48 protein-coding genes (2 of these 48 cut by a window edge) are annotated in these 57,671 nt (G+C 50.0%); 28 read left to right on the forward strand and 20 right to left on the reverse strand.

What is annotated here, in order from left to right; translation table 11 throughout:
• Nucleotides 1-152, forward strand: the 3' portion of a protein-coding gene (locus JIN82_RS13915; RefSeq protein ID WP_200312267.1) for a hypothetical protein. It extends 40 nt beyond the left edge of the window; only the last 152 of its 192 coding nucleotides appear in the window; its start codon lies beyond the left edge, outside the window; its stop codon occupies nucleotides 150-152.
• Nucleotides 153-287: 135 nt separating this feature from the next.
• Here the strand turns inward: JIN82_RS13915 and JIN82_RS17325 are convergent, their stop codons facing one another.
• A complete protein-coding gene (locus JIN82_RS17325) occupies nucleotides 288-425 on the reverse strand; it encodes a hypothetical protein (protein WP_234042039.1) in 138 nt (45 codons plus the stop codon).
• 195 nt (nucleotides 426-620) lie between these two features.
• Between JIN82_RS17325 and JIN82_RS17330 the strand changes: the two genes are divergently transcribed.
• Nucleotides 621-920, forward strand: coding sequence for a hypothetical protein (locus JIN82_RS17330; RefSeq protein ID WP_234042040.1), 300 nt, complete (start codon nucleotides 621-623; stop codon nucleotides 918-920).
• A 38-nt stretch (nucleotides 921-958) separates the two neighbouring features.
• On the opposite strand, the gene JIN82_RS13920 is transcribed toward JIN82_RS17330, so the two are convergent.
• Entirely contained in the window at nucleotides 959-1,438 is a 480-nt protein-coding gene (locus JIN82_RS13920) for a COG1361 family protein (RefSeq protein ID WP_200312268.1), read from the reverse strand.
• 321 nt (nucleotides 1,439-1,759) lie between these two features.
• On the opposite strand from JIN82_RS13920, the gene JIN82_RS13925 reads away from it, so the two are divergent.
• From JIN82_RS13925 to JIN82_RS13940, 4 genes are all read left to right on the forward strand, one after another.
• Entirely contained in the window at nucleotides 1,760-4,273 is a 2,514-nt protein-coding gene (locus tag JIN82_RS13925) for a protein kinase domain-containing protein (RefSeq protein ID WP_234042041.1), read from the forward strand.
• Nucleotides 4,274-4,689: 416 nt separating this feature from the next.
• On the forward strand, nucleotides 4,690-5,715 hold the full coding sequence (locus JIN82_RS13930; RefSeq protein WP_200312270.1) for a LacI family DNA-binding transcriptional regulator: 1,026 nt from the start codon (nucleotides 4,690-4,692) through the stop codon (nucleotides 5,713-5,715).
• A gap of 198 nt (nucleotides 5,716-5,913) precedes the next feature.
• Entirely contained in the window at nucleotides 5,914-6,456 is a 543-nt protein-coding gene (locus JIN82_RS13935; protein ID WP_200312271.1) for a tetratricopeptide repeat protein, read from the forward strand.
• Between the two features lie 156 nt (nucleotides 6,457-6,612).
• A complete protein-coding gene (locus tag JIN82_RS13940) occupies nucleotides 6,613-8,943 on the forward strand; it encodes a GH92 family glycosyl hydrolase (protein WP_200312272.1) in 2,331 nt (776 codons plus the stop codon).
• A 61-nt stretch (nucleotides 8,944-9,004) separates the two neighbouring features.
• Here JIN82_RS13940 and JIN82_RS13945 read toward each other — a convergent pair whose 3' ends face one another.
• Nucleotides 9,005-9,826: an AraC family transcriptional regulator gene (locus tag JIN82_RS13945; protein ID WP_200312273.1), complete on the reverse strand. Its 822-nt coding sequence runs from the start codon at nucleotides 9,824-9,826 to the stop codon at nucleotides 9,005-9,007.
• Nucleotides 9,827-9,938: 112 nt separating this feature from the next.
• Between JIN82_RS13945 and JIN82_RS13950 the strand changes: the two genes are divergently transcribed.
• Nucleotides 9,939-11,441, forward strand: coding sequence for an alpha-L-fucosidase (locus JIN82_RS13950; protein WP_234042042.1), 1,503 nt, complete (start codon nucleotides 9,939-9,941; stop codon nucleotides 11,439-11,441).
• A gap of 62 nt (nucleotides 11,442-11,503) precedes the next feature.
• On the opposite strand, the gene JIN82_RS13955 is transcribed toward JIN82_RS13950, so the two are convergent.
• Genes JIN82_RS13955 through nudC form a run of 3 tightly spaced genes read right to left on the reverse strand, consistent with a single transcriptional unit; the run spans nucleotide 11,504 to nucleotide 14,660 of the window.
• Complete coding sequence (locus tag JIN82_RS13955) at nucleotides 11,504-13,423, reverse strand: RecQ family ATP-dependent DNA helicase (RefSeq protein WP_200312275.1); 1,920 nt, start codon at nucleotides 13,421-13,423, stop codon at nucleotides 11,504-11,506.
• 32 nt (nucleotides 13,424-13,455) lie between these two features.
• Nucleotides 13,456-13,767 (reverse strand): putative quorum-sensing-regulated virulence factor, encoded by a 312-nt coding sequence (locus JIN82_RS13960; RefSeq protein ID WP_200312276.1) that lies wholly within the window; start codon nucleotides 13,765-13,767, stop codon nucleotides 13,456-13,458.
• Entirely contained in the window at nucleotides 13,764-14,660 is an 897-nt protein-coding gene (gene nudC, locus JIN82_RS13965) for an NAD(+) diphosphatase (RefSeq protein WP_200312277.1), read from the reverse strand. The genes JIN82_RS13960 and nudC overlap by 4 nt, the downstream gene beginning before the upstream one ends.
• Before the next feature lie 128 nt (nucleotides 14,661-14,788).
• Between nudC and JIN82_RS13970 the strand changes: the two genes are divergently transcribed.
• From JIN82_RS13970 to JIN82_RS13980, 3 genes are all read left to right on the forward strand, one after another.
• Nucleotides 14,789-16,147 (forward strand): sulfatase family protein, encoded by a 1,359-nt coding sequence (locus JIN82_RS13970; RefSeq protein ID WP_200312278.1) that lies wholly within the window; start codon nucleotides 14,789-14,791, stop codon nucleotides 16,145-16,147.
• 75 nt (nucleotides 16,148-16,222) lie between these two features.
• Nucleotides 16,223-16,819: a flavin reductase family protein gene (locus JIN82_RS13975; RefSeq protein WP_200312279.1), complete on the forward strand. Its 597-nt coding sequence runs from the start codon at nucleotides 16,223-16,225 to the stop codon at nucleotides 16,817-16,819.
• A 124-nt stretch (nucleotides 16,820-16,943) separates the two neighbouring features.
• On the forward strand, nucleotides 16,944-17,486 hold the full coding sequence (locus tag JIN82_RS13980) for a DUF4823 domain-containing protein (RefSeq protein WP_200312280.1): 543 nt from the start codon (nucleotides 16,944-16,946) through the stop codon (nucleotides 17,484-17,486).
• Between the two features lie 182 nt (nucleotides 17,487-17,668).
• Here the strand turns inward: JIN82_RS13980 and JIN82_RS13985 are convergent, their stop codons facing one another.
• Together JIN82_RS13985 and JIN82_RS13990 are read right to left on the reverse strand one after the other, a co-directional pair.
• A complete protein-coding gene (locus JIN82_RS13985) occupies nucleotides 17,669-20,458 on the reverse strand; it encodes a glycoside hydrolase domain-containing protein (RefSeq protein ID WP_234042043.1) in 2,790 nt (929 codons plus the stop codon).
• Between the two features lie 206 nt (nucleotides 20,459-20,664).
• Nucleotides 20,665-21,411 (reverse strand): DUF481 domain-containing protein, encoded by a 747-nt coding sequence (locus JIN82_RS13990; protein ID WP_200312282.1) that lies wholly within the window; start codon nucleotides 21,409-21,411, stop codon nucleotides 20,665-20,667.
• Nucleotides 21,412-21,586: 175 nt separating this feature from the next.
• On the opposite strand from JIN82_RS13990, the gene carB reads away from it, so the two are divergent.
• Nucleotides 21,587-24,787: a carbamoyl-phosphate synthase large subunit gene (gene carB / locus JIN82_RS13995; protein ID WP_200312283.1), complete on the forward strand. Its 3,201-nt coding sequence runs from the start codon at nucleotides 21,587-21,589 to the stop codon at nucleotides 24,785-24,787.
• 114 nt (nucleotides 24,788-24,901) lie between these two features.
• On the opposite strand, the gene JIN82_RS14000 is transcribed toward carB, so the two are convergent.
• Together JIN82_RS14000 and JIN82_RS14005 are read right to left on the reverse strand one after the other, a co-directional pair.
• The gene (locus JIN82_RS14000; RefSeq protein WP_200312284.1) at nucleotides 24,902-25,462 is read right to left on the reverse strand and encodes a hypothetical protein; all 561 of its coding nucleotides are present in this window, start codon (nucleotides 25,460-25,462) and stop codon (nucleotides 24,902-24,904) included.
• Between the two features lie 87 nt (nucleotides 25,463-25,549).
• Nucleotides 25,550-26,320, reverse strand: coding sequence for a tetratricopeptide repeat protein (locus JIN82_RS14005; protein ID WP_200312285.1), 771 nt, complete (start codon nucleotides 26,318-26,320; stop codon nucleotides 25,550-25,552).
• A gap of 212 nt (nucleotides 26,321-26,532) precedes the next feature.
• Here JIN82_RS14005 and JIN82_RS14010 point away from each other — a divergent pair, with 212 nt between their 5' ends.
• From JIN82_RS14010 to JIN82_RS14050, 9 genes are all read left to right on the forward strand, one after another.
• On the forward strand, nucleotides 26,533-27,978 hold the full coding sequence (locus tag JIN82_RS14010; protein WP_200312286.1) for a sulfatase family protein: 1,446 nt from the start codon (nucleotides 26,533-26,535) through the stop codon (nucleotides 27,976-27,978).
• Nucleotides 27,979-28,222: 244 nt separating this feature from the next.
• A complete protein-coding gene (locus JIN82_RS14015; protein WP_343221748.1) occupies nucleotides 28,223-29,752 on the forward strand; it encodes an arylsulfatase in 1,530 nt (509 codons plus the stop codon).
• Nucleotides 29,753-29,868: 116 nt separating this feature from the next.
• On the forward strand, nucleotides 29,869-30,825 hold the full coding sequence (locus JIN82_RS14020; protein WP_200312288.1) for an AAA family ATPase: 957 nt from the start codon (nucleotides 29,869-29,871) through the stop codon (nucleotides 30,823-30,825).
• A 9-nt stretch (nucleotides 30,826-30,834) separates the two neighbouring features.
• On the forward strand, nucleotides 30,835-31,773 hold the full coding sequence (locus JIN82_RS14025) for a DUF58 domain-containing protein (protein ID WP_200312289.1): 939 nt from the start codon (nucleotides 30,835-30,837) through the stop codon (nucleotides 31,771-31,773).
• Nucleotides 31,770-32,270 (forward strand): DUF4381 domain-containing protein, encoded by a 501-nt coding sequence (locus tag JIN82_RS14030; RefSeq protein WP_200312290.1) that lies wholly within the window; start codon nucleotides 31,770-31,772, stop codon nucleotides 32,268-32,270. The genes JIN82_RS14025 and JIN82_RS14030 overlap by 4 nt, the downstream gene beginning before the upstream one ends.
• Nucleotides 32,222-33,310 (forward strand): vWA domain-containing protein, encoded by a 1,089-nt coding sequence (locus tag JIN82_RS14035; RefSeq protein ID WP_234042044.1) that lies wholly within the window; start codon nucleotides 32,222-32,224, stop codon nucleotides 33,308-33,310. Before JIN82_RS14030 ends, JIN82_RS14035 begins: the two co-directional genes overlap by 49 nt.
• Nucleotides 33,307-34,245, forward strand: coding sequence for a VWA domain-containing protein (locus tag JIN82_RS14040; RefSeq protein WP_200312291.1), 939 nt, complete (start codon nucleotides 33,307-33,309; stop codon nucleotides 34,243-34,245). The genes JIN82_RS14035 and JIN82_RS14040 overlap by 4 nt, the downstream gene beginning before the upstream one ends.
• Nucleotides 34,242-34,847: a tetratricopeptide repeat protein gene (locus tag JIN82_RS17335; RefSeq protein WP_200312292.1), complete on the forward strand. Its 606-nt coding sequence runs from the start codon at nucleotides 34,242-34,244 to the stop codon at nucleotides 34,845-34,847. The genes JIN82_RS14040 and JIN82_RS17335 overlap by 4 nt, the downstream gene beginning before the upstream one ends.
• On the forward strand, nucleotides 34,844-36,094 hold the full coding sequence (locus JIN82_RS14050; protein ID WP_200312293.1) for a BatD family protein: 1,251 nt from the start codon (nucleotides 34,844-34,846) through the stop codon (nucleotides 36,092-36,094). The genes JIN82_RS17335 and JIN82_RS14050 overlap by 4 nt, the downstream gene beginning before the upstream one ends.
• 15 nt (nucleotides 36,095-36,109) lie before the next feature.
• On the opposite strand, the gene JIN82_RS14055 is transcribed toward JIN82_RS14050, so the two are convergent.
• Complete coding sequence (locus JIN82_RS14055) at nucleotides 36,110-37,306, reverse strand: hypothetical protein (protein ID WP_200312294.1); 1,197 nt, start codon at nucleotides 37,304-37,306, stop codon at nucleotides 36,110-36,112.
• Nucleotides 37,307-37,444: 138 nt separating this feature from the next.
• On the reverse strand, nucleotides 37,445-38,104 hold the full coding sequence (locus JIN82_RS14060; RefSeq protein WP_200312295.1) for a superoxide dismutase: 660 nt from the start codon (nucleotides 38,102-38,104) through the stop codon (nucleotides 37,445-37,447).
• A 127-nt stretch (nucleotides 38,105-38,231) separates the two neighbouring features.
• On the opposite strand from JIN82_RS14060, the gene JIN82_RS14065 reads away from it, so the two are divergent.
• The 3 genes from JIN82_RS14065 (at nucleotide 38,232) to JIN82_RS14075 (ending at nucleotide 42,431) form a co-directional block, all read left to right on the forward strand.
• Nucleotides 38,232-39,800, forward strand: a complete 1,569-nt coding sequence (locus JIN82_RS14065; protein WP_200312296.1) for a DNA recombination protein RmuC — start codon at nucleotides 38,232-38,234, stop codon at nucleotides 39,798-39,800.
• Between the two features lie 364 nt (nucleotides 39,801-40,164).
• Complete coding sequence (locus JIN82_RS14070; RefSeq protein ID WP_234042045.1) at nucleotides 40,165-40,881, forward strand: PEP-CTERM sorting domain-containing protein; 717 nt, start codon at nucleotides 40,165-40,167, stop codon at nucleotides 40,879-40,881.
• A 149-nt stretch (nucleotides 40,882-41,030) separates the two neighbouring features.
• Nucleotides 41,031-42,431, forward strand: coding sequence for an MFS transporter (locus JIN82_RS14075; protein WP_200312298.1), 1,401 nt, complete (start codon nucleotides 41,031-41,033; stop codon nucleotides 42,429-42,431).
• A gap of 10 nt (nucleotides 42,432-42,441) precedes the next feature.
• Here the strand turns inward: JIN82_RS14075 and JIN82_RS14080 are convergent, their stop codons facing one another.
• Complete coding sequence (locus JIN82_RS14080) at nucleotides 42,442-43,383, reverse strand: carbohydrate kinase family protein (RefSeq protein ID WP_200312299.1); 942 nt, start codon at nucleotides 43,381-43,383, stop codon at nucleotides 42,442-42,444.
• Nucleotides 43,384-43,488: 105 nt separating this feature from the next.
• Here JIN82_RS14080 and JIN82_RS14085 point away from each other — a divergent pair, with 105 nt between their 5' ends.
• Nucleotides 43,489-44,880: a sialate O-acetylesterase gene (locus JIN82_RS14085; protein WP_200312300.1), complete on the forward strand. Its 1,392-nt coding sequence runs from the start codon at nucleotides 43,489-43,491 to the stop codon at nucleotides 44,878-44,880.
• A gap of 76 nt (nucleotides 44,881-44,956) precedes the next feature.
• Here JIN82_RS14085 and JIN82_RS14090 read toward each other — a convergent pair whose 3' ends face one another.
• Nucleotides 44,957-46,138 carry a serine hydrolase domain-containing protein gene (locus JIN82_RS14090; RefSeq protein ID WP_200312301.1) on the reverse strand — a complete coding sequence of 394 codons (1,182 nt, stop codon included), beginning with the start codon at nucleotides 46,136-46,138 and terminating at the stop codon, nucleotides 44,957-44,959.
• A gap of 342 nt (nucleotides 46,139-46,480) precedes the next feature.
• On the opposite strand from JIN82_RS14090, the gene JIN82_RS14095 reads away from it, so the two are divergent.
• Nucleotides 46,481-47,335 carry a hypothetical protein gene (locus JIN82_RS14095; RefSeq protein WP_200312302.1) on the forward strand — a complete coding sequence of 285 codons (855 nt, stop codon included), beginning with the start codon at nucleotides 46,481-46,483 and terminating at the stop codon, nucleotides 47,333-47,335.
• Between the two features lie 55 nt (nucleotides 47,336-47,390).
• Here the strand turns inward: JIN82_RS14095 and JIN82_RS14100 are convergent, their stop codons facing one another.
• Genes JIN82_RS14100 through JIN82_RS14110 form a run of 3 tightly spaced genes read right to left on the reverse strand, consistent with a single transcriptional unit; the run spans nucleotide 47,391 to nucleotide 50,641 of the window.
• Nucleotides 47,391-48,137: a hypothetical protein gene (locus tag JIN82_RS14100; protein WP_200312303.1), complete on the reverse strand. Its 747-nt coding sequence runs from the start codon at nucleotides 48,135-48,137 to the stop codon at nucleotides 47,391-47,393.
• Between the two features lie 52 nt (nucleotides 48,138-48,189).
• Complete coding sequence (locus JIN82_RS14105) at nucleotides 48,190-49,848, reverse strand: sulfatase-like hydrolase/transferase (RefSeq protein ID WP_200312304.1); 1,659 nt, start codon at nucleotides 49,846-49,848, stop codon at nucleotides 48,190-48,192.
• A gap of 46 nt (nucleotides 49,849-49,894) precedes the next feature.
• Entirely contained in the window at nucleotides 49,895-50,641 is a 747-nt protein-coding gene (locus JIN82_RS14110; RefSeq protein ID WP_200312305.1) for an outer membrane beta-barrel protein, read from the reverse strand.
• A gap of 302 nt (nucleotides 50,642-50,943) precedes the next feature.
• Between JIN82_RS14110 and JIN82_RS14115 the strand changes: the two genes are divergently transcribed.
• A complete protein-coding gene (locus JIN82_RS14115) occupies nucleotides 50,944-51,873 on the forward strand; it encodes an AraC family transcriptional regulator (protein WP_200312306.1) in 930 nt (309 codons plus the stop codon).
• Between the two features lie 79 nt (nucleotides 51,874-51,952).
• Here the strand turns inward: JIN82_RS14115 and JIN82_RS14120 are convergent, their stop codons facing one another.
• The 3 genes from JIN82_RS14120 to JIN82_RS14130 all read right to left on the reverse strand — a co-directional run bounded on the left by JIN82_RS14120 (nucleotide 51,953) and on the right by JIN82_RS14130 (nucleotide 55,730).
• A complete protein-coding gene (locus JIN82_RS14120) occupies nucleotides 51,953-52,729 on the reverse strand; it encodes a hypothetical protein (RefSeq protein ID WP_200312307.1) in 777 nt (258 codons plus the stop codon).
• A 91-nt stretch (nucleotides 52,730-52,820) separates the two neighbouring features.
• Complete coding sequence (locus tag JIN82_RS14125) at nucleotides 52,821-53,915, reverse strand: ABC transporter substrate-binding protein (protein WP_200312308.1); 1,095 nt, start codon at nucleotides 53,913-53,915, stop codon at nucleotides 52,821-52,823.
• 159 nt (nucleotides 53,916-54,074) lie between these two features.
• Complete coding sequence (locus JIN82_RS14130; RefSeq protein ID WP_200312309.1) at nucleotides 54,075-55,730, reverse strand: sulfatase-like hydrolase/transferase; 1,656 nt, start codon at nucleotides 55,728-55,730, stop codon at nucleotides 54,075-54,077.
• A gap of 157 nt (nucleotides 55,731-55,887) precedes the next feature.
• Between JIN82_RS14130 and JIN82_RS17340 the strand changes: the two genes are divergently transcribed.
• Both JIN82_RS17340 and thiH read left to right on the forward strand, forming a co-directional pair.
• The gene (locus JIN82_RS17340; protein ID WP_234042046.1) at nucleotides 55,888-56,832 is read left to right on the forward strand and encodes a helix-turn-helix domain-containing protein; all 945 of its coding nucleotides are present in this window, start codon (nucleotides 55,888-55,890) and stop codon (nucleotides 56,830-56,832) included.
• 78 nt (nucleotides 56,833-56,910) lie between these two features.
• Nucleotides 56,911-57,671, forward strand: partial view of a 2-iminoacetate synthase ThiH gene (gene thiH, locus JIN82_RS14140; protein ID WP_200312311.1) — the 5' portion only. It continues 394 nt past the right edge of the window; the window shows 761 of its 1,155 coding nt (coding positions 1-761); its start codon is at nucleotides 56,911-56,913; the stop codon falls past the right edge of the window.

A 57,671-nucleotide genomic window follows, 5' to 3' on the forward strand; every position in this document is an offset into this window, starting at 1 on the left:
AAAAGACCGAGGTGGTTTCAGCTGAAATGATTGTAGATAAAGGAATTATGGTCAAACTAGCTGAAAAATGCCGTGCATTTTTTGCAGCATTTTTTAGCGGCATTTCACCTGCCGAAGGCATGGCTAAATGCCAGCCCTGCGCGATGGCGTAGCCATCCCTCGGGGAGCGAGGTTCACCGAGGACCGAGCCCTGAATGGGCTCCACATAGGTGTGGCTGTATAGCTGAAAAATGTCTGGCATTTTTTATGGCCTTATTGAGCAGGAATTCCACTGCCGAAGGCATGGTTCAATGCCAGCGCCGTGCGATGGCGTAGTCATCACGCGGGCAGCGAGGTTCATTGAGAGCTGAGCCCTGAATGGGCTCCGCATAGGTGCCGCTGTAGCTGGTATTTGTCGCCAGCAGGTCGGCTGGGCTTTCTCTCACCCTTTCAGGGTTTTGGTTCTATTGTGGGCGATTTCCCAGACCTGCGTTGGGCTTTCAGCCCTGCCTTGATCTGGGCTGTGGTTTCTCGGTCCTTCGGACCTTTTTTCGAAAATCTATCTATCACGATAGATCGCAAAACCAGCTGGTGGATGCCGAGAAATGCCAGCTAGAAACTAGCTGGCTGGCGGCTGGGAGATGGCTGGAAATCTTGGCGAAAAGGCTGCGGAAAAACCCGAAAAGATCGAGGTGATTTCAGCTGGGATGATTGTAGATAAAGGAATGGTGGTCCAGCTAGCTGAAAAATGCCTGGCATTTTTTATGGCCTTTAGCTGGAAATCTAGCTGGCTGGCGGCTGGGAGCTGGCTGGGGATCTTGGCGGGAAGGCTGCGGAAAAACCCGAAACGACTGAGCTGTAGTTTCTCGGACTTTTTTTCGGAATCCACCATCGTGGTAGATCGCCAAGCCAGCAGGTGGATCATGAGAAATTCCAGCTAGAAAGTGCGGCATTTTTTATGATGAGCTAGCTGAGCCAGCTACTCCGCTTCGGTGACGACTGTTTGCGCCATGCTGGTGACGAATTGGAGGTCTTCGCAGATGTCTACATCGCCGCGGAAGATGCCAGCTTGTTGGGCTTGTAGGGTGAAGGTGAAGTCTTTGCTGGCGCCGGGTGGGATTTTGCTGGCGAAGGTGAAGGTGCGGAATTCGCCGAATGGGTCGCCCATGGTGGATTTTGGTTTGGGTTGAATATCGGCAACGGTGAAGCCATCGAGGTAATCGTGGTAGATATCAATGTCTGATAGATCGAGGGTTTCTTCAGGTCTTTCATTGGTCACGGTGATGACGAGGTCGAATGTTTCGCCCACTTGGACATTGGTTTTGTTGGTGAGGGTGACGTCGACGCCTTCGACATCTTGCATGGAGTGGTTGAGAAGCAGGCCGATGCTGACGATGGCGAGCAGGCAGATGGCAAAGAAGATGCCGAAGCCCCAGAGGATAGGTTTGAGAGATGACATGGGTGAGAGAGTTGTTAGCGCAAAGATGGCTTTACTGTAGCTTGTCCTGCGGGGCGTGGAGTTTCAAGTTAGAATTTGCTGATGGCAGGATTTCACCGTGAGCTGCTTTGGCCTACCAGTTGGTCTAGCTGGTGAATATGGGTGATTTACTGGAAGTTATTAGCCTTCAGTGTATTACGATTAGACCTCTTTGCTGGTGGCTATAGATGAGCGGGAATGTAGCTAGTGGCGCTGTTTGTAGCGCATTGAGCTGATTGGGTGTTTGAGTTAGCGGGGTAATGTTTCATTGGCGCAATCGGGCATTTTGGGTAATGCTTTGGTATGGAAGTTGTGCAGGCACCAAAGCTCAAAGGGTATAAATTCATCAGCCAAATAGGTGATGCGGAGTGTGGGCGCGTGTACATTGCACGGGAGAAGGGTGGCCGCATGGTGGCGGTGCGTGTGCTGGAATCACTGGCGGTGAACCGCAGTATGCTGGAGAAACTGATGCACCGGCTGGATGGCGAGAGTTTCCCCACTGGCATGATTGAGCAAAAGTGGATCTCTGTAGGTGAGCGCAGCTATGGCTTGGTGATGCCACTGATGGCGGATGAGGTGGATGGTGAGTGGCAACCACGCACGCTGGAGCGCAAGTTCAAAGGGCTGGATGATGAGGGCAAGTGGAAGGTGATTTTCCAGCTGGCTGAGGCATTGGCGGCGATGCACCGCAAGCGTGTGGCGCACGGTCAGCTGAAGCCAAGTAATGTATTTTTTGATGAAAAAGGGGCGATTTGGCTGGCTGATTACGGCATGGGCCAGATGCCATCGGTGAATTTATTGCAGTTTACCGATGCGTATTTGTACGCGCCGCCTGAGCAGTTGATGAATCCAGATGGTTATACTGAGGGCAAAGGATACCGCTGGGATGTTTATGCTTTTGGTATTTTGGCTTACCGCATGTTGCGTGGTCAGTTTCCTCGCCACGATGAGATTTTTGGTGCCGCAGCCCCCTTTGATCCCGATGCGCGCGCACTGGTAGAGGTGGATGCTGATGTGGAGGAAATCTGCAAACTTGTCACCGAGGCCGAGGTGGAAAATTGGCCAGCGAGTTCGCCAAGTAAAAAACATCAAGCTCTGCGCGAGCTGATTCTCAGCTGTTTGTCCATAGATCCTGATAAGCGGCCAGCTGACCTAGAAGCCGTGGTGAAAACATGGCATGACATCGAGCGCGCTGAAAAAGCTGCGGTGGCGGGCAAGCTGCAAAAAGTACGCTTCACCGTGGTGGCGGTAGCTGCGGTGGCCAGCGTGGTGCTTGCAGTGACGATGATGAATCGTAAAAAGGAGATTGGCAACCAGCTGGAAAGTAAAAAGACTGAGTTCTCTGGCCAGCTGCATGATAGAGAAGCCGTCATCGAGCGGCAGAGCAGCCGCATCGACGAGCTGGAAAAACAACTGGCCAAAGCCAAAAATGCCAAGCTCACGGCAGAAGAAAAATTTGAACAACAAAAGCTGCGTGCAGATTACGCCTACCAGCAGGTGCTAGCATCTAGCGACATGAATGATAGGCTAACTGGCTGGATGATGCGCCAGGCTAACTACGAGCTGCCTGAGTTATTTGAAAATACCCCGCGGCTGGAAATTCTCCAAGACCAGCTAGAGGCGGCGCATGAGAGTGTGAAAGAAAACCCTGCACTGCAGCCGATGAAGGCACGTATCGAGCTACAGCTAGCTGAGGTGTACATCGCCCAGCAGAAATACCGCATGGCGGTAACTACTCTAGCGCAGGCAGAGACCACGTGGACTGAGCAGCAGATGGAGGTGCCACTGGCTAGATCTGCCCGTGTTCACCTGTTAGCATTGATGCAGGCGATTGATGCCGACGACGAGGAAAATGTGCAAATTTACCTGCCAGTAGTGCGCCAGCTGGTAGACCAGATAGATGAATCTCACGAGCTCTATGCTAGAGCGCGTGTGGCATTAGATATACAAGAAGCGCGAGCTATAGCGGAGGATAAGCCAGAGGAGTCGTTAGAACAGCTGCTCAAGATAATTGGCTCGCTAGAGCGCTTGCACAAAGTGATCCCGCAGAGCGTGAGGGTGAAGTCGAAGTTAGCTGAATACGCACTGGAAGGTGCTAGCCTAGCAGATGCGCTGAGCCGCGAAGATGATGCCGTTCACCTGCGCAAGCAAGCCAGCGGCCAGCTACTCGAGCTGCTAGAAAAGAACCCACAGCTGGAAATTGCCAAAGCCCAGCTGGCCAGCATCGAGCTGATGGCAGCCGAGGCCTACCTAGAAGACGCCGAGGATAAAAAAGGTCGCGATAAATTGGCCGCTGCAGAGAAACTTCTGGCGGGGCTGAAATCTAGCTACGAGGTAGATTTACAAAAAGCCACCGCATTGGGAATTAAGGCTGTAGTTTACCGTGATCGTGGTGATCGCACGCAAGCCGTGAAGTTTTTAAAAGAAGCCGTAGCTTTATTAGAAAAGTATAAAAAAGCCGACAGCCCAGCAAATGACGAACTGACTTATCGCCTGGCGATGTTCCATTGGATGCTAGCCAGCCACGAGACCGATAAAAAAACTGAGTTTGAGCTGGCCAGTAAGGCGGCAAGTCTAATGGACGGGATAATTGAGGCTGGTGCTGGCCCGCGTGAGGTGGAGCTGCGCAGATCGCTGGCATATCTGTATGGCGACTTGGGGAAAATTGCCCGCGAGCTCGGAAATAATGAGCAAGCAAAGCAAATATACCTTAAATCAGCTGGCCAATGGCAGGCATTAATTAACCGTGGTGAACCCCACAATGAGTACATCGAGGGGCGCCAGTGGGCAAAATCTCGTGCCGATCAGATAAAATAGACACTTTTTGAAAGAGCGTTAAAAAACGTTCATTTGACACAAATATTTAACTTTGTGAACCCGTATTAACTCAATGAGTTAATACGGTTTTTTTGTGCTTAAACCTTTAAGTAGGCAAGTACTTTTCAGGCGTAAAATCACCCTTTGACATCTTTTTGTAAAAAAAAGTGTCCAATTAAATGCAGTTAGCGGCATTACACTACAAGCAGGCAAGAAACGGTTTAACCACCCGCTTCTGCGGATCCCCCCCCGGATCACACGTCTGACAAATGATTAATGCCCCCACGCTGAGCAATCGGCACACCCAATTAACATAGCCCATCCGCAAGCACTTCGATGATACACTACACCGATTTAATATCGATCAGACGAGTGATTAAAGATGGCACAATCAACAACACAACTAAGCAAAAATCATGAAGGGGAAAAGAATATCACTCGCTGACATCGCAAACGAACTTGGAGTTTCTAAGACTACAGTTTCATTTGTACTCAATGGTCACGCTGAGACCAAAAAAATCAGCAAAAAGACACAAGAGCGCGTTGAAGCGTTAGTCGCCAAATACAACTACCGCCCAAATGCAGTAGCAAGAAACCTTCGCCTGGGATCAACTAAGGTCATCGGCCTTATCGTTCCTGATATCTCTAACCCATACTATGCAAAGATCGCTCGTATGCTGGAAGACCAAGCATCTGATAAAGGCTATCATGTGATCTTCGGTAGCTCTAGCGAATCAATCGAACGTGAGCGTTCAATCCTTGCTAAATTCCGCCAACAATCAGTAGACGGCATCCTTCTTGCATCAGCTGATGTAAATAGCCCACACATTGAAGAGCTCGCTGGCTCTGGCCTACCAGTAGTACTGTTTGACCGCATCGCTTCTTCTAGCGAAGTAAAACTCAGCAGCATCGGCGTAGATAACAAGAGCGCAATGAGACAGGTAACTAAGAGACTGCTCGCTAACGGCAGCAAGCGCATCGCCATGGTATGCAACCACATCGGCCAGCTCGCTACTGATTCTCGCGTAGAAGGTTACCAAGAAGCAATGAACGACGCTAACATCCAGATGGAAAGCAACTGGCTGCAAGAAGTTAACGAGTCAGCTGGCAAGTCTATGGACACCATCATGGCTGAGCTTCTTAATGCCAAACAGCCAGTAGACGCTGTAGTATTCAGCAACAGCCTGCTCGCTCAAGATGGCCTCAAGTCTATCCACCAAAATCACGCAGAACAAATTGCTAACCTGCAACTCGGCTGCTTCGATAAGCTCGACCTCTTCGACTACGTTACTCCTAAAGTAGTCTACGCTGAGCAACCAAACGAAGCGATCGTGCGCTCTGCCTTTGAGACCCTTTTGGCCCAACTTCCAGGTCAAGCGAAGCAGCAGAAAGAACCTGCCGCTTGCACCAAAGTCCTTCACGAAGTGAAGGTAGCAGTATAACCGCAAGGGCTGCTGGATCTCATTGATCCAATAAAAATTGTCGTATTATGTTTATGTTTGGCTGGCACTACCTTCGGGTAGTGTCAGTTTTTTTATCAGACATAAGGCGTCAGCGTCAGCTAGATCGATGGATTAGTTTTTGACGTAACCGCCAAGAAAGGTTTATATTTGAATGTAACGCACAAATATCTACCGACTATGAAAAAATACATGACAATCGCGCTCACTGGCCTCTTGGCAATGAGCTCAGTCGCACTGGCTGACAAAGCAGAGGATGCCCGTAATTATTACGACCAAGGAGTCGCCTACGTTAAAGCCGGCGAGAAATCCAAAGCGTCCGCAGCATTCCAGCAAGTACTCAAGCTCTACCCAAACAACTCCAAAGCTCGTGTCCAGCTGGCGAATTTGGACCAAAATATTGCCAAAGCAGATTTAGAGAAGCGCAAAGCGCGTTTTGCTAGTGTCAATATCAAGACCATAGACCTGCAAGATGCCAGCCTGAGAGAATCTTTGGACGCGTTAGGTCACCATATCGAAACTGAAACTAACAAAGAGTTTGCGCCTAACTTTGTATTAGTTGAAGCCCACGCCCAACAACTGCGCGGCAAAACCATCACACTGAAGCTGAACAACGTCCCAGCTGATAAAGTGCTAGAATACATCCTCAATGCAGCTGGTGCTAGAGCTAGCTTTGATCAATACGCTATCGTCATCACTCCACTATCAACAGTGCGCAATTAGTCGGCTGATAGTTAGTATCTTAAGATCGTAATCATTAGCGCAGGTGAAAACCTGCGCTATTTGCTGTAATAATAGGTGAAGATAAGGACGGTGATGAAAAAGGCCAGAATAGGTAAAAAAAACGCGAGCAGAAGAGGAAAGCAAGGACGTCAACTTATGCTAGGCATAAGCATCGCTTCTATCTGTACCTTCAGCACACAGATGAGTGCTCAAGAGCCAGCCGAGACCATGTATGGTGAGGCATTGGTGGAATACATTGACCCCATCATTGGTTGTTGGGCAAAAAAAGAGGGCATGAGTCATGGGCTCGGCAAAACATTTCCCGGGCCGTGTACCCCCTTTGGCATGGTGCAGCTCAGCCCTGACACCATCACTGGGCAAGATTATGCTCCCGGTTATTGTTATACCCATGAGCAGATTGAGGGGTTCAGCTTTGCTAGACTCTCAGGCGCTGGCTGGTATGGCGAGTTTGGTAATTTGCAAGTCATGGCAAGCACCGGTGAGGAACTCAAATATTTACGTCCAGTCGGCGGTAAAATTAGAGACGTACTCACTAGCCCAGTAGCATCTAGCTTCTCTCATGAAAATGAGTCTATCAGCGCTGGTTATTATTCCGTCATGCTGGACGACTACGATCTGCTCGCTGAGCTTACTGCGGCGCCGCGCTCAGGCATGCTCAGGTTCACATTTCCAGAGGCTAAAACCAGCCGCATCCAGCTAGATTTTGCTAGGCGGATAGGCATGCGCCAAGGTCGCCTGGAGTTTAGCCACCAGCAGGTGAGCAAGGTGGACGACTATACCCTGCAGGGATCCATGCAATGTTCGTCCAAAGATGGTGGCTGGGGACGCGGTAATGGACAGGCTAACTATACCATGCATTTCTATCTCCAGTTTGATAGAAAGATTGAAAATTGGGGGTTCTGGGATGCTGAGCAAATCACCCCATCACTAGCGGAAATTGAGGGCAAAAATACCGGGTTCTATTTTGAGTTTCCCACTAGCGCTGGCGACCAAGTCATGATGAAGGCTGGCATTTCATTTGTCAGCCAAGCTGGAGCAAAAGCCAATCTAGCAAAAGATATTCCCGCATGGGACTTTGCTCAAGTACTAGCAGCCAACCGCCAGCTATGGGCTGATGAATTAACAGGTGTGGCCATCCAAGGTGGCAGTGAGGATCAGAAAACCATCTTCTCCACCGCTCTCTATCATGCCTACATCGACCCAAGATCAGTTTCCGATTACGATGGCAACTACATCGGCGCTGATAACAAAGTTCACCAGACTGATGGATTCACATATCGTAGTTTGTTCAGCGGCTGGGATGTTTTCCGCAGCCAGTTTCCCATGCTAACATTAGTGCGGCCAGACATCGTAAATGATGAAATCAATAGCCTGCTACAGATGGCCCAACAAAGTGGCCGCGGATATCTGCCGCGCTGGGAAATGATGAACGCCTACTCTCAGTGTATGGTGGGGGATCCAGCGGTGATCGTTTTTGCTGAAGCCTATCTCAAAGGGATTAGAAATTTTGATGTCGAAGCTGCCTATCAAGCCTGTTGGAAAACCGTCATGACAGCTGGCAATGGTCGCGGGCGCGAGCAATACATCCAGCTAGGATATGTACCAAATAGCCAGTCTAGAACGCTAGAACTCGCCTATGCAGATTACGCAGTTGGTATGTTTGCCCAGGCACTTGGGAAAAACGAAGATGCTGAGTTTCTTCTCAAGCGCTCAATGAACTATAAAAACGTCTACGACCCAGAAGTTGGCAATATGCGCTCACGCATTAATGATGAGCAATGGGCTGCTTGGAAAGGGCTGCTCAAAGGAGCTGGCTGTGTAGAAAGTAACCCCTATCAACAAGGCTGGTTTGTGCCTCACGATGTCCAAGGGCTCATCAATCTAATGGGTGGCGATGAAAAATTTCTAGCTCATCTCGAGCCATTTTTTGAGAAAAGCGAAGGTCAATTCACGGGCTGGAATTTATATTATAATCACGCTAACGAGCCCGTTCACCACGTGCCATTCCTCTTCACCTACGCTGGTAAACCATGGCTCACTCAGAAGTGGTCGCGTACCGTCATGGATAGGGCATACGACGTTGGAGTAAAGGGGCTCTGCGGTAATGAAGACCTCGGTCAAATGTCTGCGTGGTACATCCTCAGCGCCATGGGCATTCATCCAGTGGACCCAGTATCTGGCGTCTATCTGGTAGGTAGTCCACTCTTTGATAAAGTAACTGTCGATTTAGATCCTAACTATCATTCCGGGAAGCAGGTGGAAATCATTGCCCATAACAACTCAGCAGAAAACGTTTACGTGCAATCATTGAGTTTAAATGGCACTCCGATAGAAGCCGCCTGGCTGAGGCACGAGGATTTAATCAAAGGCGGTGTGCTAGAATTTACTATGGGACCTGAGCCGAATAAAGACTGGGGCAGTGACCCAAGCCTGAGACCTCCATCACTCAGCCAGCCCAAAGAATAAACCAAATTTCTCAGCTAACTGGCTGATTTATCCCGTGAGCCAGCCAGCTGGAAGCACAGTTTTATTTCAACTGACTCGCCTCGCGGTAGCGGCTCGGCGGGTCACCATGCCATTTTTTGAAGCAGCGTGAAAAATGAAAGCGGTCAGCAAAACCACATTGCATGGAGATCTGCTCAATCGTCGTATCGGTATGTTCTAGCAAATACTTCGCTTTTTCTAGTCTCAGCGTGAGTAAAAATTGATGGGGAGTCGATCCTGTGCAGCGCTTGAATAAACGCAGAAATCCACCGCGAGATAAGTGACACATCGTCGCCATATCCTCTACGCTCAGTGGATCATGTGGATAGGCTTTCAGCTGGAAGACTAGTTTTTCAATCCGTGAGTCGTGATAGATCTGCATCAGATCGTCAGCTGGAATTTTACTCAGCTGGTAGCCACAGAGTGAGAGAATTTTCATACTCAGCGGCGGTGAAAATGGTGATTGATTAGATTCTATCAAATCGCAGATGGTCTGAATCTGCAGCGCCGAAAACTCATCCAGCTTAAATGCAAAGATATCTCGGTTACATTGGTGAAATGGCCGTCCCGCCAGAAAGTGCACATAAAGTTGTTTCGGGTTCCCCGTTTGGTCAGTTAGAAAATTAGTGCCAGGAGCAATTAAATAGAGGTTTTTTGGATGAATCTCATGCCATACATTGCCAATGCAGACACGTCCGCCAGCATCGTGATTGTAATAAAGCCGCCACGTGCTGCTGAAGTACTGCACATTCTCCCAGTATCTACCAACATGCTGGCAGTGGCATTCCTCCAGCTGGATCGAGTGATCTGAAAGCTTACTGTCAGGAAGCGTGCCCCATTCATCTAGCATGTTACTTTTTGACATAAGATGGTGAACTATTACTATATAGAATATCTAGCTACAAAGGTATTACTAATATAGTTTAAAATTTATCGTTATGAAAAAAGAGATAGTTTCAATAATAAATGGAGTAGGGATGATCGCCTTGAGCACTGGCGTCTCCTCGGCGCAAGAAACAAGCTATCAAGCTACTAACGAGTCATTGGTGAACTATCAAGTGCCTGAGTGGTACCAGGATGCAAAGTTTGGTATTTGGGCTCATTGGGGTGTTTATTCAGTACCAGCCTTTGGCGGCACTCATGCGGCGGAGTGGTACCCGCGCCACATGTACGATCAAACCAATGCTAACGGGCATTACGAACACCATCAAAAGACCTACGGTGACAATACCGAGTTCGGATATAAGGATTTCATCCCAATGTTTAAAGCTGAGAAATTCGACGCTAACCAATGGATGGATCTAGCTGAGAACGCCGGCGCTAAATTCTACACCGTGGTCTCCATGCACCACGATGGATTTGCCATGTACGACAGTGAGCATACCAAGTGGAATGCCGCCAAGATGGGTCCTAAGCGAGATCTCACTAAAGAGTTGATTGACGCTGCTAGAGCGCGTGGGCTGAGAACTGGTATCTCTAACCACTTCGCATTTAACAATGCCTACTACGATCACATGTTCAAATTTGGCGGTGACTGGGCGGAAGAATATGAAGACCTCTACGGTCGCGGCAGCGAGAAGATGGATGAATGGGGCTTGAATCGCTGGTGGAATGTAACAACTGAGCTGGTAGATAAATATAGCCCAGACCTGTATTACTTCGACTGGGGCTGGAACAATATAGCGATAAGAGACCACTTTGTTGGCCAGCCACAAAGGTTTGCCGCTTATTACTACAACCATGCGGTAAAGAACGGCCAAGGGAGCTACGGTGCTCCAGGTGTGGTGATGAATTTCAAAGGTAAAGTCTTACCAGTAGACGCTGCCGTTCAAGACTACGAGCGTGGTGGTAAAACTGAAGTTAGCCCAAATGTCTGGCAGTGTGATACTTCTATCAGCAAGCATTCATGGAGCTACTCAGTGCACGACGATTACTGGCCATCAGACGAGTTGGTAGACTCGCTCATCGATGTAGTTAGTAAAAATGGTGTGATGATGCTCAACTTCGGCCCTAAGGCAGATGGTACTATTCCAGCTGAATACTCAGATAGACTGCTAGATATTGGTAGCTGGCTCAAACAAAATGGCGAATCCATCTATGCGACTCGACCATTTGATGTTTTCGGTGAAGGCCCAACTGTGCGTACCGCAGAAAACCGTCAGGAAATCCACCGCAATGGATATAACTACGGCAGCAAAGACATTCGCTTTACCCGCAGCAAAGATAACAAAGACCTTTTTGCTATTGCTCTCGGCTGGCCAGAAGACGGCAAGCTAACAGTAACAACACTTGGCAAAGGAAAGTTTGATCTTAGCGGGCTGAAAACTATCAATCTTGTAGGTTCAGATAGCCAGCTGTCATGGAGCCAAGATGAACAAGGCCTGCACATCACTTGCCCTGAAAAAGGTGAAGGCAAATTTGCTTACCCATTCAAGCTCAGCTTCGGAGCAGAAATTCCTAAGCTTCAAGCAGCGAAGTAAGCTGCTAGCAATTTTGGCTGACTATCCGGCGCAGCGCCGGGTAGTCTACCTTTGCTTTATTATTAGATCTCGCCAGCTAGCTCCTCCATGACTTGGCGGAAGGGCAGGTGTTGGCAGGATTCCCATAGTGGGTTGCTGCGGATTCTGGCGGCGCTGCTAGCTGGGGATGATAGCCCGCAGAGAAAGCGAGCTGCCTGACGTGGGCTGGCGAGTGCTTGTGGATGTTGGGCGCGCAGTTCAGCTAGCTGGCTAAGTGTGTTAGCTGGTATTTCAGCTTGGCTTTCTAGCTCAGCTAGAGGCTCAGGAAAATGCCCGCGGCAGGGTGAGCAATGACCACAGGGTGGCCGCTCTTCGCCGAAGTAATCGAGGATTTTTTGAGTCAGACATTGATGGCTGGCGGCGTATTCCAACATCATGTCGATGCGCTCGATTTCCTGGTTTTCGTGATCGAGGAATTGTTGGGCAATTTGCGCTTTCAGCTGGTCGCGATCAATTTCGTTAGGAAGCTTTTTGTATAGCTGCCGGTACCCTTGTAGCTTGAGTTCGATGTGCCCTTGTTGGTGGCACCAGTCCATGGCGGCGAGTATGCGCTCGCGGTCACAGCTGAGTTTTTGCATGGCTAGGCCAGTATCTAGCGTGAGCCAGGTTTTTGCTTTGCTAGCGCAGCTGAAGATGATTTTGAGAAATGCCTGACGGCGTTCGTCAACGCTACCAAGAATCTCGCTAGAGCTGCGTAGTGCCTTGAAGCTAATTTGCCCGTAGTAGGCACCCATGGCGCGGATGACGCCAGCGAGCTCTAGGCGGGTGAGCAGGGTATTGACGACGAGGTTGCGGATGTCGTAGCGTCTTGCTAGATCGTGAATGGCGAGGTCAATTTCGTCGCCACCATCTAGCAGATAATCGATGAGGTCGTTAACTGCTTGGGGATCTGGCGTATCGCCGTAGACGAAGTTTTCTAGCACAATGCGGTCGCTAGCGCAGACGAGCAGCTCACAGATGGCTGGCTCACCATCGCGGCCAGCGCGGCCAATTTCTTGCATGTAGGATTCAAACCCTTTGGCCATGTTGTAGTGATAGACGTAGCGGATGTTGGATTTATCTACCCCCATGCCAAAGGCGATGGTGGCGACAACAATACCGGTGTCGCTAGCCATGAATTGGTCTTGCACGCTGGCGCGCTGCTCAGCAGCCATGCCGGCGTGGTAGTGCTCAGCTGGGAGTCCGTGTTCACGCAGCATGGCGGCGACGCGTTCGGCGGTTTTTTGCAAAGTGACATAGACCACACATGGACCTTTTGGTCGCTGTTGGATGTTGTCTACCAGCTTCTTGTCACGGTCTGCATCATTACTGCAGGTGGTATTTTTTAAGCCTAAGTTAGGGCGGTAAAACCCTGTGTTGATGACGTGCTCTGGCTGGATCTTGAACTCACGGGCCATGTCGTCGATGACTGGTGGCGTGGCGGTGGCGGTGAGCGCGAGTGTGCGCTCAACATTCAGCTGGCTAGCTGCCATGGCGAGTTTCAGGTAGTCGGGGCGAAAGTTGTGTCCCCACGAGGAAATACAGTGGGCTTCGTCAACCGCTAACAATGAAATGGTGATACCTTTGATTTGCGCAAGGAAGCGCTCGTTGCCGAGTCGCTCGGGAGCTACGTAGAGCAATTTCAGCTGGTTGGAGCGGATGTCTTGCAGCACTTGTTTGTATTCATCTTCGTCTAATGATGAATCTAGCCGAGCGGCGGCGATACCACGTTTCTGCAGCGCGTCGATCTGATCTTTCATCAAAGCAATGAGCGGGGAAACGACAAGCGTTAGACCGTCAAAGCAGAGCGCTGGTAGCTGGTAGCACAGGCTTTTTCCCGAGCCAGTAGGAAAGATGGCGGCTGCGCTGTGACCATCTATCAATGCTTGCACCACAGCTTGTTGGCCGGGGCGAAATGATTCGTGGCCAAAGTGGGTTTTTAAAAGATCAGCTGGCTGAGACATGGGTTAAATTTTCTATTAGAAGAGGATGTGATTTAAAAGTCGAAACTTCCTTGTGATGGTTTTTTGCTGAGCCGGGTGCGCCCGCCATTGCGTTTACGCATGGGTTCGAAAAGCATGTCCATGCCAGTTTCTTTGAAAACACAGACGTGCTGCATGAGTTCGCCGAGGCGTCCTTTGGGGAATCCACGCTCAGCAAACCAGGCGAGGTATTCCGGTGGTAGATCGTAGATGGGCACTCCGCGCGGGGGGTAATCTTTGGGGCCAAATTTGCCGAAGGGCATGTAGCAGTTAGAGATTTCTTCTAGCAAGTTGCGGAAATCATCGCGGTCAATTTCTGTGATCATGGCTGGGATGAGCTGGCTTCGTTGAGCCATGCGGTGATGAGCTGGTAGGAAATGGCTGCTGGGTTTGGCAGATCGACTTCTCCAGCTAGAATTTGTTGGCGGGTGAACCAGCGGGCGTCTTCGATTTCAGCTGGGTTATAGTTGATTTGAGAATGGCTAGCGGTAGCGCGGAATCCGAGCATGAGTGAGTAGGGGAATAACCAGGATTGTGAATTTTGATAGATGACATTTTCTACCTGAATGCCAACTTCTTCATCGACCTCACGCGCCACGGCTTGCTCGGCTGTTTCTCCGGGTTCTACAAATCCAGCTAGGGTAGAGTACATGTTGTCTGGCCATCTGGAGGATCTTCCTAGCAGGCATTGGTCACCCTTAGTCACCAGCATGATGACCGCAGGGTCCATGCTGGGAAAATACCTCTCGTCGCATTCATCGTTAGAGCATTGGCGCTGGTGGCCAGAGTCGCTGATAGTGGTCGGGCTGGCGCACACACCACAGAATTGGTGGCGCTGGTGCCAGTGGCTGGAAAAACAAGCTAAGGCGGCGAGCTCGGCATCACCAGCTGGCAGCAGCGGGGCGATAGGTTTGAGCTCGGTGAATGTCGAGTTTGGGTGTGATTCTAGCAGTTTGTTAGCTTGCGCGTCACTCAGGCAAAATGAGAAATAAGGCTGCTGGCCGTCGAGACCGAGAAAGGTGAGTTGCTCGTCAGCTGGCTGGAAATCAGCTGGGCAGTTGATCAGCTGCGGAGCTGAGGGCAAATTTTCTACCCACACCTTATGCTGATAGATGGCGAGGATACGGGCATCTGGCTGCAGCTTGGCGTGCTGGAGTTGGTTTTGCTGGTTGCGCAGGTGGGTGGCGAAATTCCACGATTTTTTGAGCTGGCTTTGCATAGCTGGAGAATGCTGAGCATGGCGTTGCCTGGCGATTTCTGCAAGGGCAGATGCAGGTGAAGGAGTCGCCGGAAATCGTGCTATTAGCTTTTCACTTGGAAGACTTGCGAGCTATATAATGTATTATCATGCATATGAAACAAAGTCTGATGCATACGAGACGAGCTTTGCTAGCCATGGTTTTGGCGCCCACATTTATGGCTGTACATGGATCTGACGAAGAGCGGGTTCGGCCTAACGTAGTTTTGATCATGGCGGATGACCTTGGTTATGAATGCATCGGCGCGAATGGTGGCGTTTCCTATCAGACACCGAATATCGATAAGCTCGCGGATAGTGGTATGCGTTTTGATAGCTGCCACGCTCAGCCAGTGTGCACGCCGTCGCGTGTGAAAATCATGACTGGTAAATCGAACGCGCGCAATTACGTGAAGTTTGCTCATCTGGACCGCAGCCAGCGGACATTTGCACACGAATTTCAAGACGCTGGTTATGTCACTGCGGTAGTAGGTAAATGGCAGTTAGGGCATGAGGATGATTCGCCTATCCATTTTGGTTTTGATGAAGCCATGCTTTGGCAGCACCGTGAAGGTCGTACATTGAAGGGGCAAAATGAGGATACACGTTTTGCAAACCCGTGGCTGCAGCAAACGCACCGAGATGAAAATGGCAAGGTGGTGACAGAGCTCAAGCAATATACAGGTGGCCAATATGGCCCGCAGGTACTGGCTGATTACGCGTGTGATTTTATCGAGCGCAGCAAAGACAAGCCGTTTTTGTTATATTACCCGATGTTGCTAACGCATTGTCCGTTTGGGCCCACACCGGACTCCGCTGATTGGGATCCTAAGTCTAACGGCATCACCGAATACAAAGGGGATGCTAAATATTTCCCCGAGATGATGAGCTACACTGACAAGATTGTTGGTCAAGTGGTGGCCAAGCTGGAGGAAGCTGGAATCCGCGATAATACCTTGCTGATATTCACTGGTGACAATGGCACGGATAATCCAGTGGTCTCGAAAATGCACAATGGCACAGAGGTGGTTGGTTCGAAGAGGAGAACCATTGATTGGGGAACAAATGTGCCATTCATTGCTAGCATGCCTAGCAAGATAAAATCACGTCAGGCTAATGATAACTTGATTGATTTTTCTGACATCTACCCAACGATCTGTGAGATGGCTGGGGTTGAGATTAATGCCGATGGTAAGCTGGATGGCGTGAGTTTCTATCCACAGCTGATAGGCGAGGAAGGCAATGTGCGTGAATGGTTGTATTGTTTCTACGCACCCTCTGGTCCGAATGGGAAAATGAAGAAAATCTGGGCGCGAAACCATGATTACAAACTTTATGATGACGGGTCATTTTTCAATCTAGCTGAAGATGTAAAAGAAGTCTATCCGCTAGAGCTAGACGACATGACAGAAGTGCAGCGCGACGTGATGGAACAGCTGGGCAAGGTGATCGCGCAGTTCGAGCAATAGACATTTAGCTGAGTAGATGGCCAGCTGCTGGCCATCGTGCTTGTCAGCTGGCGTGGTTGTTTTTAGGCTGCTGCTATGAAGATAGATTTAGATGGCGAGCACGCGGGGCAAGCTTATGGCATTTTGTCAGCATTGATCACGCCGCGGCCGATTGCTTGGGTGACCACAGTGGATGAGGCTGGCTCGGTGAATGCGGCCCCGTTTTCATTTTTTAATGTATTTGGTTCACGCCCGCCGTTAGTGGTATTTGCTCCGGGCAATAAAGAGCCTGGGATTCCTAAAGATACAGCGCGCAATATCCGCCGCAGCCGCGAGTTTGTGGTGCATATGGTAGAGCGCCAGCTGGGCCAGCAGATGGTGGCTACGGCGGCGCCGCTAGACCACGGTGTGAGTGAGCTGGACGGGCTCGGGTTAGATTTGCTAGCTAGCGATTTGATAGATGTGCCACGTATTGCTCAGGCCTCGGTAGCGATGGAATGCCGCGAGCACTCGGTGGTGGAGGTGGGTCAGAACCGCTTAGTGATAGGCACCGTTCACTGCATTCACGTGCGCGATGGCTTGTTTGATCCGCAAACGATGCGTTTTAATGTGGATGCGTATGCGCCGATTGGTCGCATGGCTTCGCCGGATTGGTATTGTGGCACTGAAGATTTGTATGAAATAAAACGTTGAGTAGCCCAGCTCTCGCCATGGGCTAGTGGAAAATCCAGTTCACCATTCAGACGATTTATCGGCTCAAATGGTATAGCTCGGTTCAAGGTTGACATATGCTAGAGGATTTCGTTTCTCATTAGCCATGAAGTATCAAGGACTCATTGGAATGGCAGCAGTAAGCTTTTTGCTGGCCTCATGTGCTGGCACAGATGTGGAAACTCACGACGGCCAAGAGGTAGCAGAAGACCAGGCTGGAAGTGGTAAGCTGCGCCGTGGAGCTAACGTCTACGTCGCTCAGCCAGCTGACCGCGTAACGGCAAAATCTACCAACCCTAACTCAGGGCGCGCAACGGCAGCGGCTATCGCTAACGAGCTGAAGCCATTTGCTGGACGTGTGATGCGTGGCACGAGCGTGCAAATGCTAGATGTAGCACTGCATGATGCGCAGCAGAACGGTGCTGAGTATTTGATCTATCCATCTATCATCCGCTGGGATGACAAACGTACTGATTGGGGCGCTAACCGCAGTGCGGTGCAGGTTCAGCTGTCAGTTTACGAGTCCGTTAGTGGCAAGCAGGTAGACGCCATGCTGTTGCAGGGGACAGGTAAGGTATTTGGAGATGAAGTGTCTCCAGAGAGTTTGCTGAAAGATCCTCTGCAGCGCTACTACAAGAGCGTTTATTAGGCTTCGACTCAGCGTCTAGCTGAGGGACAATTTTTTGATAAAGCCCGATCGCTATTATGCGGTTGGGCTTTTCTATTTCCAGCTGGCGCGGCGATGATAGATTGAGTCAGCTAGATTTAGAAAAAAATCCCGCCAGCTGGACGATGGGTCACAGCTGGCGGGATGATTGATTTTTAAGAAAACTATTTCTGTTTGATGATCAGCAACTTGCCGCGACCGTAGGGGATGTTGATAGCGTCGTTAGGCTGATAGCTGGCGGCATCTTGCAGGTAGAATGGGGTATTGCATTCTTTGCGGTTCACCTCTTTCTTTTTCTCGAAGTGGTGGTTTTGTTTGGCGTATTCGCCGATTTCAGGTGCTTCGATGGTAACCTGTTTTGGATCGAGTCCGAGTGCTTTCCAGTCGATGTCCAGGGTGGTGGATTCATCTTCTTCACTCCAGTTGCCCAGCGCGATGAGCGCGGCGCCATCTTTGAGGTAGGCGGTGGCATAGATTTTGTCGTTGCTAGATTTTACCGGGCAATCAGCACGCCACCAGCCAAACATTTCGCTGCCGATGATGCCAAACTCGTCCCAGACTTTCCAGACGTCGCGCGGTTCGCCGTGCCAGCCGAGTCGGTTCGTCATGCCAAAGACCATGCCGCGGCCAGGGTTGCCGCCGCCACGGAGCATTTCGCCGGCGAGACCGAGGTGGGTGCCGGAGATTTCGATGAGGTAGTTGTCGGCATCTGCATGGTAGCGGTAGCCTTCGCCGGGCCAGACGCGGTCGTAATACGGCATGCGGTAGAGCGAGTTGAGCATGGCGCTGTTATAGCCAGACGGAATGCTGTAGCTGCCGCGCCACAGGTGCATGTCGATGCGTGAGTCAGGGTTGTTAGCCAGCAGCAGGCGGCGCACGCGCTGGAGGGTTTTGCGATCCAGCGTGGTGCCGTCGATGTAGATGCCGTCGATGTTAGCTTCTTTGATGAGATAGTTGAGCCCCTCGATGTAGAAGTTGTCGAGACGTGAATCCGGCGTGGTGATGATGGATAGATCGAGCAGACCGTTGTAGGGCCCGCGCAGTGTTTCGCGCCATGCCGGGATGAATCCATCGCCGATGGTGCCAAGCAGCCACTCGTGTGGACCATTGCGGTTGGTGCCGGTGCGCACGTCTTTGGCGGCTGTTGGGCCCGGCAGAATGATTTCGCCATTCATGCTGTGGAAGGCGAACAGCTCAGGCATGTTGTTAGTGATCTCACGGGTGGTGTAGTAGAGCTTCACCTTGATGCCGGCTGCGTGAGCTTTTTTGACGTATTCTTTGAGGTGCGGGAGCGACGCGTCAAAGTACGGGTAGTTGATGGTTGGGTTCTCCAGCTTGTTGTGGTGGATGTTGCGCACGTTCACACCAGCTTCTTTCATCTGCTCGATGGTCCAGTCGTTAGATCTAATGCCGGGACCGGTGTGGTAGTAGCGGGTGGAGAAATGTTTGTCGGTATCGACGGTGTGGAACGGCGTTAGGTTCATGTCGAACTGATAGAGCAGTTCTTTACCAGCTTTCATGGAACGCGGTCCGCTGTAGGCTGTGATGTTGATTTTATCGCCCTTGCGCTGCATGGTGATGCCGCCTTTGCCATCGTTGCTCCATGACTCGGGCATGACGAGTTTCTGGAGTTTGAAATAGATGTTAGGCAGTGAGGCGCGGAAGTTTTGATCTTTCAGCTGGAGGCGGAATCCGGCGTTGACGTGGCCAATCCAGAAGCTGTCTTGATTGTATCTAGGATCCCATTTCCAGTTGATGTCTTCATTGACGCGCTTGCCCTCGAAGGTGAGCCCGTTCATGTAGGTTGGTTTGCTAGCATCAGTGCTGGTTTCTAAGCGGATGTCTTCAATTTGCAGATCGCGGGTGGCGGTGATGTAATTTTTGCAGCGGAGGAAGCCATCGAATTCCATGAAGGCTTCGGTGCGCAGTTTGATGCCGTCGCCAGCTGAGCTTGCGGTCCATTCGATGCGCCCCTGTTTGTCTTTGGTGAAATCTAATGACTCTGGCTGAAGTTTGATTTCGCCGTCTTTGGTGGCGATGACAAAATGGAATGGGGATGAGAGGAAGGAAGTGGCTTGTTTGCCAATCTTGATGTTGCCCTCGGTGAAGTAGGAATCAAATCCAGCTGGTAGGCCGTTTTCTCCCAGGGTGAGTGATTTACCTAGCAGGTCGATGCGTTTGTCTTTTCTAACTAGCGGTGTGTAGGGTGCAAAAACGTCGTCGTCATCGTGAGCGAGCGTGGAGTCTAACCAGCGAAGTCGGGAGAGACGTCTGGAGTCGCTATCACCGTGGTCTTCAAGGACGTCGCCTTTGACGTCGATGTTGAGCTGGACGGGGAATTTGTATTTGCCGCCGGAGATGACGAGCTGGCCGGTGTAGCTGCCAATGGTCTGGTCTTTTGGCAGATCGATGCCAAACCAGAGTGCTTGTAGCCCGCCTTTGGCAACGGTGATGTCTTTGGTGAATTTTTCGCCATCGAGGTTGGTGCCGCCTAGGCTGATGCAGCGGAATTTGTTGGCGGTGATTTTGCTGTCACCACTTGATAGGTCTTCGAAGCTCGCTTGCAGCGGGCCGATTTCATCGCCGACGGCGACGACGCCCACCTGGAAGACGTAGAATTCGCCGGGCTGGGCGACTCCTGAGAAGCTATCTAGCTGCTTATGTCCATCAGCCAGCCAGTGTTTTGGCGTGCCGATGAATGGGCGGATTCCATTGCTGCGGTCTTCGCCGAATGTGAGGATGGGACGTTGCAGTTTGGCGCTGAATTTTTCCAGCTCAGCGGGGCTGGCGACATCGATCATGATGGAGTTTTCGATGGCTTGCTGCTGCGCGCGCATGTCGTCAACGGGAACATTTTCCATGTCCTCGGCGTAGCTTAGCGAGCTGGCGCAGAGGGTGATGGTAAAGAGTTTGAGGTGTGCTTGTGTCATGGTGAAATAGATGGTGTGGGCCAAGTGATCCCGCTTTTAGCATATTTGCTGAGCTTCTTTAATCAGACAAGTCGGAGAAAATTTAACATGTCGAATATGAATTTAACTTTCATTTGTGAAAACAAAATGACGACCTGTGGCGGGGCATTATTTTTTACCAGCTAGCTGGAAAAACAAAAAAGCCCTACCTCTAGCTGGAGGTAGGGCGGAGTGAAACGTAGTTAGGTTTCTTAGAACTTATATGAGAGTCCGGTGATGAGCTTGAGGTCGTTGCGCTCGCTGCCGGCAGCTGGTTGATTTTCAAATTTGTTTTCGAAAGCAAACTTGAGGCTCATGGTTTCGGTGATGGCGGTTTCGATGCCGAGGTCGAATACCCAGTGGTAGTCATCGAAATCATCGAGGCGAGGAGTGATGACAAAGTTTTGCGTTAGTTTGGTAGCATCGCTGAACTTGTGGCTGAAGTGCTCACCGACAACGCCGTTAGCGTAGGTGTCTTGCACGCCGCCTTTGTCTTCGGTAGTGACACCCAAACCAGCTTCGAATGACAGCTCGGTGGTATCATTTTTGATCACATAGTATCCGAGTGTGGCGTTGAGTGAGACACGGTAGTCGATGTCGGCGAACTCGTCGTGGCGCGCAATGAGGCTGAGTTTGCTGTACATTTTCTCACTGTGCAGTCGCTGCCATGATGAGTTGAAAAGAAATTCATTTTGGTTTCTTGAACCATTTTCTTCACCAAATGCATAGGAGGCATCGAGTGCGTAGGTATCGAACTCTTCCTTTTTGATGGTGTTGTAGCCAGCCTTGATGAGCAGGTTGTCAGTGTTGCCTTTAGCTAGTGAGAGGCCAAGGTCGACGCTGTTTTCCCACTTTGGAGTTGCGGCGCTTTCTTCTTTAACTGATTCTTCAGCAAAGGATTGGCCGACGGTTGCGCTGGCTGTGAGCACAGCGGCTAGGATGAATTTGGTGTTAGTCATTGGGTGTTGTTTGGTAGGTCTTGTGAGGGGTGATTAGAGGTGAGGGGGAAGGTTGTGTTTTTAGTGCGTTAGAGGACTATTGCAAGCGCAGGAGAAAAAAAATCGCAATTAGAAGCAGACCAGTCTTTACAAGTGAGCATTTGTCGCGACACTCCTCCAAATTTAGCAACGCGCGATGCCAAAGGACACAAGTATCAAAAAAATCCTACTGATAGGAGCGGGCCCAATTGTAATTGGGCAGGGATGTGAGTTTGACTATTCAGGTGTACAAGCCTGTAAGGCGCTGGCCGAGGAAGGTTTTGAGGTGGTATTGGTTAATTCCAATCCAGCCACCATCATGACTGACCCGGAGTTCGCCGATAGAACTTACGTGGAGCCAATTACTCCAGAGTGTATTGAAAGAATCATCATTAAAGAGAAGCCGGACGCATTGCTGCCGACTCTCGGTGGTCAGACTGCTCTGAATGCGGCTATGGATTTATTTAAATCCGGCACACTAGACAAACATAACGTGAAGATGATCGGCGCCAATGCCGATGCCATCGATAAAGGTGAAGATCGCCTGCGTTTCAAGGAAGCCATGCTGGAGATCGGCCTAGACGTTCCTCAGTCTGGGGTAGCTCACAACATGGAAGACGCTCGTAAGATTGCCGAGGAAATTGGCACCTTACCACTGATCATTCGCCCAGCGTTTACGCTTGGTGGATCTGGTGGTGGTATTGCTTACAACAAAGAAGAATTTGAAACCATCGTCACACGTGGTCTCGATCTTTCTCCAGTGACTGAAGTGCTCATCGAAGAGAGCCTTCTCGGCTGGAAAGAATACGAGATGGAAGTGATGCGTGACCGCGCTGATAACTGCGTGGTGATCTGTTCGATCGAAAACCTCGATCCTATGGGTGTGCACACTGGTGACTCTATCACTGTAGCTCCTGCTCAGACACTTACTGACCGTGAGTACCAAATCATGCGCGATGCTTCATTCGCTGTGATTCGTGAAATTGGTGTGGAGACTGGTGGTTCAAACATCCAGTTCTCAGTAGATCCTAAGACTGGCCGCTGCATCGTTATCGAGATGAACCCACGGGTTTCTCGTTCATCAGCGCTGGCATCTAAAGCGACTGGTTTCCCAATCGCTAAGATTGCTGCTAAGCTGGCTGTTGGTTACACACTCGACGAGCTGCGTAACGACATCACTAAGGAAACTCCAGCTAGCTTCGAGCCGACTATCGATTACGTGGTCACTAAGGTTCCTCGCTTTACTTTCGAGAAATTCCCAACTGCAGATCCAGTACTAACGACTCAGATGAAATCTGTCGGCGAAGCGATGAGCATCGGCCGCACATTCAAAGAGTCCATGCAGAAAGCACTGCGCTCACTAGAAACTGGCCGCTTTGGATTTGGCCACGACGGCAAAGGCCATCAAACACCTAGCTACGAAGACATCGAGCGAAAACTGCACGTTCCTAACGCAGAGCGTATCTTCTGGCTGTGCACCGCCTTCAAACAAGGTTGGACAGTGGATGAAATCTTTGACGCCACCGCTATTGATTACTGGTTCCTCGAGCACCTCAGCGAGGTGGTAGAAGAAGGCAAGCAGCTCGCGACTATGGACCTGCGTAAGGCCAAGCGCCTCGGCTTCTCTGACTTCCAGATCGCCCACGCTCGTGGTTGCAGCCAAGACGAAGTACGCGCTGAGCGCAAAGCAGCTGGCATCATTCCTACTTACCGCTTGGTAGATACCTGCGCGGCCGAGTTTGAAGCAGCTACTCCATATTTCTACTCTAGCTACGGTGACGAAAACGAAGCTCGCGAGAGTGATAAGAAGAAAATCATCATCCTCGGTGGTGGCCCTAACCGCATCGGTCAGGGCATCGAGTTTGACTACTGCTGTGTTCACGCAGTATTCGCGCTCAAAGAGCTCGGCTATGAAACTATCATGGTCAACTCTAACCCAGAGACCGTTTCTACTGACTACGATACTTCTGACAAGCTGTTCTTCGAGCCGCTTACATTAGAAGACGTGCTCAACATCTGCGACCAAGAGAAACCTGACGGTGTGATCGTGCAGTTTGGTGGCCAAACGCCACTCAACCTCGCTGCCGACCTCAAGCGTCACGGCGTACCTATCATCGGTACTTCTCCAGAAAGCATCGACCTCGCAGAAGATCGTAAGCATTTCTCAGCACTGCTAGACAAGATTGGTCTTAAGCAAGCTGAAGCTCGCACCGCTACTAACGAAGAAGAAGCACTGCAGGCAGCTAGCGAAATCGGCTACCCAGTATTGGTTCGTCCGTCATTCGTTCTCGGTGGTCGCGCTATGATGATCGTCTACGCAGATGATGAACTGCGCCGCTACATGCGTGAAGCCGTTGATGCATCTCCAGAGCGTCCAGTTCTGGTAGACCGCTTCCTCGACGGTGCCACAGAAGTAGACGTCGACTGTATCGCCGATGGCGAAACTGCCGTTGTTGGAGCGATCATGCAGCACATCGAGCAAGCTGGTATTCACTCAGGTGACTCCGCATGCATGATTCCTGCCTTCAGCCTCAGCGAGCAGATCCAAGAGCAAATCACCATCGCTGCTAAGAACCTCGCCATCGAGTTAGATGTGCGCGGTCTGATGAACATCCAGTTCGCAGTGAAAGACGAAGAACTCTACGTCATCGAAGTGAACCCACGTGCATCACGCACCGTGCCATTCGTTTCTAAATCTATCGGCATCTCACTGGCCAAGCTCGCAGCTAAGGTCATGGTGGGTGAAAAACTTGTTGATCTCGGATTTACTGAAACCATCATTCCACCACACTTCTCGGTAAAAGAAGCTGTGTTCCCATGGCCTCGTTTCCCTGGTATCGACATCGTGCTCGGACCAGAAATGCGCTCCACAGGTGAAGTGATGGGCATCGACGCCGATCCTGGCCTCGCATACGCAAAGGCTCAGATCAGTGCTTTCAACCCACTTCCAACAGGCGGTAAAGTATTCCTATCCGTTAATGATAGAGATAAAGATCGCGCTGTGCCAATCGCTCGCGATCTGGTTGAGCTCGGCTTCGAAATCCAAGCTACTGGCGGGACATACAAGCGCCTCAAGGCGGAAGGAATTCCAGCTACTCGCCTGTACAAGCTGGCTGAGCAGAAGCGTCCTAACGTGATCGACATGATGAAGAACGGCGAAATCGACTTCATCATCAACACACCTAGCAGCCACGAAGCGAAGATCGACGAAGTTGCCATCCGCAGCGGCGCGGTGACACACAAAGTGTCTCACTGCACAAACCTATCTGCAGCTGAAGCAAGTGTGAAAGCCATCCGCTCACTGCAAACTAAAGAGTTCACTGTAACTCCACTGCAAGACTTCCACCCACAGGTGTAAGACTCTAGCAGTACATCGCATTACTAAATTCTAAAGCGTCTCGGGAGCCCCCGAGGCGCTTTTTGTATCTAATGCCATGCCGACGATTTAACTGGCTGAGCGGCATAAGCAGTTCTAGCTAGCTGGGCTTAGCTGAGTGAGCTCTAGCTCAGCATTACGTGGGGCTTCAAAGAGGGTTTCCGTTTCATATCTAGCTGATTTCCATTTGATGATGCCAGCGATGATGATGATACAGGGAAGAACCCAATATGCTTCTGGCAGATTGTAGATATCCGCAAAAACGGCATAGGCAATGAAGATGAGTAGATAGGTGCAATTGAGAATCCTGCGCACCGACTTTGGCGCTGGATTTGCCGTGACGATCTGGTAGCGACCTATCAGGTGATGAAGCTGATAAATGCTACAAATCAAATGGACATGCTTGATTTTTGAGATTTCAATTTCGACCCGATACCGCTGGCCGTTAACTTCGATGAGATGGTGGCTTTTTTTTCTGAAGCTACGGATTTTAGAAATGAGCTTGCTGTTACAATAGATCAATTCGGTGCCAGTTATCCATGATCCCGTGATTATCATTTGCGCACCATTCAGCTCAAATTCAAAGGCTAACATGCGCATGATGACTTCGTCAGAAGAGCTCCGCGGTGTTTGATAGGGGGAATTACTGTCACTCATTCGTTAGGCCGTGAATCTATAATTTACCTAATGTTAGTGTCAATAGCACCGATGTTAATCGGGACAATCGATTGTTCCTTTATGCCATCATCGACTCTCCTCTAGCTGGATGCTTAGCTCTTGAACCTGCCGCTCTATCTCTTGGCCAATGGATTGCATGTGGGGCCTCTGCTGTTGGTTAGCTGGCAATTTCTGCCAGAGTGTCAGTGCTTGTTGATAGGCCTGTAGTGATGCGGCTAGCTGTTTATTTTCCAGCCACATTTCAGCTTCGAGAATCTTCCACCGGTAGGCGAGCGCGGGAGTTTGTTTGGCCAGAGAGTCTAGCACCGCAAGGCCATTTTCTGGCTGCTGCACGCTGAAATAAAACCGACTCTGCGCCTCTAGCAGTGAAGGCACGGGTCCTTTGTTTTTGATGCCTAACTGGAATGCCTGCTCCGCCAGCTGCGGGTCATTATTTTGTAATGCCAGCTGGCTCAAACGGGTGTAGTTAGGCAGCGCGTGTTGCGGTGCCAGCTGCATGTATTTTTGCAGATGGTCAATGGCTTTAGCGTAGTCGTGATCTTGTTCGGCGAGCTGGCTGAGAACTTGATGTGGGCGCGCTAGTGTGGCACAGCGGTCGAGCGCCAGTTGCATGAATTTTTCAGCCGCAGCCAGCTGCTGGCAGGTGAATGAGATTTCCCCTCTGAGCAGAGGGATGGCTGCGCTGTCTGGGGCAAATCTCTCAGCCAGCTTGAGGTCTAAGGATGCCGCGAGGTAGTTCTCATGTTGGATATTGAGCTCGGCGCGATCGAGGTACAGCTGCGGCATCTCTGGGTTTTGTGTGATTTGCTGGCTGATAACATCTATACGTTCGTGCAAATCGCCATGCGCCCAGCTGGGGAGGGTGCTCGCCAATAGGCTAGCTATTGAGAGCCAGTATCTTAGCGTTGATGTTAGCGAGGTGATCATGTTGAGCGGCGGCGTGATTGATTTGCTGCTGAAGTTGATTTAAATGATTAACCGATATATAGGTAGTACGAATTGTCCTGATTTGGAAAATCAGCTCGTAAACATCTTATACATACAAAACTATGACCGGACGAATGACGATAAAAACTAAAGTAGCGAGTTTATTTGGAGCTGCAATCACAGGCATAACTAGCCTAGCTGCAGCTGAGCAGCCTACCAACTTCATTATTGTCCTAGTGGATGACATGGGCTGGGGTGATGTTGGTTATCAAGGCGCGAATGATTTTCTAACGCCAAATATTGACCAGCTAGCAGCTGATGGCGTGCAGTTCTCACAAGGATACGTGACCTCATCAGTTTGTGGTCCATCACGCTGCGGATTGATTACTGGCCGCTACCAAGACCGTTTTGGTGTCTGTGGTAACTGGGGAGCATTTTCTAAAGACGGATTCCCCGTCGACCAGCCAATGGCTTCTGATTTGTTCAAACAAGCTGGTTATAAGACTGGTGTGATCGGCAAATGGCACTTTGGATTTGCCGACGAAAAATACCGTCCGGAAAACCGTAGCTGGGATTATTTTTACGGGTTCTACGTCGGCGGTCACGATTTCTACCGTGCGGATCATCCATACACTTCTAAAAAGAAAGACTTCTGGCCAATCATGCGCAATACCGAAGAAGTTGACTATAAGACAGGTGATTATTTGACTGAGAAATTTACCGAAGAAGCCGTTAGCTTTATTGATAGAAATAAGGATGAGCCATTTTTCCTCTATGTGGCCTACAATGCGGTGCACTTCCCGTGGCAGGTGCCAGATAGCTATCTCGATCGCATCGACGCTGAGCGCGATATTGACCTCAAATACCGCCGCATTCTAGCTGGCATGGTGCTCGCCGTGGATGACGGTGTGGGCGCGATTAATCAAGCGCTGGCGCGCAATGGCATTGCAGATAATACCGCAGTGATTTTCCTAGCAGACAACGGCAGCCCAGCTGGTGTAGGCGGCTGGGATAAATCTAACCTAGGTGAATACAAGATGTCTTCTAAGGGGCCATTCAAAGGCTTCAAAGGCGATACTTACGAAGGCGGCATCCGTGTGCCATTTGCTATGAAGTGGCCAGGTCAGATCAAGCCGGGCACCAAGTACGAAGAGCCAGTGATTTCTATCGACCTCGTGCCAACCATGATGAAGCACATCGGTGTGGCGACACCTGAAACTGGTTTCGACGGCAAAAACATCCTGCCTTACATCCAGGGGAAAAAAGAAGGCAAACCACACGAAACTCTCTATTTCCGCTACATGAATGACTACGCCATCCGCCACGGTGACTGGAAACTAACATGGAACTCGAAAGAGGTAGAAGAGCGCAACGGTGATCGTAAGAAAATCCCATCAAAAGATGTTAGGTCTCGCCTGTTCAACCTAGCCGAGGACATCGGCGAACAGAACGACCTCTCAGAGCAGTTCCCTGAGAAGAAAAAGATGCTACAGAAAATGTTCGACGACTGGGACGGCGAAATGCCTCAGGATGTCGGACTTTTCCCAAAACCATTCACAAGAAAATAATAACAGATTTATACGATCGATTAATTCTGTTAACTCCTTCGAGCCTAGCTTGGAGGAGTTTTTCTTTTTCAGTGAATTAGGTTTCTTTAGTTGTGTATGAAAAAATAATTGGACTCTAAGTGAAATGTGATTAGATTGGCCACATGTTTCAAACAAACGGGCGGGATACCCGTTGCCCGAAGTTTGAGATAACTAACGCATAACAATGAAAACGATAACAAAAAAAAGCTTAGTGGCCTGGTCTATGGCTGCGCTTTGTTCGCTGGCCTCCCTCACAGGCGAAGAGAAAAAACCAAACATCCTAGTTATCTGGGGTGACGATGTTGGTCAGTCTAACCTCAGTGCCTACACCATGGGCGTGATGGGCTACAAGACACCAAACATCGACAAGATTGCCAAAGAAGGTGTTATTTTTACAGATTACTACGGTGAGCAGAGCTGTACTGCAGGCCGCTCGTCATTCATCATGGGCCAGAGCGTATTCCGCACCGGTCTATCAAAGGTAGGTCTTCCGGGTGCCAAAGAAGGCATGCAGATTGAAGATCCAACAATCGCAGGGATGCTCAAAGACCTCGGCTACGCCACTGGTCAATTTGGTAAAAACCACCTCGGTGACCGCGACGAACATCTTCCAACAAACCACGGCTTTGATGAGTTCTTCGGTAACCTCTATCACCTCAACGCAGAAGAGGAGCCAGAAAACGAAGATTATCCAAAAGATCCTGAGTTCCGCAAAAAGTTTGGCCCACGTGGTGTGATCAAATCATCAGCTGATGGTAAAATTGAAGACACTGGCCCACTTACCAAAAAGCGCATGGAAACCGTCGATGACGAAACTTCTGATGCCGCTATCGATTTCATTCGCCGCAACCACAAAGCTGGCAAGCCATGGTTTGTCTGGTGGAGCGGTACTCGCATGCACTTCCGTACTCACGTATCTGAAACCGTACGCGCTGAAGTGGCTAAGCAATACCCACACGCCGATGAATACCAAGCCGGTATGGTTGAGCACGACATGCACATTGGTAAATTCCTCGCTCTGCTAGACGAGCTCGGCATTGCTGACAATACCATCATTCACTACTCCACAGATAACGGCCCTCACTACAATACCTGGCCTGATGCTGCTGCCACTCCATTCCGTGGTGAGAAAAATACTAACTGGGAGGGCGGATGGCGCGTTCCTTGTGTGATGCGCTGGCCTGGACATATTCAGCCAGGATCTATCTCTAACGAGATCGTTCACCACATGGACATGCTGCCTACATTCCTCGCTGCAGCTGGTAACAAAACTGTCAAAGAAGACCTGAAAAAAGGTTTAACTAACAAGGCTATGGGTCGTGACTACAAAGTGCACCTCGATGGCTACGACATCAGCGAGCACCTTGCTGACACCAGCAAGCCAAGCCCACGTAAGGAAATCTTCTACTTCTCTGATGACGGTGATCTGACTGCACTTCGTTATTCAGACTGGAAGTTTATCTTCATGGAGCAGAAAACTCAAGGCACCTTCCGTGTCTGGATGGATCCATTTGTACCACTGCGTGTGCCTATGATCTTCAACCTTCGTCGCGACCCATACGAGCGCGCTGAAGAAACATCTAATACCTATTACGACTGGATGCTAGACCGCGCATACATGCTGGTTCCTGCTCAAGCCTACGTGGGTCAGTTCCTTGGCACATTCAAGGAATTCCCTCCTCGCCAGGAAGCTGCTAGCTTCTCACTGGACAAGGTGATGGAGAAAATGAGCGAAAATAACGGCTCTAAGTAATTTCCTAACTTAATAAAGAGTTAGCTACTGACAGGGCACTGGCTTCCAGTGTCCTGTTTTTGATTTATGATAGACCAACCAGCTGGCTGACCCAACTGGTTAACGATTAGAAAAGAATGACCGCGCACGAATCTATTCAGCAAATACAGGCATCAATGAATGCAGCTGTAATTGGCCAAGAGGCTGTTGTTGAGCATTTAGTAATTGCCTTATTAGCTAAGGGCAATGTGCTCATGGAAGGCCTACCCGGAACGGCAAAAACACGATCAATCAAGACATTGTCTCAGCTGGTAAAAAGCGATTTCAGCCGTGTTCAGTTTACCCCAGATTTGCTGCCTTCAGACGTTACAGGCTCAGAGATCTACCGTGAGCAGACTGCTAGCTTTGAGTTCCAGCCAGGACCCATTTTTGGCAATCTGATTCTAGCAGATGAAATCAACCGCGCGCCAGCTAAGGTGCAGGCGGCATTGCTAGAGGCGATGGAAGAACAGCAAGTCACCGTAGCTGGCAAAACCCACAAACTTCCCGAGCTATTTCTAGTGCTCGCTACGCAAAACCCAATTGAACAAGAGGGGACCTACCCGCTGCCTGAAGCGCAGATGGATAGATTCATGCTCTACCTAGCAGTGCCATACCCGCAGGCCGCTAACGAGTTGGAAATCCTCCGCCTTGTGCGCGCTGAAAACACAGGTTCAGCCGAGCAAGCGCCAGCCATTTCTCAAGATCTTATTTTCACAGCTCGTACCGAAGTAGATGCTATTCACGTGGCGGAAGCGGTGGAGCAATACATGGTCGACCTCGTTATCGCCACTCGTGAGCCAGCTCGTTATGGTGGTGAGTTAGAAGAGTGGGTTGAGGTGGGTGCAAGCCCACGCGCCACCATTGCGCTCGATGCCGCATCGCGTGCCAGAGCATGGCTGCACGGTCGAGATTACGTTTCTCCTGAAGATGTGCAAGCCATCGCGCCAGCATGCCTAGGCCACCGTGTGCACCTTAGCTACACCGCCGAGGCCGCAGGCATCAGCCGTGCCGATGTGATTAGTAAGGTGCTAGAGAGCGTTGCAGTGGCGTAGTTAGAATTAATGAAACATCACTCTACAGAGGAATCTAGCCGTGTTTATGCCAGCTTTGACGAGCTGGTAGAGCTGCAGTACCAGGGGCGTAAAATCTCCCTATTGCCGCGTCAGCCGGTCAGCAGTCTACTCAGTGGCCGCCATGCCTCGCGCCTTCGTGGACGTGGCTTGAGCTTTGAGGAATTGCGAGCGTATCGGCCCGGTGACGATATTCGCACGATGGATTGGCGAGCTACGGCTAGACTGAAGAAACCGCAAGTTAGAGTGTATAGCGAAGAGCGCGAGCGACCAGTGATTTTGGCGGTTGATATGCGCAGTAATATGCTTTTTGGCAGCCGCCATAGCAGCAAAGCGCGCGCTGGCGCCAAGCTAGCCGCTCTAGCAGCGTGGGCTACCTTAGCTGGAGGCGACCGTGTGGGCGCGGTGATCTTTGGCGACGACGAGAAGGTGGAAATCAAACCACAACGTAGCCGCGCTAATGTGCTGAGAATCTGCCACGAGCTGGTGCGCATGAATAAAAAACTAAGTAGCGAGGCGCAAAGTGATACGGCACCAAGTAGCCAGCTGAATACGGCCCTGCGACGCGCCTCTCGGCTAGCAAAGCACGACCATTTGCTCATCTTGATCACGGACTATGAGGGTGATGATGAGGACACTCGCCGCATTGCTACCAAGCTAGCTAGCCATAATGACGTTCTAGCAGCTCTGGTATATGATCCGCTAGGCATCCAGCTGCCGCGTGGTCCGCAGATGGAAGTGAGTGATGGTACGCAGCGGGTGATCATTCCCGATGAAACTACATTCCATCAGCGATTCCAGCTGGCATTTGAATCCAGAATTGCCGAACTGAAAAACAATCTGAAAGCGATCAAAATCCCTATTTTACCTATCTGCACTCACGACTCAGTGACCGAGCAGGTGATGAAAGCACTGGGGCGACGAGTATGAGTGAAGCATTAACAGACGAGCAGTTGGGTGATCTTGATAGACTGCGTGATATCGTGGTCTCCGACCCAGTATCGTGGTGGCCGCTGGCACCTGCATGGTACGTCGTGATTGCCATCGTTATGTTGTTAGCGGGTGTAGTTAGCTGGAAGTTTTGGCAAAAATGGCGGGCGAATGCATTTCGCCGAGCCGCTCTCGCTGAAGTGGAAGCTGCTGCAAATTCTGCCAATGGACTGAGTGTGCCCCAGCTGGCTGAGATTTTCAAACGCTGTGCACTGACGACATACCCACGCGAGCAAGTAGCTGCGCTGAGTGGTGACGGCTGGGTGGGTTGGTTAGACGATAAATATTCTGAGCCAATGCCTGAGCTGCTAGCGCAGGCAATGCGCGAGGGACTGTATGCTAGACAGCAAAAGGAAGTTAGCCATGAAATGCTAGATTATAGCCGTCAATGGATCTCTGGCCACCGTGCCTATTCACCTCCAACGCCAAAGAATTAGAGATGTTTGTTTTTGCCCATAGCTGGATTTTTCTCCTAGCCCCTCTACCATTGTTAATATGGTTTTTGGTGCCACCGCGGCGTATTCAACGGCCAGTATTACGTGTGCCATTTTTGTATCGTGTGCAACAATCATTAGATGAGCAGTCTAAGTTTACACGAGCTCGCCAGCGCACTGTGCCCTTGGCCATCAAGATGGTAGTTTATTTGCTAATTATTACCTCGCTGGCTCGTCCGCAGTGGCTGGATCCGCCAGTGAGCCGTGAGCTGCCATCGCGCGATTTGTTACTTTTAGTCGATCTATCAGGTTCGATGGAGCAGAAAGATTTTACCAATTCAGCGGGTGAACAAGTAGACAGGCTGACTGCGGTGAAAGAAGTATTGGGTGATTTTTTGCTCAAGCGAGATGGTGACCGAGTTGGGCTAGTTGTCTTTGGTAATGGAGCGTTTTTGCAGGCCCCCTTTACCACTGACTTACAGTTATGCCACCAGCTGCTAGAAGAAACTGAAGTGCGCATGGCTGGGCCAAAAACTACCTTAGGTGATGCGATTGGGCTTGGCGTCCATTTATTTGATCAAAGCGAAGCGCCAGCGAAGACGATCATTGCGCTGACGGACGGCAATGATACCGCCAGCCAAGTGCCGCCAGTAGAAGCGGCAAAAGTCGCCCGCGATCGTGATATCACTATTTACACAGTGGCTATGGGTGACCCTGAGACTGTTGGAGAAGAGAAGCTCGATGTTGATTCGCTCAAACAAGTCGCGGCTGAAACGCAGGGTGAGTTTTTCCTCGCTCTCAACCACAGCGAGCTGCAAAATATTTACACGAAGTTAGATGAAATTGAGACACGCGAGGTGAAAGTAGAAAGTTACCGTCCGCGTATCGATCTCTTTTATTGGCCTTTGTTAGCGGCATTTTTGATCAGCTTGCTAGATAGAGCCATTCAGCTATGGCGGAGCCGACGTCATGTTTTCGAGCCTGCTGAGGATGTGCGCCTGCACGTCAGTCCGGTGAATTTTGATTTGGAGGTAAAATCATGATAGATAGCGCATTAGCTTTTCATTTTATCCGTCCGTGGTTCTTTTTGCTGTTGCCTGTCGCGGCTGTTGTTTGGTGGCTACTGAGCCAGCTGGACGATCCGCTGAGACCATGGCGGCGGGTGATGGACGCAGAGTTGCTACAAGCGGTAACGATGGGTAATGACGGATTTCGTCTGCGCTATCGGATGTTGTTAGCTCTGGTTTGGTTGCTGATGGTGGTAGCCATTGCGGGTCCAACATGGAAACCTGAGCCAACGCCATTTTCACAAGATACCGCGGCTGTGATGCTTTTGCTGAAGGCTGATAAGACGATGGATCTCACTGATCTATCACCGTCGCGGATGGAGTTAGCTCGGCTCAAGGCGCGTGACTTTGCTAGCGCGCGAGCTGGCCAGCCACTCGGTTTGATTGCCTATGCGGGCTCGTCTCATTTGGTTCTACCAGCTACCCGCGATACGGATGTGGTGGCGGACATGGCGGCGGAAATTAGCCCAGCGATCATGCCAGCTGAAGGTGACGATTTGTTAGCTGCTATCCAGTTAGCGGATAATACTTTAGGTCAGGCGAGTGGCTCAGTGGTGATCATTGCAGATACGGTGGATACGACTCAGTTAGTGGCGATGAAAGAGTTTGTCAAATCGTCCAAGTTGTCGATTTTCATCCTCGCGATTGCGCGCCAAGACACACCAGAGGCGGAGTCATTAGAGGCGGCAGCTAAAGCATTGGCAGCTGAGCTGGAGTATTTCGACCCAGCAGGCGGTGAGGTGAAAAAGTTAGTCAAGACGAGCGCAAAACCACCCGTATCAGCGGCTGGGGAAAATGAATCGATTCGTTGGTCTGAAGCGGGTTGGTATCTAGTCTGGCCGATTTGTTTGCTGAGTTTGTTAGCGTTTTGGCGTGAAAAAGACATCGAAAGTGAGGAGGTGGAAGGGTGAAATTTACAAGCATTATTGTTGGGTTCACGTTGGCGACTAGCTGGTGGTTTACCCCTGAGCAAGCTGGCCAGCGGATGATGAAAAAAGGTGATTTTCAGCAGGCTGCTGAGCAGTTCATTGATCCAATGCGCAAGGGAGAAGCTTTATTTCGCGCGGGCGAGTTTGAGGCTGCCGAGCAGTCATTTGCTAGGGTTCCTAGCGCCGCAGGTGAATATAACCGAGGTAATTGTCTGGTGATGTTAGGTAAGTATGAATCTGCTGCCGAGCGCTACCAACGGGCTCTCGAGCTGAAGCCAGATTGGCATGACGCCCAAGTGAATTTAGAAGTCGCTGAGGCGCGTGCTAGGCTGAACAAGAAAGAGGGTGGCGAGATGACTGATGGCAAGCTGGAGGCAGATGAATACGTCTTTGATAACAACAAAGGTAAGGGCAGCGATGATGAACAGCAGGAGGCTGGCAAGGAGATGACTGACGCTGAGGTGCAAGCGCTATGGATGCGTAAAGTGCAGACTAAACCCGCACAGTTTTTGAAGTCCAAATTTGCCTATCAACACGCAATGGGCACGAGTAAACCTGCAAGTGGAAAGGAGCAGGTAAAATGAGTGTTAGGTTATGGTTTTCTAGCGGGCTAGTTTGTTTGTTAGCTTCTGTGGCGAGTGCCGATGAAGTCGCTAAGCTGGAACTAAAAAAATCAGAGGTTTGGGTTGGTGAAGGATTACCTTTCGCTGTGACACTCTATTCGCCAGGCAGTTTTGTTGGTGTCGCGAATATTCAAATCGCAGATTTGCCCAAAAGCGTGGTGGTAAAAATGGGCAGCCCAGTGGTTTCTAGCGAAACGCGCGATGGCGTGGAATATTTTGTTCAGCATCACGATTACGAGCTCTTCACGCAGCAAAGCGGTCAGCTTGAGCTCCCAGCGGTGAAAGTCAGCTTTGAGGCGAAGCAAGGGTACACGGGCGATGCCAAGAAATTGACGGGGCAAACAGACCCAGCGAAATTTGTTAGCAACCGACCAGATGGCGCCAATGCTGGCGAATTTGTTCTTGTTAGCGAGAATTTATCGATCAGCCAGACGTGGTCAGCTGACGGCAGTGATGTCATCGAGCTGAACTCAGGTGAATTGATAGAACGTCGCATTGAGAGAAAATCAGCTGGTGTGCCGGCGATGATGATGCCACCTGTGGAGCCAGCTGAGATGGCTGGGGTGAGAATCTATCAATCACCAGCTGAGGTGGGCGATAAGGTAGACCGCGGTGAGTTGAGCGGCTCGCGGGTGGATGTGGTGAAATACCAATTCAGCCACGGCGGAAGCTATGAATTGCCTGAGCTGAATTTCCGTTGGTGGGACCCGAGCTCAAATAGCTGGCAGAGTAAATCTCTAGCAGGAGTGACGGTGAAGGTGACGGGGCAGTCATTAGCCGAGAGCGAGCTAGCAGGTATGGTTGAAGTCTCTGGACTGTGGAAGTACTGGCCAGCTGCGGTGCTGTTGCTTGTTGCGGCTGGTGGGGGATTTTTCTTCCGCCGTGAGCTGCAGAAAACCTATCATGATTGGCAGAACGCGCGTCGCGATTTAGAAGACGAAGCTGCTAGAGCATTGATTTTAGCGTGCCGAAATGATCAGGCGGATGAGGCCTATCAGGTCTGGCTAGATTGGGTGAAATTTTCTCCTAGCTGGCGTGATGATAGCCAGCTGGAAATGGCGCACGACGAGCTGTGCGAATGTTTATACGGAGGCAAATCCACCAGCTGGAATGGCAGCCAGCTGGCAGAGGCGCTTGAGCATTTCCGCAATCAACCAGAAAAAAACCGTCGAGCTCAGCAGCAAGATTTGCAAGCGCTGAACCCTTGATTCATGCCGATGTACTTAGTGTCCGGCGCAGCAGTTGTTTACCTCTCTCGCTGGCTTGGTGACGATTTCGCCTGAGTTCTCATCTTCTGCATTATTGAGGGATCTAGCTACAGCTAGATTAGACGGCTGAGCAAAGATGAGGTCAGCTACTTCAAATTGATAGAATGCTTTGTCTTGCAGAGGGGCGGGGTCGGTCCAGCTTTGGCTCTGGGCATTGCCGTTGAATACTGAGCTGCCAGCTGGGAAGGTCACTAGATCTTGACTGCGCTTCATTTGGTAGGATTTGAAAGACACGGAATTCCAGCTAAATGAGGCTTCAGTTGGGTTTAGCGAATTGATAGACCATGATTCTGGCGGGCTAATTTTCCAGCCAATATCTACCAATGCTGCTAGATCTAAATCTGTGATGACATCAAAATTTGAGCCCGTATCAGTGGTTGAGGAATTCATGATTGCCGGACGACTTTGACCGTGAGTGGCTGAGAAGACGCCAAATAATGAGCTGTTAGTTCCGCTGCCGAAGTGGCCATAATCAGCTGGAGGCGCACTGCCATAGCTATTGCTAGCAGCTGGTCCATTGAATACACCGTTGCTGATAAGATTGTCCCATGAGTCTGCTGATCCTAGACCTAGCACGTGGCCAATTTCGTGGATGGCGATGGTGACAAACTCTGAGCCCGTCTGGTTTTGGCTCAGTGAAAAGTTCCACTCACGCGGAGTGGAATCTGGCTTGATCGTATCAAACATGACAATGCCTCCCCATGGTGCGTACTCGGTGCGTAGCGATGAGGTGGTGATTTCAGCTCCAGGTTTGCCGCGGCCGAAGATGTGTTTTTTCCATGATTCCACATTATGGTAGGCGATGCTGCCGGTGCTGGCTTGTCCGGCTGTGGAGCCATCTAGGTCTTTTCCTCCCACATAGATGATGATGGTGTTAGCTGGGATGGATGGATTTTCTAGAACGATGGAATCTCCGGTAAGTGGATCTGCAAAGGTGATGCGCCAGATGTAGCTAGGAAATAAGCTTGGATCAATCGCTGCGAGTTCGTCGGTGATAATTTCTCCGTAGAAGTCGGCAACAGCCTCGATGGCGTCGCGTTTTTCTTGGGTATCGAAGAAGTTAGTGGTGTCGTAGGTGTAGTCGATGACGATATCGATAGCGGCAGCTGGTATGGTCAGCCCGAGTAGAGTAAAAAGAGTAGGACGCAACATGTGTCTGATGGATTGGGTTTCTAGCTACGGGGATGCCAGACACATTAAACGATTAATTAATATCCGTCATTACAAAAAAAAGCGCTCACCGAAAACCGGTGAGCGCTGAGTAAATTAGAAAATGACTAACTAGAAGTGTTAGTGAGAGCAACCGCAGCCACCGCCGCAGCACTTAGCTGAACCGTAGCTTTCAGCAACTACGTCCCAGTTTACCACATTCCAGAATGCGCCGATGTAGTCTGGGCGACGGTTCTGATAGTTGAGGTAGTAGGCGTGTTCCCACACGTCGAGGCCGAGGATTGGTTTGCATCCGCAGGTATCTGCAGCGGCACCCATCAGCGGGTTGTCTTGGTTAGGTGTAGAAGTAACAACGAGCTTCTTGTCGTCGTTAACACACAGCCATGCCCAGCCTGAGCCGAAGCGTGTAGCAGCTGCTTTGGCGAACTCAGCTTTGAGTTCGTCGAGTGAGCCGAAGTCACGCACGATGGCGTCTAGCAGCTCGCCAGTAGGTTCAGCAGCACCGCCAGGTGAGATGACTTTCCAGAAAAGGCTGTGGTTGAAATGACCACCACCGTGGTTACGAACAGGAGTACGGATAGCCTCTGGGATTTTGTCGAGGTTTGTGATAAGCGTTTTTACAGTGATGCCGTCGAGGTCGGCATTACCTTCTACAGCAGCGTTTAAGCCAGCTACGTAGGTAGCGTGGTGCTTGCTGTGGTGTATCTCCATGGTGCGCGCGTCAATGTGCGGCTCTAGGGCGTCGTAGGCGTAGCCTAACTCGGGAAGTTCGTGGGCCATGTTGTTATTGTTTTTTGAATGGTTGTCATTTGGCATGGAAAGTTATACCTTCCGTGCCGCGTCGAGCTGAATATGGATACGTTTAGCCGACTTCGCAAGTAACAACTTTTGTCATCAAATAGAGACTATGGATAACATATTTAATATCATTGCCCTCGTTTTTGGAGCTATCCTCGGCGGTAGCATTATGTGGGGAATTTATTCACCACGAATTAAAGCCGCTGAGATGATTGGCGATGAACGTCTTGACTCAGAAACGGCTAGGGCTAGAGATCTAGATCAGAGGTTGAAGCTGAGCAATGACGAGCTCCAAGAACTGCGCGCCAAGGAGCAAGATCTCATGAACAGCAAGACTGAGCTAGAAACTCAGCTGCGTGAAGTAATCAGGTCTGCAGAGGAAAAACAAGCATTGCTAGACAGTGCAGAGGCTCGCTTTAGTGATGCCTTCAAAGCGCTTTCCGCAGATGCTCTGAGATCTAGCCAAGAGCAATTCCTTCAGCTCGCGGGCAAAACATTACAAAATCAGCAGCAGCAGGCAGTGGGTGAGTTAGATCAACGCCGTGTCGCCATGGAGCAGATGGTGAAGCCAGTGGCTGAATCACTCAATAAAGTGTGTGGCCAGATCAGCCAGCTAGAAAAATCCCGCGAAGGCGCCTATGCCGCGATCAAAGAACAAGTGCAGTACATGGCTCAAACCCAACGTGGGCTGGCTCAAGAAACCAATAAGTTAGTAAGTGCACTGCGTCAGCCTACCGGTCGTGGGCAGTGGGGGGAAATGCAGCTGCGCCGTGTAGTGGAGATGGCTGGCATGCAGGAGTACTGTGATTTTGAAACACAAACATCAACGACAGATGAAGATGGCAAGCGCCTGCGCCCAGACATGATCGTCCGCCTACCTGCTGGACAGCAGATCATTGTCGACTCCAAAGCACCAATGGATGCCTACCTTAGCGCCGTTGAAGCTGAGGACGATGGCCAGCGCGAAGCTGAGCTCATTCGCCATGCTCGTCAGGTCAATACCCACATCAACCAGCTGGGTAGCAAAAACTATCAGGAGCAGTTTGAACAAACTCCTGAGTTTGTTGTGCTCTTCCTGCCTAGCGAAGCATTCTTCTCAGCCGCTCTAGCACAAGATCCTAGCTTGATAGAAAAAGGCGTCGACCAAGGTGTTATTCTAGCAACTCCTACAACATTGATTGCGCTACTGCGCGCCGCTGCTTATGGCTGGCGTCAGGAGGCATTAACAGAAAATGCTAAAGAGATTTCTAGCGTTGGCCAGGAGCTGTACAAGCGACTTAGTGCCTTTGGTGGTCACGTGCAAAAACTTGGCCGCAGCTTGAACTCAGCGGTTGGTGATTATAACAAAGCAGTTGGTTCGTTAGAATCTCGTGTCTATTCTAGCGCTCGCAGATTTGAAGTTCTAGGTGCGGCAGCTGAATCGCAGAGCCTGCCAGAAGCTAGCCCAATAGAAACGCTGCCGCGCACGCTGAAGTCTGAATACATGCAGTCTGACGCCGCGCTGATGCCTCCAGAAGGCGGAGATTTTGCTATCACTCCTGAGGAGATCGAAGCCTCTAGCTCAGTGGACTTTGATTCCTTCTCTGCCGATGATTTGGAGAGCGGTATCGAGGGGTTCACCGCTCTACCAGCTGACCAAGAAGCTCAGCCTGAAGAAGAGCTGGAAACAGCTAACTAAGGGCTGCTAGTCATTTCAAACCATTTTACAAAAGCCGGTGGGGGGTTCCCGCCGGTTTTTTTATGGCATGCAATTTTTGAGATATAAATTTTGTCATATCATCTAAAACGAACAAGTTAGATTTATCTAGCTGGCAAACAATCAATTTGATTGATTGATCAGTATAACAGGTTAGATGTGAACTACTTCACATATCTTGTGAGGAATGTGGTGGGGTTCTGTTATCTGATAGATTTAGAAAAAACCTTTTGCGCTGCCAAATCCTGCTCGCGCAAGCAAAATGAATGTCATATAGATTATAGGGTTATTAAACAACGTGTAATGAAAATCATATCCCCATGAAATTCAACATATATATAACCCAATGAAGATGATAGATAACATGAAATTGACCGCGTTCTCACTCGGCATGATAGCGCTTTGTAGCACCCATACAGAGGCGGCAGTCACCATTGTTGATGAGGATTTTACTCATCCTGATTGGATCATATTCGCCGGAGGCAGCCTGCCTTCTGATAATAACTCGGTGACACTTGGAGACTCAGTGCTAGATAATGGACAGACTTATAACGGCTGGAGTTTTGTAGCGTCTAATTCATACTCTGATTCTTTGGGCTTTATTAATGGCAGTGGTGAGAATGGTCACTTTAAGTTTCATAATACCCAGAATGCTGCAGGGAATTACGCTGTAGGCTTAGCCAATAACGCCATGATGATGACCAATATGGATATGAGTTTGATTGGCAGTCAGCCAGTTAACATTACCATTGATTTCTTTACCATGTCTGGGGCTTTTGGTCCTAACGATTCTATCACTTATGGTTTTGCCGATGGTGATGGCAATTGGCTCGCAAGTGAGAGTTTTAATCTCGAAGGGATGGAGGACTATTCAGGTCAGTTAGTGATAAAGGATTTTGATTTATCGGCCCTCGGTGACGACGTGAATTTTGCCATTCAAAAGGATGGTTATGGCGGAGCTATCGGCATCAATGGCATCACCATTAGTATTCCTGAGCCTTCATCTGTATTGTTGCTCAGTCTGGCTGGAGTAGTTGGAGTGATGCGCCGCAGACGCGCATAAGCTTATCCTAGTTTATTTTCTAAGCCCACCTTCTCATCGAGGTGGGCTTATTTTCTCTGATTTGTAATTGTTAGTTAACCTGTTTTGTATATCCTTGGTTGAGCTAGCTCGGTTGGGTATTTTCAGCTAGCTATGAGCTATCTAATTTCATGCAGGAAGAATCTAATGCAGCGCCGGTTATACGCAGGCTAACAATTTTACAAATGCTGAGCATAGGCATGCTCAGTGGTGGCTATGCTGCCATGCAAAGCAACTGGGGCCAGCTAATCACTAATAGCGTGAATAGCCTGACAGTAGCTAGCTCAGCGTTAACTTTAGGTCTCCTGATGTTAGTTCCCCGACTAGCTGAGGCCCTAGCTCCTATCCTAGTGGCCTATATTTCTGATAATCGTCGTCAGGGGCAGGGGAGAAGAATGCCTCTAATTAGAAATTTAGGCCTGCTAGGTTTGATTGCTTTTGCCGCCATCTGGTGGGTTCCTGGCATATTTTCCAAGATGTTACTGGTATGTGTCATCGCTATAGCCACGGGAGGTGTGCAGGTGATGGCGGGTGCTTTACAGCTGGAAATTTCGACGGACTACCGTGAACGGACCAAGGTCTTTGCGATTGCTAGTTTGGGCAATGGTCTGATTGCTTGGTTAGCTCCTATGCTGCTAGGTTTGGGCATTGGACAGGCCGCGAATGCTAGCCAAGTACCGCCCGAGCAGATGGCCTATAGCGCATTGGTGTCAGCATTGGTATTTGCCGGTATTCTACTCTGGTGTACACGCACGGTACCTGAACCACAATTTCCAGCAGTTAGTCGTCAGCCGAGAATCTCGTTTTGGCGTCATCTGGCGCTTGTTCTCAAGCATGCTAGGATGTGGCAGTTAGCTATCATCTCGGGCTTGCTTTCTTTTGGATTTTCGGTGACAGCCATGCTCACCTATTATCTCAATTTTCATAATTTGTTTGCTGGCGATGCGCAAAAGGCAATGGGAACGATAGGTATCTTTGGCAGTGCGTGGTCAATTTCTGGTTTGTTAGCCATTATCCCCTTGTTGTTCTTTGCTAAATTTTTGGATAAAAGACAGTTGATGCTGGGATCTATGCTGCTGATGACTATTGGCTTGCTGATCCGCTTCTTCTGTTATCAGCCAGCGATGCCGTACTTGCAGTTATTGCCCTTGGTGCTGATTTCGGTTGGCATGGTGTGTTTTTATCTGGTAGGCACTTCAATTCTAGCAGACTTATGTGATGAAGATGATTTGCGCCATGATAGACGCGCTGAGGCGATGCACTATTGGGCTTATTTTCTGCCTATTAAGCTGATGACTGGCCTCGCGTCGTTAGCGGTGGCGTGGATTCTGGGAATTGTCGCTTATGATGCTGAGATGCCTGCAGATCAATTAGCCGCAGCACTAACAAAGATGAAGTGGCTGGAGTTGATTGTGCCTTTGATAGGCATCACGCTAGCTGGTTTTGTGTTGGTGAAATTCAGACATTCGCAATCAGCCAGCTGTGAGGTGAGACGGCAAATTGACGAACGCAACCAGCTGCGTGAGAGTTAGTTTAACTTTTTCAGCTAGCTGGAGTGGCTGGCTCAGCTAGTGGGCTCGTAGTGGTGAGTGGCTCGATGAGCTCAGCTGGGATGATTGGCACTGCGGCTTTTTGGCCGCACACGTAGCCTGCAACTTTGTTAGCTAGTCTGTTGGATTCGACGAGCTCGAGTCCTCGCAGGCGTGCGATGACGGCGGTGGCGGTGAATGAATCCCCGGCGCCAACGGTACTGACCACTTCGACTGATTGGTCTGCGCGGCTGAAATTGTAGCTTGTACGCTCAAAGAGCCAGGCTCCATCAGCACCCCCAGTTAGGATGGCAAATTGCAGATCATTGCGGCGCATAATGGTGAGCATGAAGTCTTCCATGTTGCCTCTGATTTTGAGCATTTTGGCGAGTATTTCTAATTCCTCGAGGTTGAGTTTGATGGCATTACAGGCATCTAGTGATTTTTGAATTACCTCTTTGTTATAAAAATCTTGTCGCAAGTTCACATCAAACAATTTCATACAATGCTTTGGTGTGAATGAGAGAAACTCAAAGATGGCTGCGGCTGATTTCTCGCTCCTCTGGGCGAGCGAACCAAAACAAACGGCATCTAGCTGGCTGGCTATTTTGATGATGTTAGCGTCTAGCTGGATGTGATCCCAGGCTACATTGTTGGCAAATTCATAGCTGGCCACGCCGTCGTTATCTAGGGAGATTTGTACTTGGCCCGTAGGGTGCTGAGTGTCGCAGTGCACGCCATCTAGCTGGACGTGATGTTCGTTGAGGAATTGGCATGCTTGTTGGCCAAGGGCATCGCTGCCTACTGAGCTGATGAGGTAGCTGTGGGCACCGAGTGCGCTGGCGTGGCAGGCAAAGTTAGCAGGTGCACCGCCAAAAGTCCGCTGGTCGTGATAGACGTCCCAGAGGACTTCTCCAATGGCGGCGATGGTTAGCTGATGGTCGCTTTTATGCATAATCGTTTTAGTTATAATGGGTGAAGACATGTCATTGGTGCGACATGGGGAAATGTAACTTGCATTGTTAGCTCACAATGGCGAGGATGACCAATACGAATTTACATGAAGATGAAAAAAACGCTATTGATAATCAGTTACTTGTCGTCACTAGGCAGTCTTTTTGCCGATGTGAAGTTGGCACCGATCTTTGCAGATCATATGGTCCTGCAGCGCGACATGCCTGTTCCAATTTGGGGCACCGCTGATGCGGATGAAAAGGTCGAGGTCAGTTTTGCTGGCCAGACATTGGCTACCCAAGCCGATGCTGAGGGCAATTGGAAGGTAAAATTTGAACCATTAGAAAGCAGCAAAGTGGGGGCAGATTTGCGAGTCGCTGGTAGTAATACCATTACCTTGAAAAACGTTGTTGTGGGAGAAGTTTGGTTATGTAGCGGGCAGTCGAACATGGCTGGGCGTTTCAATGAACAAAAGGGCCGGCGCATGGATCCGGCGGTGTTTGAGAGCGACGTCAGCGGGCTGCGATTCCTCACTCGTCAGGGGTGGCGTGAGCTCAATGAGCGGTCGCAAAGCCAGATCTCTGCGGTGGCCTTTTACTTTGCCTACGAGCTCTATCAGCAGCTCGATGTGCCAGTAGGTTTGCTTCAGCGTTATAACTCAGCGACTCCCATCCAGGCGTGGATGCCAAAAGAAAAAGCCGAAGAGATTCGCCAAGAGTTAGGGATCCCAGCTGGCTGGAACGACGTGCATGAAATCCGCAATCCCGGCGTGCAGTTTGAGGATAAAATTGCCGACATCATCCCCGTCGCTATGCGTGGCGTGATCTGGTATCAGGGGGAGCGCAATGCTAAAGCAAAAACGGGCTGGGAATATGATAGGTTGTTAGCATTTCACATTAAGACGTGGCGCGATCTATGGGCCGTGAAAGCAGGTGGGGCAAAACGCGATTTTCCCTTCTACTACGTGCAGGTGCCTACCCAGGAAACGCCCGTGGATGCCGAGTGGCCGTGGCTGCGAGATCGCATGCGCCGCGCTCTAGATTTGTCGCCTAACACCGGCATGGCTGTCTTTTACGATTACGGCCCGAGCTTGCATCCCGACAACAAAGAGCCAGCTGGCCAGCGGCTAGCGCTGTGGGCATTGGCTAATGATTACGGCAAAGATATCGTCTACAGCGGTCCGCTGCTAGATGAGGTGAAATACGCCGACGGCAAGGCGATTCTCAGCTTTAAACATGTTGGCGGTGGGTTAAAAAATAAGTCAGGAGAGAAGCAGCTGAAGTTTTTTGAGATTGCTGGGCCAGATGGCAACTATCAGCCAGCTCTAGCTGAAATTGTTGGTGATACGGTGGTTGTGTCTAACGAGTCGATTACTGAGCCAGCTAATGTTCGCTACCTATTTCGCAAGCCATCACCCGATGCTGAGCTCAGCCTGATCAATGCCGCAGGCTTACCTGCCTCATCATTCATGACTGATGATAACAAACCTGCTAGGTAGCGATTTGAAATAAGATCAAGTCTAACAAGTTGGAGTATTATTGTTTCCAGCTGGTGAGCTTTGTGGGTTGATGGGATTATTTGATGAATGCAGGCAGGATGTTTTTTGGTGTGGAGGCGAGCATTTTGCCCATGCCTTTGTTATGGGCGGTGGTGACGATGATGAGGTCGAGCTCAGGCAGGATGAGGATGAACTGGCCACCGGCGCCGCGACCGGAGATGCAGTTGTAGGTTTTGTCGCCAACTTGCATGTCTGACCCCCACCAGAAGTAGCCGTAATGGGCGGCGCCGCTGGGGTTGGTATGGATGCGGCTGGTGGCTTGTTTGATAAATTCAGCGGGGATGAGCTGCTGGCCATTCCATTTGCCCTGGTTGAGGATGAGCATGCCAAATTTGAGCATGTCGCGTGAGCGCATGCTACTGCCGGCGGCGGATTTGGGCAGTCCGCTGAGGTCTTGTTGCCAGCTGAATGTGGTGATGCCGAGTTTGCCAAGTAGCTCGGATTGAATGAATTCATTGGCGCTGCCGGGCACGCTAGCTTCGACGACTTGCATGGTGATGGACGGGTCGGCGCCTTGGTATTTGTATTCTTGCTGGCCTGGCTGGATGGGCTCGGTGAGCTCGAGGTAAGTTTGGATTTGCCCTTGGCCACGGAGTTTTTCTGGGTTTTTGCGCACGGTGGCTGCGGCGGATTTTTTATCTACGCGGATGCCTGAGTGCATGTTCATGGCCTGGGCGAGGGTGATCTTGTCGGCTCCTTCAGCCAGCTGGCTGCGGTCGATTTCGCTGAGTAAATCAACGACGGGTTTGTCGATGTCCTGCATGGAAAAATGCCCCAGCTGGATGGCGCGACCGAGCGCCAGAGCGGTGTATGACTTGGTGATGGACATCTGATAGTGTGGGTAGTTGGCGCGGCCACGACGGTAGTAGGATTCAAAGAGCAATTTGCCATTTTGATAAATAAGCAAGCTATCCGTAGTATCGTGGTCACCTGCGGCAATCTCATGGGCATACTTTAGAATCATGTCCTTGTTGCCACCGTCGACGCCGAGTTGGCCGACGGCAATGCCATCATTCATGTCCTTCGGCTGGCTGCTGATGAAGGCTTTTTCTAGATAGGGGATCTTGGCCTCCTTGGCGTGGGAAATATCCGCTGCATTGAGGTCGGTAAGCTCTGGAGCTAGACCATTGCTTTCTTCAGCTGGGCATAGTGACTGAATGAGAATGATGGCAATGGAGAGCAGCGTTGGATGTTTCATGAGATGTGTATGACTTGTATAAGATTAACTAGTTGTATCTAGTACTATGGATCTGGCGAGGTAATTGATGCTTATGGTAACGTGAAGTTTGTCTAATTTAACACGGTTAACTTGTCCGACGGAACGCGTGTTTAATGCATTAGCTTTATTGAGGGGTGTACAAATCGATCATTTTGCATTATATGTGGATGCCTAAATGGAAAATCCGCGGTCACCCGAAACCAGTTGTTTTCCCTTAGTAGCACCCCCCGTTGAAACCTCCGGAAATTTCCCCTGCTGCCCCGTGATTCTATAAGAATCTAATGCTAAGTTAGATAAATTAAACAGACAAAGAGAACGACCATGAATCAGCTGGAAAGTGCCAATGATCAAGAACAAGCTCACCGCGATGCGTTGATCGCAGCGAGGGAGCGTGTCAGCACGCCGGAAGAACAAGCCAATGCAATTGGCTTGAGCTTTGAGGAGCAAATCCGGCAATGGAAAAAGAGCAAGCAGGAGGCTGCTCAGGCAGCTCAAGCGAGTGAGCAAGCGGCAGTAGTAGCGGAAGCCAAAGCTGTCATCCAACCTGCTGCAGAAGCACCAGCGAAGGTAGAAAATCCGCCAGTAGCTGAAGTGGTGAAACCAGTTGTCGAGGAAGTGAAGCCAGTAGCTGAAGTGGCGCAACCGGTTGTCGAGCAAGTGAAACCAGTAGCTGAAGTGGCGAAACCGGTTGTCGAGGAAGTGAAACCAGTAGCTGAAGTGGCGAAACCGGTTGTCGAGGAAGTGAAACCAGTAGCTGAAGTGGCGAAACCGGTTGTCGAGGAAGAAAAGCCAGCTGCTGAGGAAGAAAAACCAGCCGAAGCTGCAGGTGGCCAAAGTTTGCTAGAACAGTTTTTAAGTGCATCTAAAGCACGCGCCGAACAAGGAGAGTCAGCTGACCTGTCTAGCTTGACAGGAACTCAGGCGATCAATGTAGAAAGCTCACCGTCACGCCCACTTGCCTCGCAGACGACGGCGCAAGTTCGCCCGCTCACAGGGGCTCAGCAGGCAGCCATGGCACGTGCGCACGCAGCACAAGTACGCTCTGCTAGAATTGATGTGAAACCACATCACGGCGCTAATTTACCTGCATCCGCCCGCCCACAAAGAGAGGCTAGACCTTCCGTTTCAGTGAGCGAGCATTTGAAAAAGTTCTCCCCACCACCACAAGCAGAATAGCTTGGTGTGAGCATCATCCAGCCAGCTAGACGTCTAGCTAGCTGGATGTTTTTTTTTAGTATTTAAAGCGAATGCCAATGCCGCCGCCCCAGTCGTAAGGTCGGTCTGAGCCGAGGCCAACTAACAAATCGCAATACACTGCGGCTTTTTCGCTGACATGTCTGCCTAGCTGGAGCTCAGCAGTGGCTGGCATGTGCTGGTTGTTATCCCACTCGATGGGCAACTTAGCATCCAGCTTGGCCCACATTTTTTGTGGCAATGGCTGCAGCGCGATGAGGCGAAATGCAGTGGTATTGACGTCATCACCGCTGTAGCTGGTGAAGTGCTGAACCAATGGAATGAGGCTAGTATTGCTAGGTAGATTCATCGAGATACCGAGGAATGGAGCTAGCTGGTCTGAGCCGCTGCCAATGCCCTTGCTTTGATCGCCAAAGTCAATGATCCAGTCGAGTCCTGCAGCCATGCGGTAGCCAGTTTCTCCCCATTTGCCATCTTGGCCAAAGTAGATCGCCTTGAGCGTCATGGACTCCCAGCCTGAGGCATGTTTGCCGGTGGTATTGGTTTCCCAATAGTGGAGTTCGTATTTGATCTTCAGCTTGTCGTTAGCCATGAACGCGCCGTCGATAAAATAGTCATTGATGTGATCGCCAGACTCGAGGCTGAGGTACTGCCAGCGCACATCTGTATTGCGTGATTTTGATAGCGGGTTGCTAGGGTTTTCCGCTTCTGAGCTTTCCGCTAGAGCCAGCTGGGCGGGGGCGAGTGAAAGCGTAAGTAGGGATGTTAGCAGTGATCTTTGCATGATGAAAAATGGAGCCAGATCCAGCTGGATCTGACTCCATAGTTAGATTAGCTTATTGCCAAGAAGTGAATGTTTTCACTGCCTCGATAGATTCTGGGCGCAGGTTCTCGATGCCCTCGTAGGGAGCGCCTTTGCCCAGCTTGTTGTGTGGGTATTTTTTAATCGTCATCATGTGGCGCTTGACCATGTCTTGGAAGCTGGCGCCAGACCACAGAGCCATACCGATGTGGGAGTTCTCCTCACGTGGATCACGGTACAGGTTGTACACAGGTGCCGCTGCTCCAGGCACGCCAGGCGCAGGAAGGTGCATCTTGAACTCGTTCTTTACCACTGAGCGTAATAGATCATTTTCGTAGATGTAGACGTAGTCGCGGCGTCCGTTGTGTTCGCCTTCTAGCAACAGGGCAGTTTGGTCAATGCCATCAATCACGCGGTCGCGTGGGATGTAGTCGGTAGCTTGAGCCACTCTAGCAAAGGTGGTGAAGAGGTCGGATACAAAAACCATATCGCCAGCGGCAGAGCCAGCTTCTACGACGCCGGGCCAGCGGACAAAGGCATCGACGCGCACGCCGCCTTCGAGGTGGTTAGTTTTGCCGCCACGATAGATCAACTCTGATAGACCGGAGGTGCCCGCGTAGTGGTACATCAACCCGTTGTCCGCCATGAGCACGACGATGGTATTGTCGCTGATGCCGAGCTCGTCCACCTTGGTGAAAATTTCGCCGAGGAAATCGTCAATCTTCTGTAGTTTCTCAGCGTGGAAGCCACCATTGAGCGTGGTATTTTCCTCGCCGTCATTGACGAAGTTGAGCGGCCACAGCGGCCAGTATTGCAGGAAGAATGGTTTGTCTTCTTTGGCTAACTTATCTAGCTGATCGAGAGTTTGCTTCTGGTAGCGGTAGTTCATTTTGACGTAATGATCTTGCGTCCATTCTTCTCCCGGCTGCAGGTCTACTTCTTTGGCTTTGCCGCCAGCTACCGCTTCCACACCAGTGACTAGGCCTGTTGGACGGAATTTGCTATCGAGGTCAAACTCGGATGTTTGCGTGTGTGGTGCAAAGCCAAACATGTTGTTAGCATCGGCACATTCTTTAGTCATTAGAGACAGCTGCACTTGCTGGTGCAGCGGGAAAACCGCGTAGTCAAAACCTTGATTGTGCGGGTAAGCTTGCTCGATGTCTCCTTGGTGCCACTTGCCGACGTGCGCCGTATTGTAGCCAGCTTGTTTGAGCACCTCAGCAATCGTCACTTCATTTTCTGGTAGGCCTTCGCCCACTAAGGCCACTTTGACCTCTTTGATGCCAGAGCGCACCGCGTAGCGTCCCGTGAGGAAGGCAGCGCGAGTAGGTGTGCATGATGGCTCGGTGTACATGCGCATCAGCGACATGCCTTCGTTAGCAAACTTGTTGATGCTCGGCGTCTTGATGCCCATGACGTAGTTCATGGCGCGGTTGCCCATTTGCCCAAAGCTCACATCATCGATGAGAACGTAGAGAATGTTAGGTCGTTTGCCGTCATTCTTTTCTCTGATGTTAGCTAGTTTGGCTTCGATCTCTTTATCTTGAGCCGCCCATTTTTGTGCGTGCTGTTTTTTGACAAATTCGAATTCACCGTCGTGAATGATAGGTTTTTCTTCAGCGTGAGCTGAGATGATGCCCGCGGCGATGACGCCGATGGGAGCTAGGTATTTGAATAGGGAGTGGTGTTTCATGTTACGTTGTTTGTTATGTGAAAATGTTTCAGCTGGATAAGCTTGTTTACCAAGAATAGGTGACGCCGAGCATTGGTCCGCTCATGGTGACGTCGTAGACAAAGTCGTCTTCAGAATAGTCGATGCCAATGCCACGATAGGCTAGGCCAAGGTCCCAGCAGTCGTTGATGCTGTAGCCTAGCAATGCCATGGCTTCCCAGTTGAAGTCTGAAGAAACGCCAAAACCGCCAACTTCTCCAACCGCTCGGAGAAACCATTTTTCGCTGAGCTGGTGGCTAATACGAAGGCCAATCACAGGATCAAACCAGCCTTCAGTATTACGTTGTTCGATGTTAGCTAGGCCATTGAGCTCTAGCTGAGTATCAACATAGTTGTAGCTGATGCCACCGTAGGCATCGATGCTTGTTGTTTGCTTATCGTAGAAGCGGTAGTAAGCAAGCGCTTTGGCGCGAACTGTCTCTAGAGTGAGTTCTGAGCTTTCTAAAACCGGACCAGGTGTAGGTAAGTCAGCATTGCCTTTGAGCTTGAGCCAGAGGCCGTCTAATGCAAATCCCCATTTGCCTTTACGTGCCTCAAAGTAGGCAGCTCCGCCGATTTCTAATTTATCAGCGATGTCGCTAAAGGCGGCATCAACGCCAATGTTTTGACCGCCGAGCCCAACCGTTCCTTCTAAGCCTGCCATGAGAAGATATGGAGAAATCGAGAATTCCCATTGGTCAGCAGGTGGAGCTGTGGCGATGGTTATATCATCGGAGACTGAGTAATTTTCTCCAGCTAGTACGCTAGATGTCATAGTTAGAGCGAGGCTGCTGAGGGCCGCTAGAGGGAGCAATTTTTTTGTGAGAGTAGTTTGTGTTGCCATTGGCTAGTTAGTTAGGTGAGCTGTTTTTATTTATAACTGATGACGTGATAGTCAAACGGAGTCGTTTTGCAGTTTGCGAAAAAGGGATAGAGGGCTTATAAATATTTTGTTCATAGGGGATTATCGCGAATACCAACGTTTGCTCGGGGCTCGTCTCACATGGCTAGAATTATCGATCAGATTATAGGCAAATCATGAGCAAGCTAGTAAAAAACGGTAGCAGAGAAATATCTATGTCTAGGCTGAGAGTTGATGCTCAATGCGTTGATTCTCTACGTGAGAAAGTCTGTGCTTGGGATTTGGATTTCATGCAGTTAGAAAAAGGCGGGCTTGCTGCTACCATAGAGCAAGCGGCGCTTGCTCGCTTGTTAATGACTCGCGGCCAGTTTTCACGTAAGCTAGAACAACGTGGTGGATCGCCAGTTGGCTACCGGACATTTGGTTTCTCTCTGAATCCAGAGTCGCCTTTTTCATGGCGGGGCCACTCTGTTGAGGCTAACAAAGTGCTCTTGTTTCCACAAAATGGCGAGTTGTATGCTGTGTCTGAGCCGGGGTTTCACGTGATGACGGTGTCTGTGCCAGAGGCGTATTTTGATGCTTATTTAGACAAGAATTTTTCTTTGCTAGATCAGCAGCGGCTGAAGCGCCAGGAGGTATTTGAATGTTCAGATAGAGCAATGAACCAGCTGAGGCAGACATTTTCTTATGCCTTGCGTGGTGAGGAGCTAGCGCCAGCTCAGACTGGCTGGTTAGAGAGTGAAATGATGACAGCGCTGTTTGGCGCCTGCATAGAGGGGCAAGACCTTGTTTCTCTGCGAGCTGGTAGAAGGCAAAAACTGGTACTAGCGGCGACGGAATCTATCGAGCAGATGGGTGGGCACAAACTGAATATCTGTGAGCTGAGTACTGAGCTGGGAGTGAGTGTACGCACGCTGGAGTATGCATTTAGAGATCACTATCAGCTGGGGCCAAAAGCCTACTCGATTGCTTATCGAATGGCGCAAGTTAGGCGTGAGCTGCTGAGAATGGACGGAGCGCATGGAGGCGTCGCCGCGGTAGCCTCAGCGTGGGGGTTTAAGCATTTGGGGAAATTTTCCGCCAGCTACAGACAGTTTTTTGGTGAGCTGCCATCACAGACACTAGCTGAGCGACATGGGGCCTAGCTGGCTTAGAGCAGCGTGCCGCTCGGCTTTAGTCTGCTGGGGGGCTGACGGCTATTTTTGGATCTAGAAATGGCAAGATCTATGACTTAGGGAACATGAACTGCAACTGTAGACGGAAGGTGTAATCACCGTAGTCTTCAGGCTTTTCGATATTGTAGTAGATCTGCGCGTTTAGGTTCACTGGTTGCTTGCCCCAGCGCATGATTTTACCGATACCGCCGCCAATAGGTACCACCCAGCGATCGCTAGAGTCGGCATTCCAGTTAGCCGTGATGATGGGAGCTGAGACTAGGTACCAGCCGTTGTCCATGTTGTAGTTTACAAAGATTTGTGAGTAGAAGCTATTGAGTTGGTCGGTATCATCAAAGCCCCAAGTGTTGCTGGCAAGTCCACCAGCTACCCATTTGTCTTTGATGTAGACACCGACAGCTGAGATGCCGCCACCCCATTGGTCGAGGCCTAGGTTGTTAGTTGCTGTCGGCATGTAGAGAGTTGGGCCTACTCCCCAGGTGATGTAGTTAACGGGCTCTTGGGGTGAGAACCAGCCGGTAAATGATGTGTCGCCTAGCCCATTGATATTGCCGCTGCCAACGGGATCTGGCGCGCTTACCACAGGTAGAATGGTGCGTGTGATCAAGTTCCAGTCCTCGGATAGCGTAAATGGTAGCACAGGCTGGATGTTCAGCGAGTTACTGACGTCACCACCTCGATTACCAAAAGTCGTATTATTTTGAAATGGTAGACTGATCATTGAGGCTAGCGGGTTCTGCGCCGCTGCCGCTAGATCATCGCTCTGGGCATAGCTAGGAGAGCAGAGGCTAAGGAGCGATAATAGAGAAAAAATGGACTTTTTCATTGTTGTTAGTGTGTGTTGTTTTGTGTGTTAATGATGATTAGAGATGGGGGGAGAAAAAATCACCAGAGAGAGTGTGTGATGTAGTCACTCATTAGACCTTTTCTGATAGACTTAACGAAGCCGGGTGAAACAGCTGGTCGATTTCTAGCTTATGCTTAGCTAATCCCTGTTCGTGAGAGTATTGGAACAGGGCATTGAGCGTTTTCTTGTTTGGCTCAATTCCGTATGGCCACCAATTCTCACCCATAAGGTCGATAGTATTTTCTACTTCTTGATTGGCCCAAGGCAGAGAATTAAAAATCCAAGCATTCTCCTTCAAGTGGTTCAAACATAGAGTTTTTGATTCGCAGTAGGCATCAAAGATTGCTTGTGCGAGCCATGGCTGAGCATTGATCAGTGACTTCTTGATAGCCACTGCATGCATGATTGGAAAGATACCGGTTTCTTTAAAGTAGGCTTGCTCGGTGGCCCGGAAATCTGGAAATAATCTGGAGACGAGAGGGTTTCCATCGATATAGGCCTGCGGCTCTACGGCGTGGAAAAGAGCATCGACATCTCCATCCACAAGCATTTGAGATTCATCTTTGCCCTCTGGCCCACTAGCAACTTTGAGCCCATCAGGAATCATGAGCTCTTGTTTTGAAACTGTACCAGTAGCTCCGGCGGATGAGTCTTTTGAGGAGACTACCCATTCAACGTCTTGTGGGGAAATTCCATATTGATGTTGTAAGATTCCGCGAATCCAAGTTAGCGAAGTGGATGAAAAACCGGGCGTGGCAATGCGCCTACCCTTGAGGTCTTCAGGTTTCTTGATGCCAGCATCCGTACGAATGAAAATACTCTTGTGTCGAAAGGTTCTAACGGGAAATATAGGTAATAAAGTATAATCTCTGAAGCCTTCATTCGCATAGGCTAACATGAATGGATGTAAGCCGATTTCGGTTACCTCTCTGGAGGCCTTACCAGAGAAGACGTCGGTATTCATCTCACCGATTCGCCCACGCTCAAAGCTGTAATCACAGCCATCAATGCTCACTTTACCTTCAGCTAAAGCGGCCACCCGATCAAAATCATAGCCAGCAATTTTAAGCTTCATCTTTGATTTGGTACTATTAGATGCTCTGAGGATGTTAGGGGAGAGCGCGGCTGACAGCCCGAGTAGGCTGAGGAAATGACGACGATACATGACGATTAGTTAGGTAGGAGTGGAGAGTGAAATAAAAGAGAGAAAAACTAAGGATAGCTCACATCTGGAGCTATCCTTAGTATAGAATTTAGATAGATTGATCTAAATAAGGGCTCTAAAGAGAACTGAGCCCTATTTTGAGAGGTGAGAGATTACTACTTACTTACCTGTCTCCATGGTTTTGCGGACAGTTTCCTGATATTGGATACTCTCAGGGCGCAGGTTAGTAATACCTGTGAATGGAACTCCGTGACGAGTTGGTGTGAATGGGTACTTCTCGTTCATTTGGTCATGACGTTTCTTCACCATATCAAATGGTCCCCATGCCCAAAGCATTTGAGCCATCATTCCGCGCTCTTCACGTGGATCCTGATACAGATTGTAGAAATCATTTTTCACCAGACCTGGACGTCCGCCGAGCCAAACACGCTTGAATTGCTGCTTAATGGTAGCTGCGTGAATTGGACCTGTATAGATGTGATAATAATCACGACGGCTCTGACCGTCTCCGTATAGCAGTACTGCAGTTTGGTCGATACCGTCGATAATTCGGTCGGTAGGAATGTGCTCTTTCGCTCCAGCGAGGTTTGCGAAGGTTGTGAACAAATCATGCACTGCAAAGATATCCCCAACAATGGTGCCAGGTTCAATCACGCCTGGCCACTGTGCGAATGCGGCAACACGAACACCACCTTCACGATAGTCACCTTTACCTCCATTGAATACGTTAGGATACATAGCTCCTGGCGCTTCGGTCATTGGACCGTTGTCAGCCATTGCGATCACTAGAGTATTTTCGGCAATGCCTTGCTTTTCAAGTTCCTCTAGAATTTCACCGATATGGCGATCTAGACGCTCCATGTTCTGAGCAAATGGTGTACTGTTACTTGTAGTGATCTCCTGACCTTGGGTATTGAGATCGTAGACATGTGGCCAATAAGCTAGGTAAAATGGCTTATCGTCATTAGCTTTGCGTTTAATGAAGTCGAGCGCCTTCTCTTGATGGATCTCGATGAGTTTACGGTAGTTCTCCAGTGTGCCTTCAAGAGTGGTTGGCAATGTTTCACGCGCTTGCTCACCTTTTTTCCCTTCAATATCCATGATGTAGCCGTAGGGACGCCAAGTAGAATCAACGAGGTACTTTTTCTCGGTCATCTCTGGTGTGTAGCCATTGGTCATAGCGCCCGCTTCACCAGTACGGTGCCAAAAGATCGGTGGGAACTGATTGTAGAGTGAAAATTGTGCTTCGTCGAAGCCTTGGTTGTGCATGTACGCTTCCTCAATGTCACCTTGGTGAGCTTTGGCGAAAAATGCGGTGCTATAACCAGCCTCAGAGAGCACTTCGGCGATAGTCACTTCTTCAGCTGGTAGACCAGAGCCCTCTGGGGGGAACGCTACTGTGTACATACCACTGCGAACTGCCAGTCGACCTGTGAGAGCCGCTGCGCGTGTAGGCGTACAAGATGGCTCGGTATACATGCGAGTGAAAGTAATGCCTTCTTGTCCCATTTTATTGAGAACTGGAGTATCAAACCCACGAATCTTGTTAAAAACCGGAATTCCCACTTCACCAAATGAAGTATCATCCCACATGATGTGGATAATGTTAGGCTTTTTACCGTGTTTCTTTTCTAGCTCAGCTAGTTTTTTAGAAATTTCAGCATCTTGTTTAGCCCACTGTTCACCAAATTCTTCTTGGAGAATATTTTGTTCAGCATCATGAATGATGGCAAGTTCAGCCGCCATACCTGTCGTTAGTATGCCTGCAGACATTCCTAAGGCTACAGTAGCTGTTGTTAATGTGTGTTTTGTCATTGCGTTAATGTTTATTGTTAATCAATGGCTCGATGGAAACATACATTTCTATCAACCAAAGAATTGGATTTTACAGTGTCGCTTGTTAGCGTTTTAATCAAACAGATATTTTTGCGAATTTATGATAACGACCCTGACTTCTCCACTAGCTGAGTTCTTGTCGCCAACTAGATTTAGGGTAGCCTATCAACTAGATGGGATAGATGCGTTTTCAGAGTTTGTTCAAGATTGGAACCTAAGTTTTAGCCAGCTCAGTTTGGGTCGGCTTAGGGGTTCAATTACGCAGCTTGGGCTGGGGGAAGTTCAGCTAGGTTATGGCAAGTTCACTCAACGTTTGGAGCAGCACGGTGCTCCTCCAGCTGGCTATCGTACATTTGGCATTCCGCTACATCAGGATGCGCTCTTTTTTTGGCGTGGGCATGTGATCACCGGGAATGCTGTTTATATCTTTCCCCAAAATGGTGAGCTCTTCTCAATCTCTAACCCTGACTTTGAGGTGATGAATATTTCAATTGATCCAGTCCTGCTAGAGCGGACTTTGGCAGATATGGGTTTGGATAAATTAGAAAATCTACTCAAAACTAAAGAAGTGATTCGCATTCCCTCTAATTTGATGAAGGGGTTGCGCAGCCTGTATACTGGTCTAGCGAGGACAATGCTGACAGAATCAACTTACCAAGACTATGGGATGAAGTTGGATCTGGTGGGCCAATTGTTGTCAGCCTGTGCCGAGGGGGCTGGAGTGCAGCCACTCTCAGGATCTCATAAGAGGACGCAGGCGGTCAAACGAGCTAGGGACATGATCCATTCATGCTGCCAACAGGGCCTTAGTATCGTTGAGCTTTGTAAAAGCTCTGAGGTCAGCCAGCGCACACTTGAATACGGTTTTCATGAACTGTACCAAATGACTCCGAAGGCGTACCAAAAAGCGATCATGATGAGTGCGGTGCGCAAAGAGATACTGGCTAAACCTGATGCCAAGGAGCGGACAATTACAGCCATTGCAAAAGCCTATGGGGTCCGGCATCTAGGTAAATTCTCAGCGGACTATAAGAGTTATTTTGGAGAGCTACCGTCACAGACTTTGGTGAGGGCCAGCTAAGCCTGTTTTTAGTGGCTGTGGACAGGATACCAGCTTATCCACTCGACAACTGGCCATTGCTGATTATTTTGCCCGCGCGTGAGTTTTGTAGATACATTTGAGCGAGGTGAGATGTCGCCATTGCTACGTCGGTTTGAATCATTGATTGGCGAGAAATCTCCAGCTGAGCTGGAGGCGATGGCGGCGGAGAGCCAGCGGCTGACCCAGCAGCATTTTGGCCGAACGATGCGTCTATTTGCGCCGCTGTATGTATCTAATGAATGCGTGAATAACTGCAGCTATTGTGGGTTCTCGCGCGATAATCCTATCTTGCGCACCACGCTGACGGTGGAGCAAGTGGTGCAGGAGGCACGTCACCTGCATGGTTTGGGTTTTCGCAATATTTTGCTCGTGGCGGGTGAGCACCCGAAGTTTGTCTCCGACGGCTACCTGCAGGAGTGCATTGATGCGATTAAAGATTTCATCCCAACGATTGGCATCGAAGTGGGGCCGATGGAAGATCACCAATACGGTGAGCTGGTGGACCACGGCGCTGAGGGATTGGTGGTTTATCAGGAAACTTACGACCGCGAGGTGTATGAAAAATTGCACACGGCGGGGCCAAAAAAGAATTTCAACTGGCGGCTAGAATGCCCAGAGCGTGCGTATGCTGGCGGGTTTCGTCGCATTGGCATTGGCGCCTTATTTGGGCTGGCTAGCTGGCGTAATGAGGCGATGGCCTTGGCGCGCCATCTGGAGTATTTGTACAAACATTGCTGGAAGGCATCGTTTACGATTTCTTTCCCCCGCATGCGCCCGTATGCGGGAAATTACCAGTATACGCCGAATCCAGATTTGTT

The organism is Persicirhabdus sediminis, assembly GCF_016595495.1.
In the GTDB taxonomy this organism is placed as follows: domain Bacteria; phylum Verrucomicrobiota; class Verrucomicrobiia; order Verrucomicrobiales; family Akkermansiaceae; genus Persicirhabdus; species Persicirhabdus sediminis.

Coding starts and splice junctions, on each gene's coding strand:
- JIN82_RS14100 (WP_200312303.1), bottom strand. CDS start 48,137: ATGCAAAGATCACTGCTAACATCCCTACTTACGCTTTCACTCGCCCCC.
- JIN82_RS14060 (WP_200312295.1), bottom strand. CDS start 38,104: ATGGCCCACGAACTTCCCGAGTTAGGCTACGCCTACGACGCCCTAGAG.
- JIN82_RS13920 (WP_200312268.1), bottom strand. CDS start 1,438: ATGTCATCTCTCAAACCTATCCTCTGGGGCTTCGGCATCTTCTTTGCC.
- JIN82_RS14085 (WP_200312300.1), top strand. CDS start 43,489: ATGAAGATGAAAAAAACGCTATTGATAATCAGTTACTTGTCGTCACTA.
- JIN82_RS14070 (WP_234042045.1), top strand. CDS start 40,165: ATGAAGATGATAGATAACATGAAATTGACCGCGTTCTCACTCGGCATG.
- JIN82_RS14105 (WP_200312304.1), bottom strand. CDS start 49,848: ATGAAACACCACTCCCTATTCAAATACCTAGCTCCCATCGGCGTCATC.
- JIN82_RS14035 (WP_234042044.1), top strand. CDS start 32,222: ATGGATCTCTGGCCACCGTGCCTATTCACCTCCAACGCCAAAGAATTA.
- JIN82_RS14040 (WP_200312291.1), top strand. CDS start 33,307: ATGATAGATAGCGCATTAGCTTTTCATTTTATCCGTCCGTGGTTCTTT.
- carB (WP_200312283.1), top strand. CDS start 21,587: ATGCCAAAGGACACAAGTATCAAAAAAATCCTACTGATAGGAGCGGGC.
- JIN82_RS14115 (WP_200312306.1), top strand. CDS start 50,944: ATGTCTAGGCTGAGAGTTGATGCTCAATGCGTTGATTCTCTACGTGAG.
- JIN82_RS13930 (WP_200312270.1), top strand. CDS start 4,690: ATGAAGGGGAAAAGAATATCACTCGCTGACATCGCAAACGAACTTGGA.
- JIN82_RS13945 (WP_200312273.1), bottom strand. CDS start 9,826: ATGTCAAAAAGTAACATGCTAGATGAATGGGGCACGCTTCCTGACAGT.
- JIN82_RS13990 (WP_200312282.1), bottom strand. CDS start 21,411: ATGACTAACACCAAATTCATCCTAGCCGCTGTGCTCACAGCCAGCGCA.
- JIN82_RS14010 (WP_200312286.1), top strand. CDS start 26,533: ATGACCGGACGAATGACGATAAAAACTAAAGTAGCGAGTTTATTTGGA.
- nudC (WP_200312277.1), bottom strand. CDS start 14,660: ATGCAAAGCCAGCTCAAAAAATCGTGGAATTTCGCCACCCACCTGCGC.
- JIN82_RS13960 (WP_200312276.1), bottom strand. CDS start 13,767: ATGATCACAGAAATTGACCGCGATGATTTCCGCAACTTGCTAGAAGAA.
- JIN82_RS14110 (WP_200312305.1), bottom strand. CDS start 50,641: ATGACATCTAGCGTACTAGCTGGAGAAAATTACTCAGTCTCCGATGAT.
- JIN82_RS14000 (WP_200312284.1), bottom strand. CDS start 25,462: ATGAGTGACAGTAATTCCCCCTATCAAACACCGCGGAGCTCTTCTGAC.
- JIN82_RS14095 (WP_200312302.1), top strand. CDS start 46,481: ATGAATCAGCTGGAAAGTGCCAATGATCAAGAACAAGCTCACCGCGAT.
- JIN82_RS14130 (WP_200312309.1), bottom strand. CDS start 55,730: ATGACAAAACACACATTAACAACAGCTACTGTAGCCTTAGGAATGTCT.
- JIN82_RS14075 (WP_200312298.1), top strand. CDS start 41,031: ATGCAGGAAGAATCTAATGCAGCGCCGGTTATACGCAGGCTAACAATT.
- JIN82_RS13925 (WP_234042041.1), top strand. CDS start 1,760: ATGGAAGTTGTGCAGGCACCAAAGCTCAAAGGGTATAAATTCATCAGC.
- JIN82_RS14120 (WP_200312307.1), bottom strand. CDS start 52,729: ATGAAAAAGTCCATTTTTTCTCTATTATCGCTCCTTAGCCTCTGCTCT.
- JIN82_RS13955 (WP_200312275.1), bottom strand. CDS start 13,423: ATGTCTCAGCCAGCTGATCTTTTAAAAACCCACTTTGGCCACGAATCA.
- JIN82_RS13940 (WP_200312272.1), top strand. CDS start 6,613: ATGCTAGGCATAAGCATCGCTTCTATCTGTACCTTCAGCACACAGATG.
- JIN82_RS13970 (WP_200312278.1), top strand. CDS start 14,789: ATGCATATGAAACAAAGTCTGATGCATACGAGACGAGCTTTGCTAGCC.
- JIN82_RS13975 (WP_200312279.1), top strand. CDS start 16,223: ATGAAGATAGATTTAGATGGCGAGCACGCGGGGCAAGCTTATGGCATT.
- JIN82_RS14065 (WP_200312296.1), top strand. CDS start 38,232: ATGGATAACATATTTAATATCATTGCCCTCGTTTTTGGAGCTATCCTC.
- JIN82_RS14090 (WP_200312301.1), bottom strand. CDS start 46,138: ATGAAACATCCAACGCTGCTCTCCATTGCCATCATTCTCATTCAGTCA.
- JIN82_RS14025 (WP_200312289.1), top strand. CDS start 30,835: ATGAAACATCACTCTACAGAGGAATCTAGCCGTGTTTATGCCAGCTTT.
- JIN82_RS17330 (WP_234042040.1), top strand. CDS start 621: ATGGCTGGAAATCTTGGCGAAAAGGCTGCGGAAAAACCCGAAAAGATC.
- JIN82_RS14080 (WP_200312299.1), bottom strand. CDS start 43,383: ATGCATAAAAGCGACCATCAGCTAACCATCGCCGCCATTGGAGAAGTC.
- JIN82_RS14015 (WP_343221748.1), top strand. CDS start 28,223: ATGGCTGCGCTTTGTTCGCTGGCCTCCCTCACAGGCGAAGAGAAAAAA.
- JIN82_RS13980 (WP_200312280.1), top strand. CDS start 16,944: ATGAAGTATCAAGGACTCATTGGAATGGCAGCAGTAAGCTTTTTGCTG.
- JIN82_RS14050 (WP_200312293.1), top strand. CDS start 34,844: ATGAGTGTTAGGTTATGGTTTTCTAGCGGGCTAGTTTGTTTGTTAGCT.
- JIN82_RS14125 (WP_200312308.1), bottom strand. CDS start 53,915: ATGTATCGTCGTCATTTCCTCAGCCTACTCGGGCTGTCAGCCGCGCTC.
- JIN82_RS14030 (WP_200312290.1), top strand. CDS start 31,770: ATGAGTGAAGCATTAACAGACGAGCAGTTGGGTGATCTTGATAGACTG.
- JIN82_RS13950 (WP_234042042.1), top strand. CDS start 9,939: ATGATCGCCTTGAGCACTGGCGTCTCCTCGGCGCAAGAAACAAGCTAT.
- JIN82_RS13935 (WP_200312271.1), top strand. CDS start 5,914: ATGAAAAAATACATGACAATCGCGCTCACTGGCCTCTTGGCAATGAGC.
- JIN82_RS14020 (WP_200312288.1), top strand. CDS start 29,869: ATGACCGCGCACGAATCTATTCAGCAAATACAGGCATCAATGAATGCA.
- JIN82_RS14055 (WP_200312294.1), bottom strand. CDS start 37,306: ATGTTGCGTCCTACTCTTTTTACTCTACTCGGGCTGACCATACCAGCT.